The sequence below is a fragment of the Rhizobium sp. NPDC092011 genome (assembly GCF_044756305.1).
GTDB lineage: Bacteria > Pseudomonadota > Alphaproteobacteria > Rhizobiales > Rhizobiaceae > Rhizobium.
In genome coordinates this window covers 1-57671 of the sequence record NZ_JBIVSO010000003.1, presented here as the reverse complement: position 1 = coordinate 57671, position 57671 = coordinate 1, and the positions used below count along the sequence as shown (strand labels likewise).

General features: G+C 60.2%; 50 protein-coding genes and 1 tRNA gene. 15 read left to right on the top strand and 36 right to left on the bottom strand.

Translation table 11 applies throughout. The annotated features are described in order from the left end of the window. The first annotated feature begins 5 nt into the window (after nt 1–5). Nucleotides 6–1253, top strand: a complete 1248-nt coding sequence (locus tag ACIQJ2_RS15480) for an NAD(P)/FAD-dependent oxidoreductase (RefSeq protein WP_400667730.1) — start codon at nt 6–8, stop codon at nt 1251–1253. A 3-nt stretch (nt 1254–1256) separates the two neighbouring features. Here ACIQJ2_RS15480 and ACIQJ2_RS15475 read toward each other — a convergent pair whose 3' ends face one another. The 11 genes from ACIQJ2_RS15475 to ACIQJ2_RS15425 all read right to left on the bottom strand — a co-directional run bounded on the left by ACIQJ2_RS15475 (nt 1257) and on the right by ACIQJ2_RS15425 (nt 12710). Continuing rightward, nucleotides 1257–1790 (bottom strand): gluconokinase, encoded by a 534-nt coding sequence (locus ACIQJ2_RS15475; protein WP_400667732.1) that lies wholly within the window; start codon nt 1788–1790, stop codon nt 1257–1259. Nucleotides 1791–1863: 73 nt separating this feature from the next. Further along, nucleotides 1864–2817: a peptide ABC transporter ATP-binding protein gene (locus ACIQJ2_RS15470; RefSeq protein WP_199148645.1), complete on the bottom strand. Its 954-nt coding sequence runs from the start codon at nt 2815–2817 to the stop codon at nt 1864–1866. Next, the gene (locus tag ACIQJ2_RS15465; RefSeq protein ID WP_400667734.1) at nt 2814–3830 is read right to left on the bottom strand and encodes an ABC transporter ATP-binding protein; all 1017 of its coding nucleotides are present in this window, start codon (nt 3828–3830) and stop codon (nt 2814–2816) included. Before ACIQJ2_RS15465 ends, ACIQJ2_RS15470 begins: the two co-directional genes overlap by 4 nt. Continuing rightward, entirely contained in the window at nt 3830–4723 is an 894-nt protein-coding gene (locus ACIQJ2_RS15460; protein WP_199148643.1) for an ABC transporter permease subunit, read from the bottom strand. Before ACIQJ2_RS15460 ends, ACIQJ2_RS15465 begins: the two co-directional genes overlap by 1 nt. Nucleotides 4724–4732: 9 nt before the next feature. Then, nucleotides 4733–5737: an ABC transporter permease subunit gene (locus ACIQJ2_RS15455; RefSeq protein ID WP_199094770.1), complete on the bottom strand. Its 1005-nt coding sequence runs from the start codon at nt 5735–5737 to the stop codon at nt 4733–4735. A gap of 89 nt (nt 5738–5826) precedes the next feature. Next, on the bottom strand, nt 5827–7422 hold the full coding sequence (locus ACIQJ2_RS15450; RefSeq protein WP_199148642.1) for an ABC transporter substrate-binding protein: 1596 nt from the start codon (nt 7420–7422) through the stop codon (nt 5827–5829). 340 nt (nt 7423–7762) lie between these two features. Beyond that, nucleotides 7763–8251 (bottom strand): iron-responsive transcriptional regulator RirA, encoded by a 489-nt coding sequence (gene rirA, locus ACIQJ2_RS15445; protein ID WP_199148641.1) that lies wholly within the window; start codon nt 8249–8251, stop codon nt 7763–7765. Nucleotides 8252–8370: 119 nt separating this feature from the next. Continuing rightward, a complete protein-coding gene (locus tag ACIQJ2_RS15440) occupies nt 8371–9474 on the bottom strand; it encodes a M48 family metallopeptidase (protein WP_400676018.1) in 1104 nt (367 codons plus the stop codon). Then, nucleotides 9446–10513, bottom strand: a complete 1068-nt coding sequence (locus tag ACIQJ2_RS15435) for a YjgN family protein (RefSeq protein WP_400676019.1) — start codon at nt 10511–10513, stop codon at nt 9446–9448. The genes ACIQJ2_RS15440 and ACIQJ2_RS15435 overlap by 29 nt, the downstream gene beginning before the upstream one ends. A 211-nt stretch (nt 10514–10724) precedes the next feature. After that, nucleotides 10725–11072, bottom strand: a complete 348-nt coding sequence (locus ACIQJ2_RS15430; protein WP_199148638.1) for a VOC family protein — start codon at nt 11070–11072, stop codon at nt 10725–10727. 141 nt (nt 11073–11213) lie between these two features. After that, entirely contained in the window at nt 11214–12710 is a 1497-nt protein-coding gene (locus tag ACIQJ2_RS15425; RefSeq protein ID WP_199148637.1) for a CoA-acylating methylmalonate-semialdehyde dehydrogenase, read from the bottom strand. A gap of 112 nt (nt 12711–12822) precedes the next feature. On the opposite strand from ACIQJ2_RS15425, the gene ACIQJ2_RS15420 reads away from it, so the two are divergent. After that, a complete protein-coding gene (locus ACIQJ2_RS15420; RefSeq protein ID WP_400676022.1) occupies nt 12823–13704 on the top strand; it encodes a LysR family transcriptional regulator in 882 nt (293 codons plus the stop codon). 42 nt (nt 13705–13746) lie between these two features. Here the strand turns inward: ACIQJ2_RS15420 and ACIQJ2_RS15415 are convergent, their stop codons facing one another. Beyond that, nucleotides 13747–14322, bottom strand: coding sequence for a hypothetical protein (locus ACIQJ2_RS15415; RefSeq protein WP_199148635.1), 576 nt, complete (start codon nt 14320–14322; stop codon nt 13747–13749). A gap of 191 nt (nt 14323–14513) precedes the next feature. Continuing rightward, on the bottom strand, nt 14514–14687 hold the full coding sequence (locus ACIQJ2_RS15410; RefSeq protein WP_400676024.1) for a hypothetical protein: 174 nt from the start codon (nt 14685–14687) through the stop codon (nt 14514–14516). Nucleotides 14688–14877: 190 nt separating this feature from the next. Here ACIQJ2_RS15410 and ACIQJ2_RS15405 point away from each other — a divergent pair, with 190 nt between their 5' ends. After that, nucleotides 14878–15024 (top strand): hypothetical protein, encoded by a 147-nt coding sequence (locus ACIQJ2_RS15405; RefSeq protein WP_400676026.1) that lies wholly within the window; start codon nt 14878–14880, stop codon nt 15022–15024. A gap of 52 nt (nt 15025–15076) precedes the next feature. Here the strand turns inward: ACIQJ2_RS15405 and ACIQJ2_RS15400 are convergent. Together ACIQJ2_RS15400 and ACIQJ2_RS15395 are read right to left on the bottom strand one after the other, a co-directional pair. Then, a tRNA-His gene (locus ACIQJ2_RS15400) sits at nt 15077–15153 on the bottom strand. Between the two features lie 284 nt (nt 15154–15437). Further along, entirely contained in the window at nt 15438–15884 is a 447-nt protein-coding gene (locus tag ACIQJ2_RS15395) for a phasin (RefSeq protein WP_199094763.1), read from the bottom strand. A 222-nt stretch (nt 15885–16106) separates the two neighbouring features. On the opposite strand from ACIQJ2_RS15395, the gene ACIQJ2_RS15390 reads away from it, so the two are divergent. Continuing rightward, nucleotides 16107–19748, top strand: coding sequence for an ATP-binding protein (locus ACIQJ2_RS15390; RefSeq protein WP_400676028.1), 3642 nt, complete (start codon nt 16107–16109; stop codon nt 19746–19748). Between the two features lie 56 nt (nt 19749–19804). Here the strand turns inward: ACIQJ2_RS15390 and ACIQJ2_RS15385 are convergent, their stop codons facing one another. Further along, nucleotides 19805–20206: a GFA family protein gene (locus ACIQJ2_RS15385; protein WP_400676030.1), complete on the bottom strand. Its 402-nt coding sequence runs from the start codon at nt 20204–20206 to the stop codon at nt 19805–19807. A gap of 223 nt (nt 20207–20429) precedes the next feature. Beyond that, nucleotides 20430–20777, bottom strand: a complete 348-nt coding sequence (locus ACIQJ2_RS15380) for an antibiotic biosynthesis monooxygenase (RefSeq protein ID WP_400676031.1) — start codon at nt 20775–20777, stop codon at nt 20430–20432. Nucleotides 20778–20900: 123 nt separating this feature from the next. On the opposite strand from ACIQJ2_RS15380, the gene ACIQJ2_RS15375 reads away from it, so the two are divergent. After that, nucleotides 20901–21788 carry a LysR family transcriptional regulator gene (locus tag ACIQJ2_RS15375; RefSeq protein ID WP_400676033.1) on the top strand — a complete coding sequence of 296 codons (888 nt, stop codon included), beginning with the start codon at nt 20901–20903 and terminating at the stop codon, nt 21786–21788. A 17-nt stretch (nt 21789–21805) separates the two neighbouring features. On the opposite strand, the gene ACIQJ2_RS15370 is transcribed toward ACIQJ2_RS15375, so the two are convergent. The 4 genes from ACIQJ2_RS15370 to ACIQJ2_RS15355 form a co-directional block, all read right to left on the bottom strand. Next, the gene (locus tag ACIQJ2_RS15370) at nt 21806–21907 is read right to left on the bottom strand and encodes a hypothetical protein (protein WP_400676127.1); all 102 of its coding nucleotides are present in this window, start codon (nt 21905–21907) and stop codon (nt 21806–21808) included. A 328-nt stretch (nt 21908–22235) separates the two neighbouring features. Then, a complete protein-coding gene (locus ACIQJ2_RS15365) occupies nt 22236–22583 on the bottom strand; it encodes a hypothetical protein (RefSeq protein WP_400676035.1) in 348 nt (115 codons plus the stop codon). Nucleotides 22584–22822: 239 nt separating this feature from the next. Further along, the gene (locus ACIQJ2_RS15360; protein ID WP_400676037.1) at nt 22823–24745 is read right to left on the bottom strand and encodes a DEAD/DEAH box helicase; all 1923 of its coding nucleotides are present in this window, start codon (nt 24743–24745) and stop codon (nt 22823–22825) included. 356 nt (nt 24746–25101) lie between these two features. Then, on the bottom strand, nt 25102–27054 hold the full coding sequence (locus ACIQJ2_RS15355; RefSeq protein ID WP_400676039.1) for an acetoacetate--CoA ligase: 1953 nt from the start codon (nt 27052–27054) through the stop codon (nt 25102–25104). Nucleotides 27055–27219: 165 nt separating this feature from the next. Here ACIQJ2_RS15355 and ACIQJ2_RS15350 point away from each other — a divergent pair, with 165 nt between their 5' ends. After that, nucleotides 27220–29121, top strand: coding sequence for an AsmA family protein (locus ACIQJ2_RS15350; protein ID WP_400676041.1), 1902 nt, complete (start codon nt 27220–27222; stop codon nt 29119–29121). 29 nt (nt 29122–29150) lie between these two features. Here the strand turns inward: ACIQJ2_RS15350 and ACIQJ2_RS15345 are convergent, their stop codons facing one another. From ACIQJ2_RS15345 to ACIQJ2_RS15325, 5 genes are all read right to left on the bottom strand, one after another. Further along, the gene (locus tag ACIQJ2_RS15345; protein WP_199149676.1) at nt 29151–29969 is read right to left on the bottom strand and encodes an ABC transporter permease subunit; all 819 of its coding nucleotides are present in this window, start codon (nt 29967–29969) and stop codon (nt 29151–29153) included. Nucleotides 29970–29972: 3 nt separating this feature from the next. Then, complete coding sequence (locus tag ACIQJ2_RS15340) at nt 29973–30884, bottom strand: ABC transporter permease subunit (RefSeq protein WP_199149675.1); 912 nt, start codon at nt 30882–30884, stop codon at nt 29973–29975. Between the two features lie 2 nt (nt 30885–30886). Further along, a complete protein-coding gene (locus ACIQJ2_RS15335) occupies nt 30887–32029 on the bottom strand; it encodes an ABC transporter ATP-binding protein (protein WP_199149674.1) in 1143 nt (380 codons plus the stop codon). Nucleotides 32030–32280: 251 nt separating this feature from the next. Next, nucleotides 32281–33378 (bottom strand): polyamine ABC transporter substrate-binding protein, encoded by a 1098-nt coding sequence (locus tag ACIQJ2_RS15330; protein ID WP_400676043.1) that lies wholly within the window; start codon nt 33376–33378, stop codon nt 32281–32283. A 181-nt stretch (nt 33379–33559) separates the two neighbouring features. Then, the gene (locus ACIQJ2_RS15325; protein ID WP_400676045.1) at nt 33560–34432 is read right to left on the bottom strand and encodes a LysR family transcriptional regulator; all 873 of its coding nucleotides are present in this window, start codon (nt 34430–34432) and stop codon (nt 33560–33562) included. Between the two features lie 88 nt (nt 34433–34520). Here ACIQJ2_RS15325 and ACIQJ2_RS15320 point away from each other — a divergent pair, with 88 nt between their 5' ends. Beyond that, complete coding sequence (locus tag ACIQJ2_RS15320) at nt 34521–34784, top strand: hypothetical protein (protein ID WP_400676047.1); 264 nt, start codon at nt 34521–34523, stop codon at nt 34782–34784. Here ACIQJ2_RS15320 and ACIQJ2_RS15315 read toward each other — a convergent pair. The 3 genes from ACIQJ2_RS15315 to ACIQJ2_RS15305 all read right to left on the bottom strand — a co-directional run bounded on the left by ACIQJ2_RS15315 (nt 34760) and on the right by ACIQJ2_RS15305 (nt 39052). Beyond that, nucleotides 34760–37297, bottom strand: coding sequence for a methyl-accepting chemotaxis protein (locus ACIQJ2_RS15315; RefSeq protein WP_400676048.1), 2538 nt, complete (start codon nt 37295–37297; stop codon nt 34760–34762). The genes ACIQJ2_RS15320 and ACIQJ2_RS15315 overlap by 25 nt on opposite strands. A 323-nt stretch (nt 37298–37620) precedes the next feature. Then, nucleotides 37621–37764 carry a hypothetical protein gene (locus ACIQJ2_RS15310; RefSeq protein WP_199149669.1) on the bottom strand — a complete coding sequence of 48 codons (144 nt, stop codon included), beginning with the start codon at nt 37762–37764 and terminating at the stop codon, nt 37621–37623. A 154-nt stretch (nt 37765–37918) separates the two neighbouring features. Beyond that, on the bottom strand, nt 37919–39052 hold the full coding sequence (locus ACIQJ2_RS15305) for an NAD(P)/FAD-dependent oxidoreductase (RefSeq protein ID WP_400676129.1): 1134 nt from the start codon (nt 39050–39052) through the stop codon (nt 37919–37921). Between the two features lie 185 nt (nt 39053–39237). Between ACIQJ2_RS15305 and ACIQJ2_RS15300 the strand changes: the two genes are divergently transcribed. From ACIQJ2_RS15300 to ACIQJ2_RS15270, 7 genes are all read left to right on the top strand, one after another. Further along, nucleotides 39238–40674 carry a glutamine synthetase family protein gene (locus ACIQJ2_RS15300; RefSeq protein WP_199149667.1) on the top strand — a complete coding sequence of 479 codons (1437 nt, stop codon included), beginning with the start codon at nt 39238–39240 and terminating at the stop codon, nt 40672–40674. Nucleotides 40675–40686: 12 nt separating this feature from the next. Then, nucleotides 40687–41985, top strand: coding sequence for an NAD(P)/FAD-dependent oxidoreductase (locus ACIQJ2_RS15295; protein ID WP_400676050.1), 1299 nt, complete (start codon nt 40687–40689; stop codon nt 41983–41985). 132 nt (nt 41986–42117) lie between these two features. Then, nucleotides 42118–43593, top strand: coding sequence for a glucose-6-phosphate dehydrogenase (zwf, locus tag ACIQJ2_RS15290; protein WP_199149665.1), 1476 nt, complete (start codon nt 42118–42120; stop codon nt 43591–43593). 15 nt (nt 43594–43608) lie between these two features. Then, nucleotides 43609–44307 (top strand): 6-phosphogluconolactonase, encoded by a 699-nt coding sequence (pgl, locus tag ACIQJ2_RS15285; protein ID WP_400676053.1) that lies wholly within the window; start codon nt 43609–43611, stop codon nt 44305–44307. A 168-nt stretch (nt 44308–44475) separates the two neighbouring features. Beyond that, nucleotides 44476–46293: a phosphogluconate dehydratase gene (edd, locus tag ACIQJ2_RS15280; protein WP_199149663.1), complete on the top strand. Its 1818-nt coding sequence runs from the start codon at nt 44476–44478 to the stop codon at nt 46291–46293. A 91-nt stretch (nt 46294–46384) separates the two neighbouring features. Next, complete coding sequence (locus ACIQJ2_RS15275) at nt 46385–47755, top strand: metallophosphoesterase (RefSeq protein ID WP_400676055.1); 1371 nt, start codon at nt 46385–46387, stop codon at nt 47753–47755. A gap of 161 nt (nt 47756–47916) precedes the next feature. Continuing rightward, the gene (locus ACIQJ2_RS15270) at nt 47917–48546 is read left to right on the top strand and encodes a hypothetical protein (protein WP_199149661.1); all 630 of its coding nucleotides are present in this window, start codon (nt 47917–47919) and stop codon (nt 48544–48546) included. A gap of 142 nt (nt 48547–48688) precedes the next feature. Here ACIQJ2_RS15270 and ACIQJ2_RS15265 read toward each other — a convergent pair whose 3' ends face one another. The 6 genes from ACIQJ2_RS15265 to ACIQJ2_RS15240 all read right to left on the bottom strand — a co-directional run bounded on the left by ACIQJ2_RS15265 (nt 48689) and on the right by ACIQJ2_RS15240 (nt 55709). Next, on the bottom strand, nt 48689–49042 hold the full coding sequence (locus ACIQJ2_RS15265) for a hypothetical protein (protein WP_199149660.1): 354 nt from the start codon (nt 49040–49042) through the stop codon (nt 48689–48691). A 197-nt stretch (nt 49043–49239) separates the two neighbouring features. Beyond that, complete coding sequence (locus tag ACIQJ2_RS15260) at nt 49240–50331, bottom strand: ABC transporter ATP-binding protein (RefSeq protein ID WP_400676058.1); 1092 nt, start codon at nt 50329–50331, stop codon at nt 49240–49242. Nucleotides 50332–50353: 22 nt separating this feature from the next. Beyond that, nucleotides 50354–52006, bottom strand: a complete 1653-nt coding sequence (locus ACIQJ2_RS15255) for an alpha-glucosidase family protein (protein ID WP_400676060.1) — start codon at nt 52004–52006, stop codon at nt 50354–50356. Nucleotides 52007–52042: 36 nt separating this feature from the next. Next, on the bottom strand, nt 52043–53206 hold the full coding sequence (locus ACIQJ2_RS15250; protein WP_199149657.1) for a carbohydrate ABC transporter permease: 1164 nt from the start codon (nt 53204–53206) through the stop codon (nt 52043–52045). 1 nt (nt 53207) lies between these two features. Continuing rightward, nucleotides 53208–54224: a carbohydrate ABC transporter permease gene (locus tag ACIQJ2_RS15245; protein ID WP_199149656.1), complete on the bottom strand. Its 1017-nt coding sequence runs from the start codon at nt 54222–54224 to the stop codon at nt 53208–53210. A gap of 123 nt (nt 54225–54347) precedes the next feature. Further along, the gene (locus tag ACIQJ2_RS15240) at nt 54348–55709 is read right to left on the bottom strand and encodes an ABC transporter substrate-binding protein (protein WP_199149655.1); all 1362 of its coding nucleotides are present in this window, start codon (nt 55707–55709) and stop codon (nt 54348–54350) included. A gap of 312 nt (nt 55710–56021) precedes the next feature. Between ACIQJ2_RS15240 and ACIQJ2_RS15235 the strand changes: the two genes are divergently transcribed. Further along, nucleotides 56022–57053: a substrate-binding domain-containing protein gene (locus ACIQJ2_RS15235; protein WP_199149654.1), complete on the top strand. Its 1032-nt coding sequence runs from the start codon at nt 56022–56024 to the stop codon at nt 57051–57053. Between the two features lie 21 nt (nt 57054–57074). On the opposite strand, the gene ACIQJ2_RS15230 is transcribed toward ACIQJ2_RS15235, so the two are convergent. Beyond that, on the bottom strand, nt 57075–57671 hold a 597-nt coding region (locus ACIQJ2_RS15230; protein WP_400746549.1), incomplete at its 5' end, for a bifunctional methylenetetrahydrofolate dehydrogenase/methenyltetrahydrofolate cyclohydrolase.

Here is a 57671-nt window from a genome sequence, read left to right as displayed (position 1 = left end):
ATAAAATGACAAAGGACGCAATCGTTCTCGGCGCTGGCATTGTCGGCGTCTCGACGGCAATCCATCTGCAGCGACGGGGGCGACAGGTCGTTCTCGTCGACAGGACGGAGCCCGGCCGGGAAACGTCCTTCGGCAATGCCGGTCTCATCCAGCGGGAAGGCGTGGTGCCCTATGGCTTTCCGCAGCAACTCGGTCTGCTGCTGCGCTATGCCCTCAACAATCGTGTCGACGCACATTATCACCTGCGCGCCCTGCCCTCCCAGCTCGCCTTCCTTGCCCGCTACTGGTGGAATTCGAATACCAAGCGTCATCAGATGATCTCACGCGCCTATGCGCCCTTGATCGAGCATTCCATCAGCGAACATCGCGACCTCATCGAAGCCTCCCATGCCGAGGACCTCATTCGCAAGGACGGTTGGCTGGAGCTTTACCGCTCGAACGAGAAGCGCGATGCGGAATTCGCCGAGGCCGAGCGCCTCAACCGCGAGTTCGGCATCGGCTACGAGGCACTAAGCAGTGCGGAGATCACGGCGGCGGAGCCGCATCTGAGGGGCAATTTTTCAGGTGCACTGCGTTGGCGCGATCCGTGGTCGGTGCTCGACCCGCACGGACTGATATCAGCCTATCGTCGTTACTTCGAGAGCATCGGCGGCCGCGTGACGACGGGCGACGCCGTTTCGCTCGGCATGTCCGGATCGGCATGGAGAATGGTGACGGCGGAGGGGTCCATCGATGCGGAAGACGTCGTGGTGGCGCTCGGGCCCTGGGCAGACCTGGTGACGAAGCGCTTCGGCTATGCCTTCCCGCTTGGCGTCAAGCGCGGCTATCACATGCATTATGCCGCCGAGGGCAATGCCGTTCTCAACAGCTGGATGGCGGATGCCGAGAGCGGCTATCTGCTGGCGCCGATGAGCCGCGGCATCCGGCTGACGACCGGTGCAGAGTTCGCGCGGCGCGATGCGCCGAAGACGCCGGTACAGCTCGACCGCGCCGAGGCGCTTGCCCGCGCCGCCTTCCCGCTTGGGGAGCGGCTCGACCCCGAACCCTGGATGGGGGCACGGCCCTGTACGCCGGACATGATGCCGATCATCGGCAAGGCACCACGGCATAACGGCCTATGGTTCGCTTTCGGCCACGCCCATCATGGCCTCACGCTCGGGCCGGTAACCGGCCGCGTGCTTGCCGAACTCATCACCGGAGAGAAGCCGTTGATCGACATCTCGGCCTACAGCCCCAACCGGTTTGCGCCGTAAGCGTCAGTTCGAGAGAATAGCCTGGAGATTCCTGACGGAGGCATCGACGATCGCCTCGATCGTGTCGTCGATATCGACGGTTACGACACCGGGTTCGCCTGTCGGCACTTCCAGCGTCTCCAGCTGGCTTTCGAGCAACGAGGCGGGCATGAAATGTCCCTTTCGCTCGCCCATGCGCTTCGTCAGCAGCTCTTTCGAGCCATGGAGATAAATGAAATAGAGATGGCCACCGGCCGACGCCCGTAACCGCTCGCGGTAAGTGCGCTTCAGCGCCGAGCAGGAAACGGCAATGCCTTCACCCTTGGCCAGGCTTGCGGTGATCTCCTGACCGATCGTTTCGAGCCAGGGCCAGCGGTCCTCGTCAGTGAGCGGAATGCCCTTGCTCATCTTCTCAACATTGGCCGCCGGATGGAGCGCATCGCCCTCGATGAAATGGATACCAAGCCTGGCCGCGACGCCCTCGCCGATCGAGGATTTGCCGCTGCCGCTCACGCCCATCACGATGATGGCAAGGGGAGTATCCTGATTGTCCTGCATCGAGTCTGTCCGGAGTGATTGAGTTCAATCGGGCATGGCCGCTTTACCAGCCATGCCCGATTCGCAACTTGGATCAATCCAGCGGAAAGAAACAGGAAAATTTGTGTGCGTCTTCGCCCGCGAGTTCCGGCGCCGTTTGCCGGCACTTGTCCTGAGCGCGCCAGCAACGCGGATTGAAGTGACAGCCGGCCGGCGGGTTGAGCGGCGATGGCAGCTCGCCCTGCAGGCGAATGCGGTTCTTCTCGCGGTCCGGATCGGCGATCGGCGTCGCCGACAGAAGCGCTGCCGTATAGGGATGGCGCGGACGGCTAAAGACTTCTTCGGCCGTGCCGGTCTCAACCGGGCGGCCGAGATACATCACCATGACGTCGTCGGCGATGTGACGGACAACGGAAAGGCCGTGCGAGATGAAGAGATAGGCGAGCCCCATCTCCTTCTGCAGATCCATCAACAGGTTGAGCACCTGCGCCTGGATCGACAGATCGAGCGCGGAAACCGGCTCATCGAGCACCAGAACCTTCGGCCGCAGCATCAAGGCGCGCGCAATGGCGATACGCTGGCGCTGGCCACCGGAGAACATGTGCGGATAACGATCGTAATGTTCCGGACGCAGGCCGACGCGCGCCATCATTTCCTCGGCCTTGCGGCGGCGGGTGGCAGCATCGTCATCGGTGTTGATCTTCAGCGGCTCTTCCAGAATGGATCCGACCTTCTGGCGCGGATTGAGCGAGCCATACGGATTCTGGAACACGATCTGCACGGCGCTGCGCAAGCTGCGATCGCCAAGCTTAGCGGGCTTGCCATCGATCAGCAGTTCGCCAGATGTCGGGTTTTCGATCATCGTGACCAGGCGGGCAAGCGTCGACTTGCCGCAACCGGATTCGCCGACGACGGCGAGCGTGCGGCCCGATTGCAGGCTGAAGCTGACACCGTTCAGCGCCTTGACGGTCGCCTCCGGTTTGAAGCTGCCGCGCTTGATGGTGTAGAAACGGGCGAGATCGCGCCCTTCGAGAACAGCGCCGGTCATGCGGCACCTCCTGCTGCTTGCGTGGCGGCAATGCCGGGATGACCGAGCGGCTTGCCATGTTCCAGCGGATAGTTGCAAAGGGTCAGGCCGAGCTCAGCGCCCTGTCGCTTGACGCCCTTGTCGCATTCCGGCGTGGCGAAGGAACAACGCGGCGCGAAGAGACAGCCCGTCGGCCGATCGTGCTGACCGGGAACGACGCCAGCGATCGACGGCAGACGCTCGCCGACTTCGGCACGCTCGGGCAGAGCCGAGAGGAGTGCCGCCGTATAGGGGTGATGCGGATCGCGGAACAGTTCCTTGACCGGCTGCTCCTCGACCTTCTGACCGGCATACTGCACCTGCACGCGCTCAGCCGTTTCGGCGACAACACCCATATCATGGGTGATGAGCACAAGGGCCATGCCCTGCTCCCGCTGCAGGCGCACGAGCAGATCGAGGATCTGCGCCTGGATGGTCACATCGAGCGCGGTGGTCGGCTCATCGGCGATCAGGAGCTTCGGGTTGCACGCGAGCGCCATGGCGATCATGACGCGCTGGCTCATACCGCCCGACATCTGATGCGGGAAGTTCGACAGGCGATCCTCAGGTGCCGGAATGCCGACCAGCTTCAGCAGCTCGATCGAGCGCTCACGACGCGCCTTGCGGTCGAGGCCCATGTGGATGCGCAGGGTCTCGCCGAGCTGGAAGCCGACCGTGAAGCACGGATTGAGGCTCGACATAGGCTCCTGGAAGATCATCGCCATGTCCTTGCCGATGATCTTGCGGCGCTGACGGGCGGAGATGCCGCGCAGGTCCTTGCCGTCGAACATCATGCGGTCGGCGGTGATCTTCGCCGTCCAAGGCAGCAGCCCCATCATGGCAAGCATGGAGACCGATTTGCCGGAGCCGGATTCGCCGACGATCGACAGGATCTCTCCCTTGTCGCATTGCAGCGAAACGCCATCCACCGCTCGGAACAGTCCGGATGAGGTCTGGAATTCTACGGATAGGTTTTCAATATCGAGGAGTGCCATTACGACCTCTTCAGCTTCGGGTCGAAAGCATCGCGCAGGCCGTCACCCATCAGATTGATGGCGAGAACCGTGATCAGGATGCAGAGACCGGGGAAAGTAACGAGCCAAGGGTTGCTCTGGAAGAATTCACGCGAGTCCGCGAGCATGGTGCCCCATTCCGGCGTCGGCGGCTGCGCGCCCTGGCCGAGGAAGCCGAGCGCGGCAGCGTCGAGAATGGCCGACGAGAAGGCAAGCGTGCCCTGCACGATCAGCGGCCCAAGGCAGTTCGGCAGGATCGTCTTGAACATCAGCCGCAGCGGACCGGCACCGGCAACGCGCGACGCGATGACATATTCCTTGTCACGCTCGGTCATGACCGCAGCGCGCGTCAGGCGAACGAAATGCGGCTGATTGACGATGGAAATCGCGATCATGGCGTTGGTCAGGCCAGGCCCGAGGATTGCCACCAGCACCAGGGCGAGCAGCAGCGACGGGACGGCGAGGATGATATCCATGATGCGCATGATGATCGTATCGGTACGGCCGCGAACATAGCCGGCGACGAGGCCGATCAGAATGCCGGCGATTGCCGAAAGCGAAGCGACCACGAGACCGATGAACAGCGAGAAGCGCGTGCCGTAGATAAGGCGCGACAGTAGATCGCGGCCATTGGCATCCGTGCCGAGCAGGAAGCTGCTGTTACCGCCTTCTTGCCAGACCGGCGGAAGGCGCTGCATGTCGCTGCCATAAGCGACATCGGGATTATGGGGTGCCACGAAGCTGGCAAAAATCGCCAGAAACAGGACGAAAAGAAAGATCGCGAGACCGATGACGGCCCCTTTGTTGCGAGAGAAGTAGTACCAGAACTCCGCGAGAGCGGAAGGACGGTCGGATTTGACGCTTACCGTGCTCATGGACCGCTCCTAGTGACGAATGCGTGGATTGACGAAGCCGTAGAGCAAGTCGACAGCGAGGTTGACGAGCATAACGATGCCGGCGATCAAAAGCAGGCCGCCCTGCACGACGGGATAGTCACGCTTGAAGACCGCATCGATCATCCACTTGCCGATGCCTGGCCAGGAGAAGATGCTTTCGGTCAGGATGGCGCCGCCAAGCAGCACGCCGACCTGCAGACCGATGGTGGTCACGACGGGGATCATGGCGTTGCGCAGCGCATGCACGGACACGACGCGCAGCGGCGAAAGGCCCTTCGAGCGCGCCGTGCGCACATAATCTTCGCCAAGCACTTCGAGCATGGCGGAGCGCGTCTGACGGGCGATGACGGCGAGCGGGATGGTGCCGAGGACGATCGTTGGCAGGATCAGCGAATTGAACGCGGACCAGAAGGCGCCCTTCTGACCGGACAGCAGGCTGTCGATCAGCATGAAGCCGGTGATCGGCTTGAAGAAATAGATGAGACCGATGCGACCCGAGACCGGCGTCCAGTGCAGATAGCCGTTGAAGACGATAATCAACAGCAGGCCCCACCAGAAGATCGGCATCGAGTACCCGACAAGAGCCACGCCCATGACGCTCTGGTCGAACCATGTCCCTCGTTTGACGGCGGCGAAAACGCCGGCTGGAATGCCAAGACAGATCGCCAGGATCATGGCGCAGATCGACAGTTCGAGCGTCGCCGGGAAGAAGGTGAAGAAGTCGGTCAGCACATCACGCTTGGTGGTGATGGAAGTGCCGAGATCGCCGTGCAGGGCGTTCCAGATATATTTCCCGTACTGAACGACCATCGGCTGATCGTAGCCGAGATCGTGCGAGATCTGCGCGTGGCGTTCCGGCGACATGACGCGCTCGCCCGACAGCAGCATTACGGGATCGCCGGGAAGCAGGCGAATGAATGAGAAGGCAACGATCGACACGCCAAGGAATGTCGGGATCAGCACCGCAAGGCGGCTGAGAAGAAATCGCAACATGACAGTTGTCCAAATTTTTCCGGCGGTCAGACAGAGTGTCTGACCGCCGGGTCGCCCGGTCCTAGCCGGGCATTCTCACAGATTTTTCGTTATTCGGCGATATCGACGCCGTCGAAGCGGTGAACGCCAACCGGATCCTGATGGTAGCCGGAGACATTCTTCGTCATCGGGATGAACTCTTCCGAATGGTCGATGGTCATCCATGGTGCTTCGCGCTTGAAGATAACCTGGGCTTCTTCGTAGAGCTTGGTACGCTCCTTGACGTCAGCTGTCTGCTTGGCCTTCTTCACTACAGCGTCGAATTCCTTGTTGCACCACTGCGCGCGGTTGTTGCCGCCGACAGCGTCGCAACCGAGCAGCGTGTCAAGGAAGTTGTCCGGGTCGCCGTTGTCGCCGGTCCAGCCGAGGATGGCCGCACCGTCGCGGTCCTTGGCGGAGGAGAGCTTCAGGTACTGCGCCCAGTCATAGGTGACGATCTCGACCTTGACGCCGATCTTGGCCAGGTCTGCCTGCATCAGTTCGGCAGCGCGGCGCGCGTTCAGCATGTACGGACGCGAAACCGGCATCGCCCAGATCTTCATGCTGAGATCCTTGACGCCAGCCTTTTCAAGCAGCTTCTTGGCTTCTTCCGGATTGAAGGCGTCGTCCTTCACTTCCTTGTTGTAGGACCACATGGTCGGCGGGATCGGGTTCGTCGCAACCTTGGCCGAGCCCTGGAAGACGGCGTCGACGATGGCCTGCTTGTTGACGGCCATGTTGATCGCCTTGCGCACTTCGACCTTGTCGAACGGAGCAACCAGCGTGTTGTAGGCGAGGTAGGACACGTTCAGGCCGGCCTGTTCGAGAACCTTGAGGTTCTTGTCGGCCTTGAGGTCCTTGATGTCAGCTGCGTTCGGGTACGGCATGATGTTGCATTCGCCGGACTTCAGCTTCTGCGCACGAACGGATGCGTCCGGCGTGATTGCAAAGACGAGATCGTCGATCTTTTCCTTGCCCTTGAAGTAGGTGTCGTTTGCCTTGTAGCGGATGACGGCATCCGGCTGATAGGCGACGAAGGCGAACGGGCCAGTGCCGAGCGGCTGCTGGTTCATCTGCTCCATCTTCTTGTCGGCCTGCAGCTTGTCTGCATATTCCTTCGAGAGGATCGAAGCGAAGTCCATTGCCAGGTCGGCGATGAACGGGGCTTCCGGACGGTTCAGGACGAACTTGACGGTGAGGTCGTCAACCTTGTCGATCGACTTGATGAGCTTCGGGAAGCCCATGCCTTCAGCATATTCGTAAGAGCCGCCGGCAACGTACTTTGCCCACGGATTGTCCGAGTTGAGCTGACGGCCGATCGAGAAGATGACGTCATCGGCGTTGAGATCACGCGTCGGCGTGAAATAATCGCTCGACTGGAACTTCACGCCCTTGCGGAGCTTGAAGGTGTATTCCTTGCCGTCGGGGGAAACGGTCCAGCTCTCTGCGAGGCCCGGCTCGACCTCGGTGCTGCCGTGCTTGAATTCGACGAGACGGCTGTAAACGGTACGCGAGGAGGCGTCGAAAGTATTGCCTCCGGTATACAGTCCCGGATCAAAGCCTTCCGGCGAGCTTTCCGAGCAATAGACAAGTGTTTTCGACCAGGCGGACGTTGCCATGACCGAAGCCAGGGCTGTCACTGCCAGCAGGGCAGAAATCTTTTTCATGATATCGTTTCCCAGATTTGTTATTCTTTTGAAACCGTGGACACCCCAGAGGTTCCCATTCGGATCGCGCCGATGGAACTTTATTTTAAGTTTGAAAGCAACAAGCCCCGCCTAAATTTTTTCCAATTTGTCGAGTTTGGAAATTTTCGGACGAAAAAACCTCTGAATTGGTAATTTTCTGCCAGATTTTTGCGTGATTTTATCAGATTCAGGACGATTTAACGCTTTCTCCCTTCGATCCGCGGATCATCCAAAGCTCCGATACGAGGCCATAAAAACAAAAATCCGCGGCTGCCGGTGGCAACCACGGATGGAAAACACGATGCAACTCGAAGCAGAATCAGGCTGCGGGAGCAGTGACCGGCGGCTTCTTGGCGATCGCCCGGTGATCCTCGTCGGTGAGGCCAAGCAGGAAATTGATCTGCGGACGCGCCTTGACGAGATCGTCGATGGAATACTCCGTCAAAACGTCGAAGAAGGCGTTCAGCGCTTTGCGCAGCGCCGAATTGAGGCCACAGCTGTCCACCAGCGGGCATTCGACAACGCCGTCCTCGAAACATTCCGCCATGGCGAAACTATCCTCGGTCACGCGAACAACGTCAAAAAGGCTGATCGCGGTCGCAGCTCTTCCGAGGCGCACGCCGCCATTGCGGCCGCGAACGGTTTCGACAAGGCCGGCCTTGGTCAGCGGCTGCAGGATCTTGAACAGGAACAGCTCCGATACGCTGTATGCCCGGGCAATTTCCGGGATACGGCTCAGATGGCCGTCATTGGCGGCGCAATACATCAACATGCGCACTGCGTAATTTGTCTGTTTCGTCAAACGCATGCCGATCTCCTGGAATCAAGGCCGCCTAGGGGTAAAACCGTATATAGTGGCTTTCTTAGTTTTGAACAATTCCAAAATATGAAATTAATATTCAGCTTATCGCGGGCACCGCACGCTCCCTAACCGCTCGGCTGATCTCCCTTGGCTCTCAGCTCCCTGACATAGTCCAGTATCGCCTGCTTACGCTCGGGCGTGCCTGGATGGGTCGAGAGCATGCTGGTTTTGCCGTGATCGTCCAGTTTCGTCTCGAGCAGATCAAAGAAGCGCGACAGTGCCGCCGGGTCTTTGCCGGCAGTCAGCATCAGCTCCACCGAGCGGCGATCGGCCTGCGCCTCCGCTTGCCGGGAGTAGGAAAGCGCGAGAAGGCCACCGCCTTGCGTCAATATATCCTGGACGCCGGAGCCGACATCGCCGGCGATCAGAAGCACGAGACCGGCAACACCCGCTGCGGTATAGAGTTGACGGAGGCTGTGCTTGTATTCGACGTGGCCGATCTCGTGGCCCAGCACGGCGGTAATCATCTCTTTGTCGCTTCCGGCGAGCGCGACAAGCTGATCGGTGAGAACAAGATTGCCGTCCGGCAAAGCGAAGGCATTGGGACCGATAAGGCCGCCATCGCGGAAATTCAGATGATAGCGGCTCGCGCCACCCTGTGCATTCGCGGCTATCCTGGCGAAATCATCTCGGATCGCCGTCTGCTCCGCCTCGGGCAACTTGCTGGGGCCGAAGGTCACCTGATCGAGCGTCTTCAACGTTCCTGCCGACATCATTTCCGGCACCACCGGCGGCGTCACCAACACGGCTACTTCCACCAGAGCAGGCAAGGCATAGCGATAGATGACGGAGGCGAGGACGACAACCGCCAGCGCGAAACCGATCAACCGGGGACGCACGATCTCAAGACCGTGAATGAGGCCGCTGCGCCCTTCGCCTCGGCCGCGCAAATAGGTATCGATGGCGTCGTTATCGCGGGTTTCGAACAGGGATTCATTGCCAAACACGATACGGCGCGGGATGGAGCCGACGCGCGGGCTGATCTCGATATCCGAGCGGATACCCCACACGAGCCGCCTGTCCTCCTCGCCTTCCTCGATCGACACCACGATCAGCGAACCGCCGATATCAACGAGTCGTGCGGGAACCTCGCGGTTCGAATGCGGCGGGTGCCAGACACCCGTCGCAATCGTTTTGTGATCAGAAACCAAAGTCGAACCCATCGACATCCAGATATTCCGCGCTGATGGCGCTGCCGGTCGAGCGGATCTGATCGAAGACGACGCCGATCTCCCCGTCGACGTGGATCGCAGTATGCTCGGTGAGAAAACGCTGCATGCGCACCGCCGCCCAGGGACGCATCAACCCGAAGGTTACCAGAGTGACGATTACGTTCGAAATCGCAATCCAGGCATAACGTCGGCGACCGAGATCGCTTCTGAGTTGGTGGCGGCGATCGACCGTTGCGGCCGACCAAATGATGTTGCGCACCGCGGCGTGGTAATAGAGGCCGGTCAGTATATAAATCGGGAAAATGAGCACAATCATCCAATGCCACAGGCTGATGCTGCCCATTCCCGGCCCCATCGAATTGCTGCCGAAACCGATCATGACAACACTCAAAAGCCCGAGGACCACGACCGCCGCAAGCATGATCGCAATTGCCGTGATGAATGCCTCGTAAAGCGCACCCAACCTCGGTTCAGTCGCGAAAGGCCGATCGCCATAGCGAAGGTTGTCGAAGATATACTTATAGAGCCAGCGGCTGGCGATCGGAGACAGAAGCCCGACCGAAACCACCGTCACCAGGGCACCGAGGAAGATGGCCTTAAACGCACCGCCATAGGTGCCTACGAAATCGAAGCGCACATTGCGATAGCTCGTAACCCGCGCGTTGAACCTGAGGCCGCGCATCAGGAACCAAGGGAATATCACCAGCATGATGGGCCAGATCGCCAGCAATGCCAGAGGCGCCAGATGGGACAGGATATTCACGACAACGAGAAAGCCGAACACGATCAGCCGGCCGATGAGGATCTGCTTGCCCTTGGCGTGATATTCGAAACTGTGGTCCAGAAGGACCGTATTCCCATAGAAATACCGATTGCGCCTTACCTTCGCCCAGGCCGAATAAATGCCCAGGGTGACGATCGTCAGCAGGATGTTGACGATCCAGATACCAAAATATTCCGAAGCATTGCCGGTGAAGGAAGCCCGCTGGAAAAAGCGGCTTCCATCCGCCGGATAGTCTTGTTCGATCGCTGCCATATGTAGTCCTCTACCCCACAAGAGGACGAGCCTGCCCCGGGTGCGGCCTACAAGAACGAGAGCCGCCACGAGATGTGCCCCGCGGCACATCGCTCGCCTTACCGTTGCATTAGAAAGCAGGAAAAACCCTGCCCATCAATGGAAAAGATCTCAGCAATGCGAGGGACATAAGCCCAAGATCGGCAAGCGAATGCCAGACCGGCATTTGCGCTTAGGGAACCGCGATCCAAACCGCCATTTCGCAGCCGCCCGGCTCACGGAAATGAAAGCGCCGTCCGCCCGGAAAATCGAAAGCGGGACGGGTTATGACGCCACCTGCAAACTCGACTGCGCGCTGGGCTGCCTCAAGATCGGAGGTACGCACCACGGGCAAAGGCGTTCCTGCAGCCTCACCGGCATCTCCGTCAATACCGGCATCGATGCCGGCGGCCTCGATCACGTGATAGGTCGGCCCGTAGCTGACAAAACTCCAATCGAAGGCCTCCTCGAAGAAGCGCCGAGTTTTCAGGCCGTCTTTCGACGGAAATTCGAGATAGTCGATCTGGTAGGTCGCGGACATACTGGTCCTCCCGTTGTTCTCGCTTTGTTCTAGTCGAAAACGACGACTTAGACAAGATCACTCTATCGAAAACAGACGCAACAAAAAACCGCCGTCCGAAACTCATCGGACGGCGGTCGATATTGGCGGCAACGCCGATGCTTATTTCATCGTCGGCATGACGAACTCGGCGCCATCCTTGATGCCGGACGGCCAACGGGCCGTGATCGTCTTGGTGCGCGTCCAGAACTTGATCGAGTCCGTGCCGTGCTGGTTGAGGTCGCCGAAGCTGGAAGCCTTCCAGCCGCCGAAGGAGTGGTAAGCGAGCGGAACCGGGATCGGAACGTTGACGCCGATCATGCCGATATTGATGCGCGAGGCGAAATCGCGGGCTGCATCGCCGTCGCGGGTGTAGATGGCGACGCCGTTGCCGTATTCGTGCTTCATCGGCAGCTCGAGAGCGTCCTCATAGTTCTTGGCGCGAACGACCGAGAGAACCGGTCCGAAGATCTCGGTCTTGTAGATATCCATATCCGGCGTGACGTGGTCGAACAGCGTGCCGCCGACGAAATATCCGTCCTCATAGCCCTGCAACTTGAAGCCACGGCCGTCGACGACCAGCTTGGCGCCTTCCTCGACACCGCGGTCGATCAGGCCGTTGACGCGGTTATAAGCGTCCTTGGTGACGAGCGGGCCCATGTCGGCCTTGTCGTCGGTGTAGGGGCCGATGCGCAGGGATTCGATCTTCGGCACCAGCTTTTCGACGAGGCGGTTGGCCGTGTCTTCGCCGACCGGAACCGCGACGGAAACCGCCATGCAGCGCTCGCCGGCCGAGCCGTAACCGGCGCCCATCAGGGCGTTGACGGCCTGATCCATATCGGCGTCGGGCATGATGATCATGTGGTTCTTGGCGCCGCCGAAGCACTGGGCGCGCTTGCCGTTCATGGCAGCCGTGCCATAGACGTAGCGGGCGATCGGCGTTGAGCCGACGAAGGAAACGGCAGCAATATCCGGATCGGTCAGGATCGCGTCGACGGCAGCCTTGTCGCCATTGACGACATTGAGGATGCCGGCAGGCAGGCCGGCTTCGATCATGAGTTCGGCCAGGCGGATCGGCAGGGACGGATCACGCTCGGACGGCTTCAGGATGAAGGCATTGCCGCAGGCGATCGCCGGTGCAAACATCCACATCGGGATCATGCCCGGGAAGTTGAACGGCGTGATGCCTGCGCCGACGCCAACAGGCTGACGGATGGAGTACATATCGATCGAAGGGCCGGCGCCTTCGGTGAATTCACCCTTCTGCAGATGCGGGATGCCGCAGACGAATTCGCAGACTTCGAGGCCGCGGATGATATCGCCCTTGGAATCCTCAACCGTCTTGCCGTGCTCCGAGGAGAGGAGGACAGCCAGCTCATCCATGTTCTGGTTCAGAAGTTCAACGAACTTGAAGAAAACGCGGGCGCGGCGCTGCGGATTGGTGGCGGCCCATTTCGGCTGCGCGGCCTTGGCATTCTCGACGGCGGCGCGAAGTTCCTCGACGCTTGCGAGCGCGACGGTCGCCTGGACTTCGCCGGTTGCCGGATTATAGACGTTGCTGGTGCGTCCGCTCTTGCCGGCGACCTGCTTGCCGCCGATGAAATGACCGATCTCACGCATGGATGTGCCTCCTCGTTTTCTTGGATGATGACAGGATGGCACTTCAATTTGCACAAATCAATGAGCTGTTATAAGCAACCGTTGTGCAAAAATTAAAGTCCTGGATGTGCAAATGGATTGGGACGATGTCCGCATGTTTCTCGCCGTGGCGCGCACCGGGCAAATCCTCGCCGCTTCGAAGCGGCTCGGTGTGAACCACGCCACCCTCTCTCGGCGGGTGACGACGCTCGAAGAGCGGCTGAAGACGCGGTTGCTCGTGCGCCGCACCAATGGCTGCGATCTGACGGCGGAAGGCGAGATCTTCCTGCATGCGGCGGAGCGCATGGAAACCGAAATGCTGCGTGCGCAGGCAAGCGTCGGTCATCTCGACAGCGCCATTACCGGAACTGTCCGCATCGGAGCGCCCGACGGGTTCGGCGTCTCCTTCCTTGCGCCAAGGCTTGGGCGGCTGATCGCCCGCTATCCGGAACTGCGCATCCAGCTCGTGCCCGTTCCCCGCTCCTTCTCGCTCTCGCAGCGCGAGGCCGATATCGCCATCACGCTGGAGCGCCCCGAGCAGGGTCGGCTAGTCTCGTCCAAGCTGACGGACTATACGCTCGGGCTCTATGCCTCGAAGGCCTATCTGGAACGGGCAGGACTGCCCGACAGCGTCGAGGCGCTAAAGCTGCATCCGCGCATCGGCTATGTCGAAGATCTCATTTTTACCGCCTCGCTGAATTTTTCAGGCGAGATCATGCGCAGCTGGGACGCAGCCTTCGAGATATCGACAGCCATCGGCCAGACGGAAGCGGTGCGCTCCGGCGCCGGCATCGGCATTCTGCACGATTATATCGCCCGACAGTTTCCGGAACTGACCCGCATCCTGCCTGATGTCTCCATCAAGCGCGCCTACTGGACCACCTATCACGAAAGCGCCCGCGACCTGGTACGCGTCCGCACCGTCGCGGATTTCCTGCAGGAGCTAGTGAGCGAAGAGCGGCGGATGTTTTTGTAATTACGGCGAGAACCACCGACACAGACTGTGGATGTTTCTCAGCTATCGTGCCCGCACTTGGTTCAACATAGTAGATGTGCATTGTGAGAATTCGATAGCAGTTTCAAGACCTTTCACGCGTCGGTCAAGGTCATCCGTGACGCCGAGCTCTATGGGCAACTGTATATCACCCTTTCCATTATTTTGATTGAACGCGACAACCAACTTTCTGCGCTTGATGGCATCCAGTAGAATTTCCCCGCTCGGCGACATTGGAAAAACAGCATCCAATCCACCGGGCGCTTCCGCTGGAGATGCCTTAACCAAACTTGCCAAATTGGTGTTGAATGTAGAATCAACAAGAAAAACTCTCGAGGGCCGTGATGGCCGCATCTTTCCGGTGGACTTGTTAATGGACAAGACAATCAACCGAATGAATGCACCAACATGCTTCTGAGGGCCTTCGCCGGCAAACATGCCGACCGATCCGCCGACTTTCAAATATTTATGTTCTGCGGTCGTCGTGTCCTCGATAATCCCGTCAAAGGCAATTTGGCATCCCATCAGCATGCCGTTAGCCATGACCGGCTCGCTCGATACATCGAGCTTTCCTGCCGTTTTCTCCAGAAACTTATCCATGTCAGTTGCTTCAGTCGACGACGAACACATCGTCAAGGCAATACCCATTGTGCCCAACGTTCGAAACCGCATCCAATCCCCCTTGTTTGCGAAAAAGATGAGCTTTTTGCTCAAGCGTCACAAGAGGAAATAGCAAGCTTTTCGATTGCACAACCAGCATCACTCCAGCCCAGCCGAAAAGATCAGAATCATCAGGGTAAGAGTATAATCGCCTGTTTCGGCGGCTCCTCGTTCTCGTCCGGATTGGGGATGGGAATTTCGTCCGGCAGCCTATCCGGATCCGGCTCCTCGATCGGCGGCTTCGGCGTCCAGCCCGGCTCCGGTATCGGAGGCGACTCTGGGATCGGCTCGTTCGGTACGGACATGGCTCGCTCCTTTCGTCTCGTTGCGGATAGGAACAGAACGATGGACAGCCGGCACTGTTCCAAGCCAATTCCGGCATGAGGGCAAGACGGGCCGTCATTCGCCCTCGCCCACTCTCCCAAGTCGTCTGCGATGCTGGACAAAGAGCGCGCGGGGCCTAGTATTTCCAGTAGGTATCAGGGAGCCAAAGCGATGAACGACAAAAAGCAGCAGAAGCTCGACGAGAAAGAGCGCAAGGAACAGGACGACTATCTGGAGGAAGCGCTGGAAGAGACCTTTCCGGCAAGCGACCCGATTTCACCCGGACGCGTGGCAAAGAAACCGGAAGACAAGAAATAACCGCTGCCCGCCAAGGGCGCACATACGGCTTTCGATAGGCTTTGGGAAAGAATGGTACGGTTGGGGGGTCTCGAACCTCCGACCTCAGGTGCCACAAACCTGCGCTCTAACCAACTGAGCTACAACCGCACATGCTCGCGTCGCCGCGAACGGGGGTGACATACGAGGACTTTGAAATTATTTCAAGTCCTATCTCCCCGCAATATGAAAAAGCTGTGCAGATATCCAAACGACGATGCGTCGCCGGATACTGATCGAGGTGCACAGATCCCTCGCTTACAGAGTGTTTCCTGAGGCATTCCGGGCGGAAAACCGCTCCGCGCCTTTCCTGGGAATACTCCAACGAAAAGTCCCGCCCCAGGCTTTTGACCTCGGGCGGGGCATTCATGCCTTGGGAGGCTTACGGAAAGCAATTAGGCCTTGAAGGAGGACATTGCCTTTTCAGCAGCGTCCTTGGCCGGCTTTGCCAGCTTTTCAGCAACCTTCTTCGTGGTTTCCTGAATGGACTTGGCCTGCTCTACGGTAACTTCGGCCTGCTTGCGGATGAAAGCGGTCTGAAGTTCGAAAAGCTCGGCAACCGACTTGACGCGAAGCAGGGCTTCCATGTGCGCCAGCGAGCTTTCGGCATTGGTGCGCAGAACGTCGATGGCCTTGAGGCCGATCTCGACGGAACCAGCCTGTGCGGTCTGGACGGTTGCTTCAACCGTCTTGCCGGCTTCCTCGGTGGCGGTCTTCAGCTTGGCGAAGGCTTCCTTGGACTGCGTTGCGCCCTTTTCGGCGAAATCGCGGAAGGATTCGGAGAACTTGGACGGATCGAATGCAGCCGTTGAAAAAACGTCGTCTTTCTTTACAGTAGCCATGATTACGCTCCTATGCGGGTCCTCTCGGAGGCACCCTTCGTGAACCTGTGTGAGGCTTATATAATATAAAGTTTTGTGCAGTGCAACATGTTTTTGCACCGCACAACGCGTTAACCTTTCCGGCCGAAAGATGGGGCCTTCGCTGGACCCGAATGCGGGTCGCGGTTATTAATAAACCGTTAAAACACGAGGGGCGGCTACGCCCGCAAAACAGGTTGGAATATGCCCGCAATTCAATATCCGTTCATTGACATTGCCGTGCATCCGCGCGTTCGGGAACGCTTTGCCCGTGGCGAGGCCATGGTCATGTTTTCGGCCGGGATGGATCGCGTGTTGTGGGCGAACGGCGCCGGCGCCAACCTGTTCGGCTATGACGTCATCTACGATTTCCTCGATCAAGGCCCGAAGGGCGGCGACGTTTCCTTCCGCCAGATCGAGTCGACGGCACGCGGCCTCAGCGCCATCGGCGAGCAGCGCACATTCCTCATCCGCATGGCCACCGGCTTCCAGCGTTCGGTCGTGAACGCAGCGGTCGAGCGCATCCGCATCCAGCAAGGCGAAGAGGCGATCCTGTTCTCCTCGCCTGTCTCGTCCAAGCCGATGACCGCTGCCGAATGCGCCAGGCGGATGATCGACGGGTTCGACGACCCGGATACCCATATGGCCGTCATCGGCCGCGATGGCGAGATCGTCTCGGCATCCGAGCGTTTCCGCATGCTCGACATCACGCCGCAGACCGCGCGCATGCTGACGACCATGGCCGGCGCACAGCCGGACCGGCTGATCAAGAGGCCGATCCCTACCGGTCGCGGCTATCTGCCGGCCGCCATCGGTAAGCTGTCGGAAATCCCGGCGCTGCATCTGCTGTTCGTCGTCGAGACGGTCCTCGGCCATCTCGATCCAACGGAGGGCCCTGTGAGCCAGGCAGCGCCTGCCGCAGTCGAGCCGCAGGCGGAAGAAGCCCGGGCGGAACTCGAGGCGGCCGCAGCGGACGAACCGGCAAAGCCAGAAATTGCAGCTCCCTTCGGCGACGTCATCGATGCCGTCGCTCATATCGAAGAACTTGAGGAGACGCCGGAATATCGTGTCGACGAAGAGCAGGATGTGGCGCCGGTAACCGGCGACGCGGGCGAGCCTGTGGCCGCGCCGGCTTTGATGGACGATCATAGCGAAGCGGCCGCAGAGGCAATTGCACCCGTTGAGGAGCCGCAGACGGAAGTTCCAGTAGCTGACGAAGGGCATGGCGCGGATGCCGGCATTGAATCCGCCCAGGAACCAACACCCTCTGAAGACGCTCCTGCCGAAGGCAATTCCGCCGAAAGCTTCGTCTTCAAACGCAACGGTCGCGCCACTCGCTTCGTATGGAAGATCGACGCTACCGGACGTTTCAGCGAAGTGTCCCGCGAGTTTGCCGATGCTGTCGGACCGCATGCGGCGAAAATTGCAGGCAGCGCCTTCTCCGATGTCGCCGCGCGATTGAACCTCGATCCGGATGGCAAGATCGCCGAACTTCTCGCACGACGCGACACATGGTCGGGCCGGACCATTTACTGGCCGATCGAAGGTACGGGCCTGACGGTTCCTGTCGATCTGGCCGCCTTGCCGACCTATACCCGCAGCCGCGAATTCGACGGCTTCAGGGGCTTCGGCGTCGTCCGTCTGGCTGACGCTATCGAAGACCCGATGAAGCGCGGCCTGTCGCTGAATGCCGAGGAAGGTCACGATATCGAGCCGGCGACCCAGGCCGCTGAAACCGAAGCAACCGCGCATGAGCAACCAGCTCCCGAACAGGAAGACGCCTCCACGAGCGCAAGCGACGAGCAGGCAATCGTGGAAAATGCTCCTGTCGTGAATGCGGAACCGCCTGCCTTGCGAATTGTCGAGACGCCGAACCGCCGGCAGACGGACAAGATCATCCGCCTGCATGAACATCGGACGCAGGCGCAGGCAAGCCTTTCGCTCAGCGAACAGGCGGCGTTTCGCGAGATTGCCCGACAGCTCGAGCCTTTCGGCAAGCGCACCGAAACGCCTGTCGAGCAGCCTCCGGTCGAACCGGCCGAGAAGAATGCCGATATCGCTCCGGTAGCGAATGCGGCCAACGAAATTCTCTCCGATGCGACCGAAACGGCAATCGGAAACGATGAGGCCGACGCCCAGCAGGATCAGGTGGGCTCGACAAACGAGCCCGCCCCCTCCGAGACCGCTGCAGAACCTTCCGAGGTACACGCAACGGCCGGCACGGAAACAGCGAGCGCCGCTACCCGTCCCGAAACGGCTGATGCCTCCGCAGAGCCGGAAGAGGACTTCGATCCCCTCGACGTGCTGAATACCGCCATTCCGCCGCGCGTGAAGATGCGGTCGGGGCTGTCGTCAGATATCGTCGATCAGCTGCCGCTCGCTGTCCTCATCCATGCCGGCGACCGGCTGATCCACGGCAACCCGGAATTCCTGCGGCTGACCGGCTATGAGAACCTGACGGATCTCGAGCAGGTTGGCGGGCTGGATGCGCTGCTGCAACGCAACGATCTGGAAGGCAAGACCGAACAACCGGGTACGATGATGGTCGTGCGCGCCGACGACGTATTGGTGCCGGTCACCGCGCGGCTGCAATCGATCCGCTGGGAAGACGGCACAGCCTTGATGCTGGCGCTGATGCCCGTGGAGAAAAGCGAGCAGCCTGCCCCGCCGGCGCAACCCGTGCCCGAGGAAGCTCGCCCCGAGCGCATCCTTGAAAAGGTCGGCAAGCTGCAGGTTGAGATCGAAGAACTGCGCTCGACGCTGGAAACAGCGACCGATGGGGTGATCATCGTCGGTCAGGACGGCGAGATCCGTTCGATGAACCGCTCGGCCAGCGCGCTTTTCAACTATGACGACCAGGAAATCCGCGGCAAGCCCTTCGTCATGCTGTTTGCGCATGAGAGCCAGAAGGCGGTGCTGGATTATCTCGGCGGCCTCGCCGGCCATGGCGTTGCCAGCGTGCTCAACGACGGTCGCGAAGTGATCGGCCGCGAAGCCTCCGGCGGCTTCCTGCCGCTATTCATGACCATGGGGCAGCTCAATTCCTCGAACGGCTACTGCGCCGTGATCCGCGACATCACGCAATGGAAGCGGACCGAAGAAGAGCTGCGCAACGCCAAGCGCGCCGCCGAAACCGCCAATGCTCACAAGACGGATTTTCTCGCCCGCGTGAGCCATGAAATCCGCACGCCGCTCAACGCCATTATCGGTTTCTCCGACATGATGGCTGGGGAACGCTTCGGACCGATCGGCCATTCGCGCTATGTCGAGTATGCGACCGATATCGGCCGCTCCGGCCGGCATGTGCTCGACATCGTCAACGACCTGCTCGATATCTCGAAGATCGAAGCGGGCGAGATGGATCTGGATTTCGCATCCGTCGGCCTCAACGAGGCGATTACGGAGGCCGTGTCGCTGGTGCAGCCGCAGGCCAACAGCCAGCGCGTCATCATTCGCACCGCGCTGTCTCAGGCCGTGCCGAATGTCGTTGCCGACCTGCGCTCGATCAAGCAGATCGCGCTCAACATCCTGTCGAACGCCATCCGCTTTACGCCATCAGGCGGCCAGATCGTTGTTTCCACATCCTATGAAAACAATGGCAGCGTCGTTCTGCGCATCCGGGATACCGGCGTCGGCATGACGCGCTCCGAACTCGAACAGGCAATGAAGCCGTTCCGGCAGGTCTCGACCAATTCCCGCAAGCGCGGCGACGGCACCGGTCTCGGTCTGCCGCTGACCAAGGCAATGGTCGATGCCAACCGCGCGACCTTTGCGATCAATTCATCGCCGAACGAGGGCACGCTGGTGGAAGTCACCTTCCCCTCGCCGCGGGTCCTGGCAAACTGAGAGCAGTCCGCGACGGCAGCGGATGCTGCCGTGCGCTCGCCTTGACGCAGCACCTGTCAGAACCAGAGATCGCGCACGCATTTTCCGTCGGAAGGAAGGTCTTCGAACGTGTCCAGGCCATCGAAGCGGTCGATGGGCAGGTCACGGACGAGATCCGGCGGCGCAAGCCGCAGATTGACCGCCATGCGACGTCTGCCATCCGTCTGAAGCCGCAAGCCGCGCCAACTCAAGACGCAGGCACAGGTTGGGCAGAACACGATTTCGAGTGACGGCTCCTTCTCGTCGGCGCGCGTGTAGGACGCAGTCGGCCCGCCAACTGAAATCCGCTCTCCCTCGTAGTCATAGGCCCATAAGGTGCCGTAACGCCGGCAGAGCGTGCAGTTACAGGCGGTAATCGAGCCTGGATCGCCACTAAGGGTCCAACTTGTCTTGCCGCAATGGCATGAGCCGATCAGCATGGCCTGGCGTCCGATCCTCTCCCTGTTCGAAGACAATATTCTGCTATATCGGCGGAGTGTCTGCAATGACGCCCTTTCCCCCGCAATGTCCTGCGAGAAGGATCTTCGCTGGATCAGCATCCAGCCGTCAGGTCCATGCGCCATTCAGTCCGATGGGGAGCGGGCTCCCCATCGAACGTCTGTCGGGCGGCATATTCCTCGGAAGCAATACCGGCCATCCTGTTTAGGCGCGCTTGGGCAGCACCAGGTCGCCGACCGTATAGGTGTGAAATTCGCTCTTCGAAACCGTGTCCAGCCTCCGGAACTTTTCGACGAAATGCGGATCGGAAAAGAACTCGCCGACATTACCGGCATCCTGAATCGCCTCGATATTGACGACGGTCTGACCATCCGCGCTTTTTGCGAGGCTGCTCCAGAGAAAACCTTCTTTTCGCTCGGCGACATAGTGCACGACATCCTGAATGATGGCGAAGGCCTCCTCCTGCTTTCCAGGGTGAACATGGATGACATTGACGATGAAGGTGGTGGGAGCGGGAGAACCCGCAAAGCTGGCAATATGTTTCGTTTCCATGAGTATCTCCATCTGAAGCTCGGGCTGTTCAGCCGCGGCGGCCTCTGGATATCCGGCAGGAGATAGCGGATAAAGGAGCCTGTATTCTCAACATATCGGATAAAAATTCCGGAATAGGCAGAGATGGATAAGCTTGGAACGCTCGGCATCTTTATCCAGGTCGCCGAGGTCGGGAGTTTCGTCGCGGCCGGACATCGGCTCGGCATTTCAGGGTCCGCCGTTGGCAAAGCCATTGGCCGCCTCGAGGATGAACTAGGCGTGCGATTGTTCAATCGCTCGACCCGCAGCATGGCTCTGACGGAAGAAGGCAGCTTTTTCCTGGAGACATGCCGGCGCATTCAATCGGAATATGAGGAAGCGCAGTCCAAGCTCTCCAGCTCGCATGCGGTGCCGCGCGGACAGCTTCGTGTGAGCCTTCCTCTGGCCGGCATGCTGCTGATGCCGACATTATCGGCCTTCATGACGGCCTATCCAGAGATCAATCTCGACCTCGATTTCACGGATCGGCTCGTCGATGTCATCGAGGAAGGGTTTGACGCCGTCATCCGCACCGGCGAGGTCAGGGACACCCGCCTGATGAGCCGCAAGCTCGGCACCTTCAAGCACAAGATCGTCGCCTCGCCGGACTATCTCAAGGCCCATGGCCATCCGCAGGTACCGGGGGATCTGCTCCGGCATCGCTGCCTTCACCACCGCTTTGCAAACTCAGGAAAACTCGAACCTTGGCCTTTGATCCGCGGCGAAGGAGAGATGAAGCTCGACCTGCCGGTGACCACGGTTGCCAGCACGCTGGAGCCGCTGATCTATCTCGCGGAGCGCTCATTCGGAATAGCCTGTCTGCCTCCATTTGCCGTGGCATCCGAGATCGCGGAAGGAAAACTGATTTCGCTGCTGGGGGATCATCTGGCCGACACAGGAACCTTTCGCGTGCTCTGGCCCACCAATCGGTATCTATCTCCAAAGGTTCGCGCCTTTGTGGATTATATGGCCGCGAACCTCTTTGCCGAATGAAACGATACCGATAGCCGTTAAGATACGCGGGCTACCTTCGACCTAAGAAAATCCCGGTCTGCCGGCGACACGGCTTGCAACGGCAGCGTGAAGAACTGGTTCGGCCCGATGAATATCATCCAATAGGCCGGACGCGACAACAAGCGCTTCGTCACGCAACGTCAGCGTCGCGTCAGGAGTTCGCATCCTGCGGTACTTTCCCACGGTATTGCGATGGTGGGCAATCCACATCACCGCGATCATGGCCGGGGGAAGAAGGATAATAGCGAACATGATGGTCGCTACCCATCCGCGATCACCATTCCAAAGCAGCAGGGCGATCATTGCGACCTCTGCGACCCATAGACGTTTCTGCCCGACAATACCGCGCCTCCAGACAAAAGTCCGGACGGCATCGCGCACGATGTCTTCGGTATATGCGACCTTGATGACGCTGTTCTGCGCCATCTACTCGCCGCTTGCCGGACGATCATGGCCGGCGACAATCCCGGTCGAAACTACGGTCTCGAAATATTCGACCTTCAAGTCGAAGGAGCGCAGAAGCTTCTGCGTGCTTGGCTTCACCACCGCATCATCGAAATCGCCTTTGCCGAAATGGCTGGCCGAGGCCATGTCGGTCCAAAAACTCATGACCACAAGCTCGTTATTTTCACCGCGCACCCTGCGGGCGAGAGTGGCGCCGAGATGACCGGGCAGCTCTGCCATTTCCACGAAGGTGGTCGTCTCTAGGTGCCGGGCATAGGCTGCAAGCACCTCGTCAGAGCCGGCAACGGCCCGCCAGGAACGAACGATCATGTCATCTCCCTATCCCGGCGCGCATTCATGAATCTCGTCGGCCGCCGCCTGATCGTGATCCTGATTTATGCATCACTTTCGATGTCCCGCAATCGCAATTGCTTGCCTATTGCAGGCTCGAACGCCGCGTTGGCCGGTGACGTTCCCCGGCCTCCGGAGGGAAGCAGTCATTTTTCGGGCAATCTGGCTGATCGCGCCGGAGGGGCACGCCGCGCCCTCTTGCGAGCGCGGCGTTGAACTCATTCGCCCCGTGACTTCGCACCCTTGCGAGCAGCCCGTGAATTGGGTTTGCCACCCTTGGGAGGGCCGTCATTCTTGGTGAAGCTCGGCTTGCCTGGCTTCTTTACCCAGGGCTTCTTGTCGGAGCGCTCGGAAACGGCGCCATCGCCGGCCTGTGTCCGCTCCGGTTTGCGATCGGATTTCCACTTCGGCTTGCCGCCCTCCTGCGGACGCGGGCCCTTGTCGGCGAAAGGCTTCTTTTTCTCGAAAGCCCCATCCCGCCGCGCCTGCGAAAAGTCCGGCGCGCCGGCCAGCGGCTTGACGCGGATGCCGCGCTCCAGCGTCTTGTCCGGACCGATGGCGGAGAGGAAGCGCTCGGCGCTTTCCTGCGAAAGCTCGACGAAGGTTTCCTCCGGCTGCATCTTGATCGCGCCGATGTCGCGCTTGGTCAGGTTGCCGTTGCGGCAGAGCATCGGGATCAGCCAGCGCGGCTCGGCATTCTGCTTGCGTCCCACGGAGAGCGACACCCAGACACCATCGGTGAAGTCGTTCCGTCCGCCGGATGCGCCATCGTCGCGGGGAGTGACCGGGAAATCATCCCGGCGAGGCTTTTTGCGCTCGCCTTCCGCCGGTACATCCTGCAAATCCTCGGGCGCGGAGTGGCCGGCGCGATACTGCCGCAGAAACGCAGCGGCAACCTGCTCGGCGCCGTGGCGCTCCAGCAGTTGCTGAACGATGGACTTTTCGTCTTCGGCGAGCGCGGCCGTGAAGACCGGATCGGCAAGAAGACGCTCGTCGTCACGCTGGCTCACCTCGTCGGCAGACGGCGGCTTTGCCCAGGTGGCGCGAATGCGGGCTGCTTCCAGCAGGCGCTCGGTGCGGCGGCGCGCGCTGAGCGGCACGATGAGGGCGCTGACGCCCTTGTTGCCGGCGCGACCGGTGCGGCCGCTGCGATGCAGCAGCGTGTCCGGATTGGTCGGCAAGTCCGCATGGACGACCAGCTCCAGGCCCGGCAGATCGATGCCGCGAGCCGCGACATCGGTTGCGATGCAGACGCGGGCACGGCCATCGCGCATGGCCTGAAGAGCGTGGGTGCGCTCGTTCTGGCTGAGTTCGCCCGACAGAGCGACGACAGAAAAGCCGCGATTGTTGAACCGTGCCGTCAGATGATTGACGGCAGCGCGTGTCGAGCAGAAGACGATGGCGTTGCGCGCCTCGTAATAGCGCAGCACGTTGATGATTGCGTTTTCCCGGTCGCTTGGGACGACGGTCAGAGCCCGATATTCAATATCGACATGCTGCTTGGCTTCGGAAGCGGTGGCGATGCGAACGGCATCGCGCTGATAGTTTTCAGCGAGCTTGGCGATGGAGCGCGGCACGGTCGCGGAGAACATCAAGGTGCGGCGCTCGGAGGGCGAGGCTTCCAGAATGAATTCCAGATCCTCGCGGAAGCCGAGATCGAGCATCTCGTCGGCCTCATCGAGCACGACTGCGCGCAATTGCGAGATATCGAGCGAGTTGCGACGGATGTGATCGCAGAGACGGCCAGGCGTGCCGACGACGATGTGGGCGCCACGTTCGAGCGTGCGCCGTTCCGTGCGCATGTCCATGCCGCCGACGCAGGAAGCGATCGTTGCGCCAGTCAGGCCATAGAGCCATTCCAGCTCGCGCTGCACCTGAAGCGCCAGTTCGCGGGTGGGCGCGATCGCCAGGGCCAGAGGTGCACCGGCCGGGCCGAAGCGTTCCGAACCATCGAGCAGGCCGGGCGCCAGCGCCAGGCCGAAGGCAACCGTCTTACCCGAGCCGGTCTGCGCCGAGACGAGAGCATCCTTGCCCGCAAGGCCAGGATCGAGCATGGCTTTCTGTACCGGCGTCAGCGTTTCATAACCGCGCTTCGCCAAAGCCTGGGCAATCGCAGGAACGATGCCTTCGAATTCAGTCATAATCTGTCTTTCGGAATTCTTCGCTCGCCAAATGGCAGCGATCATCGTGGCCCGCACGTCGCAGGCCTCTTCTTCAGGCCTGCACATACTTGGTCGGCAGGCCAATGTACAGAGCGGCGGTGTATTTGCGTGCAATCTAACGAAAAAAAGGCAGCGAAACGCGCTGCCTTCAAGAATGTTGCTGTCTAAAGAAAGCTCGAGTCGGTGAACTTCATGTTTCGGGAGCCAGGATAAGCTCCAATCCGCTGCTAATCTATGCGAACGGTCTCAAGTTGGCCTTTACCTTTGACCAAGCTTTCTTAACGCGAGGTTACCAAACGATGGTCAGCGTTTGCCCCTCAGTTTTAAGGTCCGTCTTAACTTTTAAGTTCGTCCAGCCCAGCGAAGAGATCGAGCGCCTCCGGATTGGCGAGCGCTTCCTTGTTTTTGACAGGGCGCCCATGCACGACGTCGCGCACCGCAAGCTCGACGATCTTGCCGGACTTCGTGCGCGGGATATCGGCGACCGCGATGATCTTGGCCGGCACATGGCGCGGCGAAGCGCCGGTGCGGATGCGGGTCTTCATCGTCTTGACCAGATCCTCCGTCAGCGCTGCGCCGGGAGCGAGCCGGACGAACAGTACGACGCGAACGTCGTCATCCCAATCCTGGCCGATGCACAACGCCTCGAGAACTTCGGGGATCTGCTCGACCTGATTGTAGATCTCGGCCGTGCCGATGCGCACGCCACCCGGATTGAGCGTTGCGTCGGAGCGACCGTGGATGACGAGGCCGCCATGGTCAGTCCATTCGGCGAAATCGCCGTGGCACCAGATATTATCGAAGCGCTCGAAATAGGCGGCGCGATATTTGGCACGCTCCGGATCGTTCCAGAACATGATCGGCATCGAGGGGAAGGCCCTGGTGCAGACAAGCTCGCCCTTTTCGCCGCGCACCGGCTTGCCTTCATCGTTCCAGACATCGACGGCAAGGCCAAGGCCAGGTCCCTGGATCTCGCCACGCCAGACCGGCTGCAGCGGATTGCCGAGCACGAAGCAGGAGACGATATCGGTCCCGCCCGAGATCGAAGCGAGCTGGATATCGTCCTTGATACCTTCATAGACGAAGGTGAAGCCCTCGGGCGACAGCGGCGAGCCGGTGGAGGTCATCAGTCGCAGGCTCGAAAGATCATGCGATGTCTTCGGCGTGAGACCGCTCTTGTGCACGGCGTCGATATACTTGGCGGAGGTGCCGAACACCGCGAATTTCTCTTCCTGCGCATAGTCGAAAAGGATGTTGCCGTCTGGAGCGAAGGGCGATCCGTCGTAGAGGCAAAGCGTCGCGCCGGCGGCAAGGCCCGTCACCAGCCAGTTCCACATCATCCAGCCGCAAGTGGTGAAATAGAAGACCTTTTCGCCCGGAACGACGCAGCAATGCAGGCGGTGTTCCTTGATCAGTTGCAGCAATGCGCCGCCCGTCGAATGCACGATGCACTTGGGAATACCCGTCGTGCCGGAGGAAAACAGGATAAACAACGGGTGGGAGAACGGCACGGCCACGAATTCGACGGCCTTCGCTTCGAACGGCGCGATAAAATCGCCCAGGGTCTTGGCGCCCGGCGTTGCCGTGACCACGGCATCGGCGCTGCCGGCATAGGGCACGACCAGGGTCGGCGCCTTCAGGCGCTGCGCAATGGCGCTGACCTTTGCCGTGACATCCTGCAGCTTGCCGCCGTACCAATAGCCGCTGCAGACGATGAACAGCTTCGGCTCGATCTGACCGAAACGATCCATGACGCCCTGTTCGCCGAAATCCGGAGAACAGGAGGACCAGATGGCGCCGATCGAGACGGCTGCCAGCATGCACGCAATGGTTTCCGGCATGTTCGGCATCATCGCCGCGACGCGGTCGCCCTTGCCGATACCCTCAGCCCGATAGGCCTGCTGCAGGCGCGATACCGTCGCCGCCAGCCGATCCCAAGACCAGCGATCCCGGACCTTATCCTCGCCCCAGAAGACCAGCGCATCGCCCCCGCCGCTTTGCGACAGCAGGTTCTCGGCGAAATTCAGTTGTGCATCCGGGAAGAAGCGGGTCTCCAGCATGACATCGCCGTTGATCAGCGCCCGCTCGCCGCGATCGCCCTTGACGCCGCAAAAATCCCAGACCGCTGTCCAGAAGTCTCCCCGCTCGGCGATCGACCAGGCGTGAAGGCCGGGAAAATCCTCTAGAGACAGGCCAAAGCGGCGGTTGCACTCCTCCATGAAGGCAAACATCGGGCTCTGGCGGCGCGAAACTTCCGATGGCGTCCAGAGCGGCTGCTGATCCTGCATATTACTCTCCCCGGTTTTTTACTCTATATAGCAATGCTGCAGCGCATTATAAAGTCACGCTATCACAGGCGTTTCCGCCGCGTGATGTTTGCATCGGCCAAACATTTCCTATATCCGGCAAGCATAGGCAGATCGTCCCAATCAGTTTGAGAGTCTCCACGGGATATGAGAGCGTCACGAAACAATAGGTGGTGGTTGACGATGCGATCGGTCTCGCGGTGGTTGCCTACCGTTGTCCGGACTACCGGCATCGTTCTTCTCACTCTCCTCATCGTCTTTGCCGTTTTCAGAGCGACCGCACCCTTCCTGATCTCCAGCGGGCTTGTCCGCTCCGGTATCGAAAAGGCGCTTTCGGACTGGACGGGATACAGGGCGCAGATCGAGGGCGACCCGACACTGGAATTCTGGCCGACGCCGCGCGTGACCCTCAACCAAGTCACCATCCGCGAACCGGCCAAGAACGGCAAGGTGCTGGGGCATGTCGACAGCCTCTCTGCGGACTTCTCGCTGTTCTCTGCTATTCGCGGGCATGCTCACTTCCACGAGTTCCACTTCTATCGCCCTGTGCTCTATATTCGCCGTGACGAGAACGGCCTGATCGACTGGACCAACGAGGGCCGCCTGTCGAAAGCGATCGAACAGGTCGAAACCTCCTCCGACCAGAACGCGCCAATGCGGAAGGATCAGGACGCCGCCATCGGCATGCTGACCATCGAAGACGGCAGCGTCGAGATGACGGATGATCGCAGCGGCAATATTTACAGAATGACAGGCGTCAATGCCGACATTTCCTGGCCACGGCTCTCCCGCGGAATGACGGCCGTCATCCTCGCCCGCTTCAACGACCAGGACATCAAGCTCAACTTCGCATCGGAACAGCCGCTGCTTTTCTTTGCCGGCAAGAGCGTCGACGCCAAGACGAGCTTCTCGTCGCCAATGATCAGCTGGACCTATAACGGGGCCATCGGCCTATCGGATTTGTCGACACTCTCGGGCAACTTGCAGCTAAGCGTGCCGGATGTTCCGTCCTTCCTGGCCTGGAGCGGCCAGCGCCTGCCTGCGGCCGACGCTCTCAAGAACGTCTCGCTCAACGCCGATGTCGCTGCGGTCGAGAAGAGCCTGCGCTTCAACAACCTCAGCTTCAAGGTCAATGATTCAGCGGCCTCCGGCATCATGGACCTGAGCTACACAGCGGCAGGAAAGCCGAAAATTTCAGGCACGCTCGCCTTCGACCAGATGAACCTCAATCCGTTCCTGGCCGCCTTTTCGATGCGCCTTGCCGCGGAGACCGCCATCAATGCGCTTCTGAACGGCAATCCGCTGCAACGCCTCGACCTTGACCTGCGGCTTTCTTCCAACAAGGCCGCACTCGGTCCCTTCCAGTTCGACAATATCGGCGCGAGTTTGCTGGTGGCAGGCGGCAAGGCGAAATTCGACATCGGCGACAGCGGCTTCGAGGGCGGATCGCTGACCGCGCATCTGGAGGTCGCTCCGGGTGATTTCGATGGCGGCGGCAAACTGCAGATATCGATCCGCAACGCGGATTTCGGCGGACTCTTCACCCGGCTCAAGCTGCCGGGGCCGCTGCCGCTGACCACGACCGGTTCTCTCGATCTGGCGCTCAGCACGACCAAGCCGATCTGGGTCGCCACGTTGAGCGACGTTGCCGGTCAGATGCACTTTACCTCATCGGCGGGATCCTTCCGCGAACTCGACCTCTCGTCGTTCAGGTCCCTGGCGGCCGATAAGGCCTTCTTCCGCATGGGCGACGTTGCCGACGCGTCCTTCGACTTCGACAGTGTCAAAGTCGATGCGACCTTTGCCAAGGGCTCTGCCGAAGTTCAGAACGCGACGATCGCCGGCCGCAATGAGACCATCACCTTGAACGGAGTTGTTCCGTTCCGCACCAACGGGCTGGCTCTGTCGGGTGCGCTCGAGGCGACGTCGCCCACCGATGCGGACGAGTTGCCGATGCTGCCCTTCTTTCTCGGTGGCAGCTGGCCGAATCCCGTGGTTTCGCCGGTGACGACATTGCTGCAAAAGCCGCAACAGCCCTCGCAGCAATAGCTCTTCTTTTCAGTCGGCGCGACCGCTGGTCATCGTCCTGCGGCAGCAGCCTGCTCGTCCCTCTGACGCTGCACTTCGCGACGTTTGGTCATGATCGAGGCGCAGATGACGCCGGTGGCGACGACACCGATCAGAATGGTACAGACGGCATTGATCTCGGGCGTTACGCCAAGCTTGACCTGGCTGTAGATCAGCATCGGCAGCGTCTTGGCGCCGGCGCCGGATGAAAAGGTGGCAATGACCAGATCATCGAGCGAAAGCGTGAGGGCCAGAACCCAGCCCGAAAACACCGCTGGTGCGATGATCGGCAGCGTCACTTCGAAGAAGGTGCGCACGGGCGTCGCGCCGAGATCCATCGCCGCCTCCTCGATCGAGCGGTCGAAGGTCATGAGGCGCGACTGCACGACGACGGCGACGAAGCACATGGTCAGCGTCGTATGCGCCATCACGATCGTCCAGAAACCGCGATCGACCCCCGACGTGACGAAGAGCAGCAGCAGCGACAGGCCGGTGATGACGTCAGGCATGACTAGTGGCGCATAGATCATGCCGGAAAACAGGATGCGGCCGCGGAAGCGCGTATAGCGCACCAGCGTCAGCGCCGCCAGCGTGCCGAGCACGGTCGCGATCGTTGCCGACAGCAGCGCGATGCGCACCGTCAGCCAGGCGGCGCTCAGCATCGTGTCGTTGCTGAAGAGGTGCACATACCATTGCGTCGAGAAACCGCCCCAGACCGTGACCAGACGAGAGGCGTTGAAAGAGTAGATGACCAGCAGCAGGATCGGCAGATAGAGGAAGGCCAGACCGAGCGTAACGGAAACAATGTTGAAACGAGACCAGCGGATCATCTCTTATCTCCCCTTCTCGTCGGCCTTGGCCTGGAAATGCTGGAAGAAGACGATGGGCACCACCAGCACCAGAAGCAGGATGGTTGCCACCGCCGAGGCCAGCGGCCAGTCGGTATTGCTGTAGAATTCGGTCCAGAGCACCTTGCCGATCATCAGGGTTTCCGAGCCGCCGAGAAGGTCGGGAATGACGAACTCGCCGACGGCGGGAATGAAGACCAGCATGCAGCCGGCGATGACGCCTGGAAGGGAAAGCGGGAAGGTCACGCGCCAGAAGGCACCGATCGGCGTGCAGCCGAGATCCTGCGCCGCCTCGATCAGCGTGCCGTCCATCTTTTCCAGTGCCGAATAGAGCGGCAGCACCATGAAGGGCAGATAGGAATAGACCATGCCGATGTAGACGGCGGTATTGGTGTTGAGGATGACAAGCGGCTCGTGGATGATGCCGAGCGCCAACAGCAACTGGTTCAGGAGACCGGTCGTGCTGAGGATCGACATCCAGGAATAGACGCGGATGAGGAAGCTCGTCCAGAATGGCAGGATAACCAGCATCAGCAACGTCGGCCGGATGGTGCGCGGCGCCTGCGCCATGCCATAGGCGATGGGATAGGCAATGATCAGCGTCAGCAGGGTCGAGATTCCGGCTATCTGGAGGCTCTGTATGTAGGCATTCATATAGAGCGGGTCGCCCGTCAACCACACATAGTTGTCGAACGACATGGTCTGGAACTTGTCCCACCAATCACCGAAACTATCCGCCCAGGCGAAGGATGGATCGTAAGGCGGAACGGACAGCGCCTTCGTCGACAGCGAGATCCGGAAGACGATGAGGAAGGGCGCGAGAAAGAAGATCAGCAACCAGGCATAGGGAACGATGATGACGAGGCGCTGATAGATGGAAGAGCCGATCGCTTTCATGATCAATCCTTCAGCAGCACGCCGGCATTTTCGTCGAAGGACACCCAGACGTTCTGGTCGTAGGCGAAAGGTTCTTCCACTGCGCGAACGGCATTCAGCGAGGAGGCCTTGAGCACCTGTCCGCTCTTCAGCTTCACATGGAAGACGGTCATATCGCCGAGATAGGCGATATCCCAGATCTCGCCTTCGGTGGCATTGACGGAGGCGTTGGCGGGCGGTCGCGGCGTGACCCGCAGCTTTTCCGGCCGGATGGCGATGCTGGCACGGCTTCCCTCGCTCGGCGCATCGTTGGTCGCCGCACGCAGGGTGAAAGCGGAATCGACAGCGATCTCGACAATGCCCGAGCGCGCGGAGGTGATGTTGCCGTCCAATATGTTCACATCGCCGATGAAATCGGCGACGAAACGGCAATTGGGGGCCTCGTAGATTTCGGCAGGCGTCGCCACCTGAACCACCTTGCCATGGCTCATGACCGCAATGCGATCTGCCATGGTCATGGCTTCCTCCTGGTCGTGGGTGACGACGACGAAGGTGAGGCCGAGGCTCTGCTGCAGATCCATGAGTTCGAACTGCGTCTCTTCGCGCAGCTTCTTATCGAGCGCGCCAAGGGGTTCGTCGAGCAGCAGCACCTTCGGCTGTTTTGCAAGCGAGCGGGCGAGCGCCACGCGCTGGCGCTGGCCGCCGGACAGCTGATTGGGCTTGCGCCGGGCGAACTGTTCGAGCTTGACGAGCTTCAGCATCTGGGCAACGCGGTCATTGATTTCGGCCTTCGGCATACCATCCTGCCGCAAACCGAAGGCGATGTTCTTTTCCACCGACATGTGCGGGAACAGCGCATAGGACTGGAACATCATGTTGACGGGGCGGCGGTAGGGCGGCGTGCCGGCCAGGTTCTGGCCATCTAGGATGATTTCGCCCGTCGTTGGCTGCTCAAAGCCCGCGAGCATGCGCAGCAGCGTGGACTTGCCGCAACCCGAAGCGCCGAGAAGAGCGAAGAATTCACGATTGTAGATATCCAGGGAGAGATCGTCGACAGCGATGAAATCGCCGAACTTCTTCGTCACGTTCTTGAAGGAAATGTACGGCTTGGCCGAAGGATCGGTCCAAGGAGCAAAGGAACGCCGGATATTACCGAGTGACTTCATCATCTATCCCCAAATGGACGCCCATGCGGGCTTTCCTGGAGCATTTCCGCCATTCTGCGATTTACGGAAACGCTCTGTCTTTTTGTTTGTTTACGCACACCGAACGGAAAACCGCTGCGCACTTTTTTCTGGAAATGCCTGGTCTCTTGAAAATATCGAGGCACCGGCTCTCTCCCTTCCCGGCGCGCTCGTCAGTCTCAGACCATCTTCTTAAGGAAAGGCCCGGACGTTGCCGTCCGGGCCGCTTGGAGTTATTGGCCGGTGGTAACCTTCGTCCACAGGCGCGTTGCCAATCGCTGTGTTTTCGAGTCCCAAGGCGTGAGCGTGAACAGCTTTTCGCGGACCTCGTCGGTCGGATAGACGGCCGGATCGTTGAGCACGTCCTTGCTGACGAACTGCTGCGATGCCTTGTTGCCGTTGGCGTAGGTGACGAAGTCGCTCGCCTTGGCGATCACTTCCGGCCTCATGATATAGTTGAGGAAGATATGCGCCTCGGCAACATGCGGCGCATCGGCCGGGATTGCCATGACGTCGAACCACATCTGCGCTCCCTTCTTGGGGATCGAATAGCCGATGTTGACGCCGTTCTTGGCTTCGCTTGCACGGTTGCGCGCCTGCAGCACGTCGCCGGAATAGCCGAACGCGATGCAGATATCGCCGTTGGCAAGCGCGTTGATATATTCAGAGGAATGGAACTTGCGAACGAAGGGACGGATAGAGGTCAGCAGGTCCTCGGCCTTCTTGAAATCTTCCTGCTTCGTCGAATTCGGATCAAGACCCAGATAGCGCAAAGCGGCCGGAATGACGTCCGTCGAAGAGTCCAGCATATAGATGCCGCAGTCCTTGAACTTGGCGGCAAGCTTGGGGTCAAAGATGACATTGATGTCTGGCGCTTCGTCGGAGCCGAGAATCTGCTTCACCTTGTCGACATTGTAGCCAACGCCGCTGGTGCCCCACATATAGTCGATCGCGTACTGGTTGCCTGGATCATAGGTGGCGATGCGCTGCTGCACCGTATCCCACATGTTGGAGAGGTTCGACAGCTTCGACTTGTCGAGTTTCTGGAAGACGCCGGCCTTGATCTGGCGTTGCAGGAAATAGGCCGTCGGAACGACGATGTCATAACCGGTCTTGCCGGCCAGAAGCTTGGTTTCCAGAGTTTCGTTCTGGTCGAAGGTGTCGTAGACGACCTTGATGCCGGTTTCCTTGGTGAAATCCGACAGGATCGAATTATCGATATAATCCGACCAGTTGTAGATATTGACGACCTTGTCTTCTGCCTGGGCGACCGTTGCCAGCGAAACGACCGTGAAAGCCGTTGCTGCAAGCTTGGCGAACATGGACTTCATAATCTCTCCTGATTCGTTCAAGGGTATCGAGGCGACACCCAACCCTCTGTTTTTCCCGTTAGACTAGAAAGGAAATCGGAAGGCGACAAGCGGAAAAGCGTGGCCCCCACCTCTTTCGCGGATTTGCCGGCCTGCGCGGCGAGAACGGCGAATGGTCACGGACGGCTTGCCCAACAGACGCTTATGCGTAGGTCGGACGCTTGCCGGCAAACAACTCGGAGTGGCTTTTCAACAGCCGCGCCATGCGGTCGACGACGGTGCGGATTTCCCTGCGATGACGATCGGCATTGTTCATGACGATCCATTGCTGATGACGCAGCGAAGCGATCTCCTCGCCGGCCCGCTCCAGCCTCGGCTCCTGGTCGCCGACGAAACAGGGCAGAACTGCAATGCCCGATCCCGCAAGCACCAGATCGTGCAGCGAACGGGGCCGGCTGACCGTGAAGGCAATCTCGTCGCGCTTGTTTTGATGCGGCCAGCGCAGATAGGCCGAGATCGCCTCCTCCTCCGCGACCGTGATCCAGCGTTGCGGCCCGGCAAAGCGCATGTTGCGGGCCTGATAGGCGGCATAGGCCACGTCGCCGGTCTTGATGGCGGCAAGATTGCTTTCCTCCGGCTCGAAGGCGCGGATGCCGATGTCGCTTTCGCGGTGAGCGAGGCTGGCGCGACGCTCACCCAGATGCAGATCGATGCGAAACCCGTCGCGCTCCGAGCAGATGGAAGGCATATTCTGGCTGAGCAGCCATCCAACCCAGGTGCCGGCTGCGATACGGACGATCGCGCCGCCCTGCGCATCGCGTTGCCAGCTATCCACCTTGCGGGCGGCGGCCTCCATTTCCAACAGCTGGTCGAACAGCGCCTGACCATCGCCGGTCAGTGTATAGCCGGCCTGGCTGCGCTCGAACAACGTACGGCCGATCTGCCCCTCCAGCTCCAGCATCCGCCGCCCGATGGTCGCGGCACTGAGACCGCTCGAAGCGACGGCCCCCGTCAACCCGCCGCCGCGGGCGACATCGAGGAAGAGTTGATAAGAATCCCAGCCGGTGTTTTTCATGAGTGAAAAACATAGGGCGAAAACGGATGTTTATAAAGTAAATTCGTGTGTGTAGTTGAAGGGATGCCTCACAACATGGAGATGTCTCATGATGGACAGCATCGCTTTGGCCAAGGCCATCGAACTGCAACTTGAAGCGCGCGAAGAACAATGGCGTACGAATGAAGAGCTATTTTACCGCGACTATAGCCTGGATCCTCCAGCCCTCGTCATTTGGGCCGGACAGCTGATCACGGGCTTGGGCGCCCTGCTTGCTGGAATGAGAAAGGCGGACCGGGGAGATATCCACCGATCCGCCTGTGATGACTGCTATGACAAGCGCTGCGATCAGGCAGCTTCCTGCCGCGCGTAGCCGCTGCTGTAGCCTGCCTCGATCCTGAACTGCTGAATGAGGTGCAGCAGTGCGTCGGCTTCGCTGGCCAGCTCGCGGCTGGCCGCCGTGGTCTCTTCAACCATTCCGGCATTCTGCTGGGTCATCTGATCCATGTGGTTGACCGAAGCGTTGACTTCCTGCAACGCGCTCGCCTGGTCATGGCTGGCGCGGGCAATGCCTTCCACATGCTGACTGATGGTGACGATCTGGCTGCTGATCTGCGCCAGGACGGCACCGGCCTCCTGTACGAACTGCGAGCCGGAATTGACCTCCTGGGTCGACTTGTTGATCAGGCCCTTGATCTCCTTGGCGGCGGCCGCGGAACGTTGCGCGAGTTCACGCACCTCCATGGCGACAACGGCAAAACCCTTGCCGGCCTCGCCTGCGCGTGCCGCCTCGATGCCGGCGTTGAGCGCCAGCAGATTGGTCTGGAAGGCGATCTCGTCAATGACGCCGATGATCTGCTCGATCTTATGGGAGGCGTCCTCGATGCGCGTCATCGCATCGATGGCGTTGCCGACCACGACGGAGCTGTCGTCGGCACTGCGCTTGGCTTCGCGCACGATGCTGTCAGCATCCTTGGCACGCTCGGCCGAGGAGCGAACCGTGACGGTGATCTCGTCGACGGCCGCTGCGGTCTGCTCGAGCGAAGCAGCCTGTTGCTCGGTGCGCTTCGACAGGTCTTCGGCGGAAGCAGCCATCTGGTTGCCGTTGCTCTGGATCCTCTCGACGTTGCTGCGCACCTGGCTCAAGGTCTCCTGCAGGCGGGCGAGCGAGCTGTTGAAGTCCTGGCGCAGCTGCTCGAGACGGCCGATGAACGGCGTTTCGATCGTGGCCGAGATATCGCCCTGCGCGAGGCGTTCGAGACCGGCGGCAAGCTCGCTGACCGCAAAATCGATCTGCCGGTCAAGCTCGCGCTTTTCGGTGTCGTTGCGCTGGCGCTCGTGTTCGGCGGCCGCCCGTTCTTCGTCGCTTTGTTCCTCGATACGGATCTTCGAGATGGCATTTTCCTTGAAGATGCCAAGCGCGCGAGCCATATCGCCGATTTCGTCATGACGCTGCTCGCCGGAGATCGAAGTCTCCAGCATGCCATCGGCGATGCGGCGCATGGCGGCGGTGATCTGGCCGATCGGGCGCTGCAAGGTCAGAACCAGCGCAATGCCGCCGGCAACCGAGAGAATGATGCCGAGAGCGGTTGCCAGGATGGAGATGTAGTTCGCCTGGTCGCGTTCGGTGCCGGCGCTCTGCTTCTGCGTCTCGGCAAATGCGGTAAGCTGACCCCAGACCTGATCGAGTTGCTGGCGGGCACCGGCATATTCGCCGATCCGCTGCGTAATGATGTCGACGAGCTTCACCGCGGCACCGTCCATGGACTGGATCGCCGGGCGGATGGCTGCATCGATATCGCCGGCGAAATCCATGCTTTGGGCGCTCTGGTTCAGCGTATCGATATCGCCGTTAAGCTTGGAGATTTCCTGCCGCAGGCGGATGAGGTTGTCCTTGTTGGTATTGGCATTGAACTCCGCCAGGACGAGCTGCAGCGAATAGATCGAATCCTGCAGACGACGGGTGTCCTGGAGGATCGAATTGGTCTGCGCGACGCGGGCATCGAGCGATACGAAGGTCGTGGTCGCCTGACGCATCATCTGCGTTGCCGTCAGCTGCGTGTAGGTCGAGGTCTGACGGAAGCGCGACAGGAGGCGGCCGACATTGGCGACGCTGTCGTCGGTCGGCGCATCGGCGCTTTCGGTGGCAGCCGTCAGATCCTTGATCGTGCTGACCAACGACTGCACGACAGCCTTCTGGTTCTGCGGCAGGGCGAGATCGATGGCGCGCTGCGCCTTGTTCAGATCCGTCAGCCGGTCCTTCAGAAGTTTCATCTTGTCGGCCGGTGTCGCGGCCTTGTTGAAATCTTCCGCCACGGAGACAAGCAGGTCGCCGCCCTTCAGCAGGCGGTCGGCGGAGCGCAGCGTCGAGGTCGCGTCGGCCTGATCCTGTCGCACCTGATCCTCAAGCTGCTGGCTGTTGAAATTGACGTTGAAGCGGGCGCTGATCAGCGCTTTCTGTGCATCGTCGATCGTCTTGCGAAGCGCGAGTTCCTGCTCGTGGAGCGTCCACAATCTTCCGACGAGGTTGGCCATGTCGGCGGTCTTGGTAATCGCTTCGTTCAGATTGTCGCGGCCATCCGCTTCCTGGCCGAGTTGGCCGAGCGTCGAATTGAGCACGCCCTGCTGGGACTTGATGTCTCCATAAAGCTTGTCGCGCTGCTGCGTGTTGGTGATGCGCAGGAAGTCGTCCATCGAACCATAGAGGTTCTTGAAGCCCGTCAGCGATTGCAGCACGCTGTTGGAGATCTCCATCCGACCCTGCAGAAGCCCGGAAGCGTAGAGCCCGGTGAGGCCAACGGCGGAAATGCTGATGACGAATGGCAGGACGAATATGAGAACCTTCGTCTTGATCTTGAAGCGCGATAGTATCTTATCAATGAACATATTGGCCCTAACCTCTCACACACCGCTCCCCATCGGCGCCGCCTCGGCGCTGACCGGATGTATAACCATCGTTCTTGAAATATTCGCAGGCGGGGTTCCCGGGTAATAGCGGGATGCAATCATTGCTTCGGCTCTAACTTGCAGTAGAGCTCGCCCCATGAAATCGCCGCGAATTGTGGGTGCGATTAATTAATTTTCAGATAAGGGGACCGGCGCAGGTTGCATCGCTCGAAAAAACATCCGCAATGGTTGGTACCATCGGTGTTTCGTGCCGAGGAAAACCGTCGCTGAGCGACGGCTGCAGTGTGTCTTGAGCGGCTCTATTAGAAGCCGCGTACTGCCAGCAGGGCAATGCAGGCAGCAGTAATGCCAGTCGCCAGCATCAGAAGTCTTGCTGCCACGAGCTTGGCATTATCCCGAGTCTGAGCGATTGCAATGGCACGAGCACGACGCTTTGTTCTGTTCATGAGCATATTCCCATTTTCGCACTGACACGATAACCAGCAAAAGGTACTTTCGGCAACTGCCAATGTATTCAACAAAGATGTAGGAAAGAAAAACGCGAGTACCAGTGGTGTGTTCCATTTTGTCACAATTGCGACAACACCTTGAAATGGAAGCTCAAACCGCCTCGCCGGCAACATGGCCCGATGCCCAGGCCCATTGGAAGTTGTAGCCGCCGAGCCAGCCTGTGACATCGACGCATTCGCCGATGAAGAAAAGGCCCGGAACGGTTTTCGCCCGCATCGTCCGGGAATCGAGGGAGCCGGTGTCGATACCGCCAAGGGTCACTTCGGCCGTTCGATAGCCTTCCGAACCGGATGGCTTAACGGACCAGGACTGGATGGCTGATGCAAGCTGCTGCAGGCGTTTGTCGGATTGGTCGGCCATATTGCCGGCCACGCCTTCGTTCTCGACGAAGTGCTGCGCCAGCCGTTTTGGCAAGATCTCCGCAAGTGCCGTTTGCGCCGACTGCCGACCATTGGCTTGCTTGGCATTCCTGAGAAGTCCGAAGACATCGATGTCGGGCTCAATGACGACGGTGATATCCTCGCCCTCCCGCCAATAGGAAGAGATCTGCAGGATAGCGGGACCGCTGAGGCCGCGATGAGTGAAGAGCAACGCTTCGCGGAACGCCGTCTTGCCGTGGCGAATTTCGGCGGGCGCCGCAATACCCGACAGAGGCGCCAGGCGTTGAAGCAGTTGCGGATCGAGGGTCAGCGGGACAAGCCCCGGCCGGGTCTCGACGACGGGCAAGCCAAACTGCTCGGCGATGCGATAGGCAAAGCCTGTTGCGCCCATCTTTGGAATCGACTTGCCACCGGTCGCGATGACGAGTGACGAGGCCTCGAAGGCCCCTTCGGACGTTTGGATGCGAAAGCCGCCAGCCGATTGCTCGATCCCGCCGATGTCGGTGCGCAACCACAGCTCCGCGCCGGCCGCGCGCATCTCGTCGGTCAGCATGCGGATGATGTCCTTGGCGCTGCTGTCGCAGAAGAGCTGACCAAGCGTTTTCTCATGCCAGGCGATGCCATGGCGCTCTACCATGGCGAGAAAGTCCTGAGGCGTGAAGCGGGCAAGCGCCGATTTGGCGAAATGCGGATTGGCGGACAGGAAATTCTTCGGGCCGGTATGGATATTGGTGAAATTGCAGCGACCGCCGCCGGAAATGCGGATCTTGTCCCCGGGCGCCGCGGCGTGATCCAGCACGGCGACAGACCGCCCGCGCTGGCCGGCGCGAATGGCGCACATCATACCTGCCGCGCCCGCACCGAGGACGATCACATCATATCTGCCTGCCACTCTTGAGCCCTTCATTCTTCGCCGCGCTCTATCGTCATTTTTCCATCATACGGCGAAAGTCCGAGCGGTTTTCCCCCTCGCCAATTGGCAAACTGCGGTTATGATGCAATCACCGATCAACCCAAATACGGTGTTTTATGCCTGCGAGAAAGACCCCGCTGAAAGCTTCAGTGCCTGCCTCGAAAATCCCGACGGTGCCTCCCAGCCTGCGATCGGCACGCGGCGTGGCAAACTGGAAGGAAGCGGCCCAATGGCTGCGGGCGCGCGGGATCGAAGACATAGAATGCATCACACCCGACCTTGCCGGCGTACCGCGCGGCAAGATGATGCCCACCTCGAAGTTCACGTCCAATACGTCGCTGGCGCTGCCTTCGGCGATCTATCGCCACACGATTTCGGGCGAATATCCGGAGGAGACCGAGAGCTTCCGCTATGAGCCGCGCGACAGCGATCTGAAGCTGGTGCCGGACCTTTCGACGCTTTCCGTCGTGCCCTGGGAAACCGACCCGACGGCGCAGGTGATCTGCGATATCGTCAATTCCGAAGGCCATGCCGTATCTTACACGCCGCGCAACCTCTTGAAGAAGATCATGGGGCTCTATCGCGATCGCGGCTGGAAGCCAGTGGTCGCGCCCGAGATCGAGTTCTATCTGGTCGCCAAGAATGACGACCCGGACTATCCGCTGCATCCGCCGAAAGGCCGCTCCGGCCGCTCGATCCTCGGTGGCCAGGGCTATTCGATCGCCGGCATCAACGAGTTCGACGAGTTGATCGACGACATCTATCACTTCTCGGAGAAGCAGGGTCTGGAGATCGACACGCTGATCCATGAAGAAGGTCCCGCACAGCTTGAAATCAACCTGCGCCACGGCGATCCGATCGAGCTGGCCGACCAGGTGTTCATGTTCAAGCGTACCATTCGCGAGGCCGCGCTGAAGCACGGCATCTATGCGACCTTCATGGCCAAGCCGATGCAGAGCCAGGCGGGTTCGGCGATGCACATCCACCAGTCCGTCGTAAATATCGAGACCGGCAAGAACGTCTTCACCAATCCGGACGGCAGCCCTTCGCAGGAGTTCTTCTACTTCATCGGCGGCATGCAGCGCTATGTACCCAACGCGCTCGCCATGCTTGCGCCCTACGTGAATTCATACCGACGGCTGGCGCCGAACATGTCGTGCCCGGTCAACAATGCCTGGGGCTACGACAATCGCACCACGGCGTTCCGCGTGCCGGTCTCAGATCCGCAGGCTCGACGCGTCGAGAACCGGCTGCCGAGTTCCGACGCCAATCCTTATCTTGCCCTTGCCGCTTCGCTCGCCTCGGGGCTGCTTGGCATCATGAAGCAAGTCGAGCCGACCGCGCCGACGGAAGATTCCGCCAATGAAGGCTCGATCGATCTGCCGCGCGGCCTGCTGGAAGCAATCGCCCTTCTCGAAGACGAGCCCGCTTTCGAAGAGGTTCTCGGCAAGGAGTTCATCGACATTTATGTCGGCGTCAAGCGCGGTGAATTCGAAACCTTCATGCAGGTGATCAGCCCGTGGGAGCGGGAATTCCTTCTGCTCAACGTGTGAAGGAGATCGCCCATGACGCTGCAGGAAACATGGCAGAGCCCGATCGCGCCAGGACTTTCCTTCTACCAGGCAACCGTCGGCCCGCGCCCGCTTTATCCCAGGCTCGACGGCTCGCGCCGGGCTGACGTCGCTATCGTCGGCGGCGGCTATACCGGCCTTCAAGCCGCCTACAATCTCGCCAAGGGCGGCGCCAGCGTCGTTCTCATCGATGGCAACCGCTTCGGCGACGGTGCCTCGGGCCGCAATGGCGGGCAACTTGGCACCGGCCAGCGCTGGTGGCCGGAAGAGATGGAAGAGAAGATCGGCTACGAGCGCTCGAAGGCGCTTTTCGATCTGGCCGAGGACGCCAAGCGACATCTTCTCGACTTCTCCGCCGAGCACGGCATCGACATCGATTTCCTGCCCGGCCAGATGAATGTCACGCACAAGCGCAGTTACAAGCGCGACTACATGGAAAATGCCGAGATCGCCGCCACCCGCTACGGCTATCCGCATATGAAGTTCATGGACGAGGCCGAGACCCAGGAACGGCTGGGTTCGAGCTTCTATCTCTATGGCGTCAGGGATATGGGCACGGGCCATATCCACCCTTTGAAACTGCTGATCGGCCTTGCCCGCGTCGCGGCAGATGCCGGCGCGGCTCTCTTCGAAATGACCAAGGCGAAGGGCTTCCGGCAATCGAGCGGCAAGACCATTATCGAAACGGATGGCGGCGAGATCACCGCCGACCGGGTGCTGATCGCCTGCAACGGCTATATCGGCAATCTGGAGCCCGTGACGGCGAGCCATGTCATGCCGATCCGCTCCTTCATCGGCGCCACCGAACCGCTCGACCGCTTTCCGCAAGTACTTCCCGGTAACGAAGCCGTGGCCGATTCGCGGTTCGTGGTACGTTATTTCCGCAAATCGAAGGATGGCCGCCTGCTGTTCGGCGGGCGCGAGGCCTATACGTCGGATAATCCGCGCGACATAACGCAGCACATTCGTCGCCAGATCGCCGAGATCTATCCAGCTCTTGGCGATATCAAGATCGATTATGCGTGGGGCGGCTCGGTCGGCATCACCATGCCGCGGCAACCTTTCGTGCGCGAGGTCATGCCGGGTGTCACCTCCATCGGCGGCTATTCCGGCCACGGGGTCATGCTGTCAAATTATTGCGGTAAACTCTATGCGAAAACGGTTCTCGGGAATGCGGACGAGCTTCACCTCTTCAAAGAGCTGAATATCCCTGCCTTCCCCGGCGGAGCGCGCATGCGGGCACCTCTGCTGTTCCTGGCGCTCTCGTGGTTTGCACTGCGCGACAGGTTTTAGAAACCGGAAGATGAATTCTTCCGTCGGCGATCCGCGCCAAAAAGCCGAGTCTGATTTTTGCGATGCACACTGGCCTTTTTAAATCGATTAGATTAAAAGGGGCCTCAACCAAGACCGATTGAGAGATACCTCATGAGCAGCCAGATCATTCCCGTTGAACCATTTGATTATGTCGTTTTCGGCGGCAGCGGCGACCTTGCCGAACGCAAGCTCCTGCCCGCTCTTTACCATCGTCAGGTCGAAGGTCAGTTTTCCGAGCCGACGCGCGTCATCGGTGCTTCGCGCAGCGCTCTTTCCAATGAAGAATACCGCAAGTTCGCCGACGCCGCCCTCAAGGAACACCTGAAGAAGGGCGAATATGACGAGGCCGAAGTCAAGAAGTTCCTCGCCCGCCTGTTCTACGTGCCGGTCGATGCACGCAGCGATGCCGGCTGGGATCAGCTCAAGAAGCTGCTGGACGAAGGCAAGGAACGCGTGCGCGCCTTCTATCTCGCCGTCGCTCCGGGCATTTTCGGCGACATCTCGCAGAAGATCCACGATCACAAGCTGATCACCAAGCAGACGCGCATCGTCGTCGAAAAGCCGATTGGCCGCGACCTCGCTTCCGCTCTGCAGCTCAACGACACCATCGGCAAGGTCTTCAAGGAAGAGCAGATCTTCCGCATCGACCACTATCTCGGCAAGGAAACCGTGCAGAACCTGATGGCGCTGCGCTTTGCCAACGCCCTCTACGAGCCGCTGTGGAACGCCAACCACATCGACCACGTGCAGATCACTGTCGCCGAATCGGTCGGTCTCGAAGGCCGCGCCGGCTACTACGATACCGCCGGCGCCCTGCGCGACATGGTGCAGAACCATATCCTGCAGCTGCTTTGCCTGACCGCGATGGAAATCCCCTCCTCCATGGATTCGGAAGCCGTTCGCGACGAGAAGCTGAAAGTCTTGCGCGCGCTGAAGCCGATCGACGCTTCCAATGTCGAGCAGGCGACCGTTCGCGGCCAATACCGCGCCGGCGCTTCGGCGGGCGGCCCGGTCAAGGGCTACCTCGACGAGCTGGAGGGCGGCGTTTCCAACACCGAGACCTTCGTCGCCATCAAGGCCGAGATCGGCAATTGGCGCTGGGCCGGCGTTCCCTTCTACATCCGCACCGGCAAGCGTCTTGCCGGCCGCGTGTCGGAGATCGTCATCACCTTCAAGCCGATCCCGCACAATATCTTCGATCAGGCCGCTGGCCGTATCGTCGCCAACCAGCTCATCATTCGCCTGCAGCCTGATGAAGGCGTCAAGCAGTCGCTGATGATCAAGGATCCGGGTCCGGGCGGCATGCGCCTGCGCAACGTCTCGCTCGACATGAGCTTCGCGTCTGCCTTCAACGTCCGCAATCCGGACGCTTATGAACGCCTGCTGATGGACGTCATTCGGTCCAACCAGACGCTGTTCATGCGCCGCGACGAAGTGGAAGCGGCATGGGAATGGGTCGACCCGATCCTCAAGGGTTGGGAAGCAACAGGTCAGCAGGTGCAGGGCTATACCGCCGGCACCTGGGGTCCGAGCCAGGCTATCGCGCTCATCGAGCGTGACGGCCGCACCTGGCACGACGACATCTAATCCGGGACGATAACGATGACAGCGAATATGCATGCTTTCGCCAATGGTGCCGAACTCGCCGGCAAGCTCGCGGACAAGGTGGCCGAGACCCTCTCGGCCGCGGTTGCTGCGCGCGGTTCTGCAAGCATCGCGGTCTCCGGCGGCTCCACGCCGAAGGCCTTCTTCCAGGCGCTGTCATCGCGTTCGATCGACTGGGGCAAGGTAACGATCACCCTCGTCGACGAACGGTTCGTGCCGGCGGATAATCCGCGCTCGAACCATCTGCTCGTTCAGGAAAACCTGCTGAAGGACAAGGCGGCTGCCGGCACGTTCCTTCCGCTCTATCAGGCTGCGGCTTCCGTCGAGGAGGCCGCGGTCATCGCCACGGAAAAGACCAAGGCTGTCGACCATCCCTTCGATGTCGCCATCCTCGGCATGGGCAACGACGGCCACACGGCATCGTTCTTTCCGGGCGGTAGCAATCTCCGGACCGCACTCGATCCGAACACCCCGCGCGGCATCATCACGATGGAAGCGGAAGGTGCCGGCGAGCCGCGTCTGACGTTCACCTTCTCCAGCCTTCAGGATGCCAGATTGCTGGTGCTCCATATCGAGGGAGAAGGCAAGAAGGACGTTTTGGCCAAAGCCGAAGCGTCGGGCGAAGAAACCGAGATGCCGATCCGCGCCATGCTGCGGCGGGCCGCTTCCCCGGTCGAGATTTATTGGGCTCCCTGACACAGCCGGCAGGCCGCGTCATCGAACCCTGAATGACACAGCAACATGTGCTGCGCCATGTGCCCTTGCGGGCGCAGCGGCAAAGCATTGACTTTTGGACCCCGCGCCACGCCCCCTACCGAACCGGATCTTCGGGCTTTGCGCAGAACAGACGGAGGCAGATCGACCATGGCCGCTGACGCCCGCATTTCCAAGATTACCGCACGCATCGTCGAGCGCTCGAAGCCGACGCGCGAACGTTATCTGGACCGCCTGCGCAATGCCGCAACCAGGGGGGCGCAACGCTCCGTGCTCGGCTGCGCCAACCTCGCACATGGCTTCGCCATCTGTTCCCCCTCCGAGAAGGACGCACTGGCAGGAGACCAGGTGCCCAATCTCGGGATCATCACATCCTATAACGACATGCTCTCGGCGCATCAGCCCTTTGAGACCTACCCTGCGATCATTCGCCAGGCGGCGGCCGAAGCGGGCGGCATCGCCCAGGTTGCCGGCGGCGTGCCGGCCATGTGCGACGGCGTCACGCAGGGCCAGCCCGGCATGGAGCTCTCGCTCTTCTCGCGCGACCTGATCGCCATGTCCGCTGGCGTCGGCCTGTCGCACAACATGTTCGATGCGGCTGTTTTCCTCGGCGTCTGCGACAAGATCGTGCCCGGCCTCGTCATCGCCGCCCTCTCCTTCGGCCATCTGCCCGCCGTGTTCATTCCGGCCGGACCGATGACCTCGGGCCTGCCGAACGACGAGAAGTCGCGCGTGCGCCAGCTTTATGCCGAGGGCAAGGTCGGCCGTGCCGAACTGCTGGAAGCAGAATCGAAGTCCTACCACGGCCCCGGCACCTGCACCTTCTATGGCACCGCCAATTCCAATCAGATGCTGATGGAAATCATGGGCTTCCATATGCCTGGCGCTTCCTTCGTCAATCCCGGCACGCCGCTGCGCGAAGCGCTGACACGCGAGGCGACCAAGCGCGCGCTCGCCATCACCGCCATGGGCAATGAATTTACGCCGGCCGGCGAAATGATCGACGAACGCTCGATCGTCAACGGCGTCGTCGGCCTGCATGCGACAGGCGGCTCGACGAACCACACGATGCACATCGTCGCCATGGCGCGCGCTGCCGGCATCGTGCTGACCTGGCAGGATATTTCCGAGCTGTCCGATATCATTCCGCTGCTGGCCCGCGTCTATCCGAACGGGCTTGCCGACGTGAACCATTTCCATGCCGCCGGCGGCATGGGCTTCCTCATCAAGGAACTCCTGAAGAAGGGGTTGCTGCACGAGGACGTACGCACTGTCTACGGCCACGGCCTCGGCAACTACTCCATCGACGTCAAGCTCGGCGCCGACGGCAATGTTGCCCGCGAGCCCGCCCCGGACAAGAGCCACGATCCTAAGGTGCTGGCAAGCATCGATACACCGTTCCAGAGCAATGGCGGCCTGAAGATGCTGCGCGGCAACATCGGCAAGGCCGTCATCAAGATTTCCGCCGTCAAGCCGGAACGCCACATCATCGAAGCGCCAGCCGTGATCTTCCACGATCAGCTGGAGATGCAGCAAGCCTTCAAGGATGGCAAGCTCAACCGCGACTTCGTCGCCGTCGTCCGCTTCCAGGGCCCGAAGGCCAACGGCATGCCCGAACTGCACAAGCTGACGCCAGCGCTCGGCGTGCTGCAGGACCGCGGCTTCCGCGTGGCGCTTCTAACCGACGGCCGCATGTCAGGCGCATCGGGCAAGGTTCCCGCCGCCATCCACGTGACACCGGAAGCCATCGATGGCGGCCCGATCGCTCGTATTCGTGAAGGTGACATCATCCGCATCGATGCGATCGCCGGCACGCTCGAGGTGCTTGTCGACGCCGCCGACATGGCCGAGCGTGAACCCGTCGTCGCCGATCTCTCAGAGAACGAGTTCGGTATGGGTCGCGAGCTCTTCGCCCCCTTCCGTCGTGCCGCGGGTCCTGCCGATCAGGGTGCTAGCGTCCTGATTTAAGAGCAACTTACGGCTGCTCGCGTCACAGGATTGACAACTGAATTGACTAATCCCTTGGGTATTGCACGCCAATTCCCAAGGATCGAAATTCATGTTGAAGTCATTGCTCGGACGCCGCCAGGCGCTGAAATTTCTCGCAGGCACGGCCGTCCTGCCGGTGCTCATTTCGGCCATGCCTGCCGAAGCTGCCCAAAAGCCTCTGCGTGTCGTCATCCTCTCGGACCTGCATTCGGCCTACGAACGCATGGGACAATTGCTGTCGGCAATCGAAAAGCAGGTCGCAAGCAATGAGGGGCCGCACCTTGTCGTGCTGAACGGCGATCTCTTCGAGTCCGGGAATGTGGTGGCGACGCGTTCGGGTGGCGAGATCGACTGGGCGTTCCTTGCAGCCCTTGCGAAGGTAGCTCCGACCGTCGTCAATATCGGCAATCACGAGCCCGATCTCGACAACGACCTCGCGAATTTCGTCACGCGAGCATGCGGGCTTGGCGTCACCGTACTCAGCAATATCATCGACAAGCGCACCGGCGCACCCTACACGCAGGCTTCGGCTCAGCTGACGCTCGATGGCCGGTCGATCACCATCGCCGGGTTTGCGACCGATGCGATCAAGACCTATCCCAAAGCCACACGCGACATGCTCGACATTCCGCAACCGGTGGAATGGGCCAAGAAGAACCTTCCCGGCGTTCTCAAGAGCGATAGCATCAATATTGTGCTCAGCCATGCGGGTGTCGTGGCGGATCGCGATATCCTGCCGATCCTTCCCGAAGGTACGCTCATTATCGGCGGCCACGACCATCTGAACCTGACTCATGAACAGGGTGCCACGCGCTATGTTCACACGGGTTCCTGGTCGACCGCGATCACGGTCGCGAGCATTGCCGCGCCCGGCACGGCACCAGCCCTCCAGCGCGTCGATATCGACGCTGCCGGCGCTCCCTCCGCCGCACTCAAGGATCTCATCCCAGCCGTGCTCGCTCGTCATCTCACGGATGAAGATCGCGCAACCGTCGGCAAGAGCGCCAAGACCATGACGGTGGATGAGGTCGGCCGGTTTGTTGCTGATGTGATGACGAAGAAGACCAAGGCCGATGTCGGCTTCGTCGGCCACACCTCGTTCGGTGCAGGCCTGCCCCAGGGCGAGGTCAACCGCTACAGCTTCAATGCCTCCGTGCGCTTCGACGGCAAACTGATGCGGACCGAAGTCGATGCCGCCACACTCGGGGCCATCCTCACCCGCTGCAATCAGGAGGGCGATATACCGCTTGCTGCACGCACGGGCGACTATCTCCACGCGGCGCCGGTCGATCTGCCGAAAAAGGAGCGTTATACCCTCGTCTGCAACGATTGGTCGGCGATCAACCAGAAGAGCTATTTCGGTCGCGAAGATCTGGTCTTCTCGGAAGTGGCCGACGCAAAACTGAAGCAGGCAGTGCTCGACACGATGGCAGCTGGATAGCTACCCGCCGGCCCAAAGCGCAACTCCGCCGTGGATGGAGACATTCCAAACACTCCTTCGCGGCGGATGCAGTCGCGCGTGCGCAGTGGAAAACCCACTCACCAAATCTCGACTCTTAGTTGAGATTCTGCTTCACTCGAAGCGGGAAATTGGGGACCATCATGAAATTGAAGATCGTATCGGCGCTCGCGTTGAGCGCACTCCTTGGCGCGTGCCAATACAAGGCCGAACCGCTGCCTGTTGCAACATACAACGTATACTCGTCTTACGACGGCAAGCTGCCGGGCAAGTATTTTCTCTATGTGGATGCAGCCAAGCTGGACAGGCCGATAAAGCCTTCCGATTTCAACTGTGCGGCCCATACGTTCCCGCTCAATGTATCAACGAGCTTTGCAAGCTCCGTCCGTCAGACATTCACCAATCTGGTGACCGAATTGGAGGTCGTTCAGCAACCGGTGGGTCGAGACCAATTGAAGGCTCGGGGCGCTCGCGGCATGATCATTGTCCGCGGCGAGGAACTGAACGGTCGTCTGCGCGTGGTTCCAGGATTCTGGTCTGCCGGCATGGAAACGGAAGTAGAAATGGCCGCTTCGATTACAGTTGACGGTGTTAATGGCCGTCTTCTCGGAGCCACTGTCTCCGGCAGCGGCAATGGTCAAACCGATGCAGGTTTCGCCTGTGAAGGGGGAGCTAAATCGCTTGTCGATTCTGCAGAGCATGCCCTGAAGGAAACGCTCGGCCGGCTGGGTGAAGCACTTACAAACTCCGAACGCGTCCGCAAGGGAATCTGATCTCCGTAAGGCTGGCTCAAGCGGTGCCTGCCGGCCTCGATTTCAACGGCTGGCAACGATTTGAGATCGCCGATGAAGTCTGGAAAGAAGGAAGCCCTGCGCGACTTTAAGCGCGCCGGGCTTTCTTGCTCCGTTGGCCTACTCAGGCGCGAATATCCAGCACGCGGTTCTTGTGGGCCGGGTGCGTGCTGTAGACGAAGATCTTGTTCATCTCCTTGTCCGTCAGCAGACGCAGGAAACGGACTTCCACCGTGTTGTTATGGAATACCTTCATGAGCACGCAGCCAACCTTGGTGATGCGGGCGTCTGGGATATCAAGATAGAACTGCTTTGGCAGATTATATTGCGTGAGGATCGCAAGAACGGCGCTGCTCTGCGAGATGCGGATGATATCGCAACGGCGCGAAGCGAGATTCATCACACCTTTTTCGGTGTATTCGAGCCGCGCTGCGTTCATCGTATCTTCCATGCGGAACCGCGCTTCGCGGTCATACATGAAGGATTCTTCCTTGTTGAGAAAATGCTGACCTGAATTAGCTCTGCCGAACGCGGCCATCTTGGTAAATCCCTAGGGTATATTACGAAGAGGAGACTATCAGGCGGTCTTTAACAGAAGGTTTGAACGCGCCGGCTCAGCAAGAATTTTGATGTTCCTCCCGGCCGACGCTATCATTACTCACAAGCGGTATCCCGTTACTGCTTGCGATAGGAGTGGCCGCTGGCATCGAAGAGATGCAGCTTCTGTCGATCGGCTGCGAAGCGCAGCTTCTGCCCGCGATGGATGTCGGCGATGCCAGGCACCTTGACGATGATCGGTTCGCCGTCGACCAAGCCTTCGATGTAAAGCTGGGTCACTTCGCCGAGCGCCTCAACGATGGCGACTTCGCCCTCAAAAAGATAGTCGTCATCGGTTGCAATGCGCAGATCTTCCGGGCGCACACCGAAGCTCGCCTGCTTGCCCTTCTCCGACACTTGCGTCGGCATGTCGAGCGTCACCGCCTTGCCACCCGTCAGCGTCACGGTCGTCGTTGCGCCGGTTTCGGTTACGACGGCGGGAATGATGTTCATGGCCGGCGAACCGATGAACTTTGCCACGAACAGGTTTGCCGGACGCTCGTAAAGTTCGAGCGGCGCGCCCACCTGCTCGACGCGGCCTGCTGACAGAACCACGATGCGGTCGGCAAGCGTCATGGCTTCCACCTGATCATGGGTGACGTAGATCATCGTCGTCTCAGGCATGGACTGGCTGAGCTTGGCAATCTCGATGCGAGTCGCGACGCGCAGCGCAGCATCGAGGTTGGACAGCGGTTCGTCGAACAGGAAGACCTTCGGGTTGCGGCAGATGGCGCGGCCGATGGCGACGCGCTGGCGCTGGCCACCGGAGAGTGCCTTGGGCAGACGTTCGAGATACTGGCCGAGCTGCAGGCTGGCCGCCGCTGCGCGAACGCGGCGGTCGATTTCCTGCTTGCTTTCGCCGGCGATGCGCATGCCGAAGGCCATGTTGTCATAGACGGTCATGTGCGGATAGAGCGCATAGGACTGAAAGACCATGGCGATGCCGCGCCTGGAGGGCGGAACCTCGTTCACCTTCTGACCGGCAATCATCATATCGCCGGCGGTGATGCTCTCCAGCCCGGCAATCATCCGAAGCAAGGTGGATTTGCCGCAACCCGAGGGGCCAACGAAGACGATGAACTCGCCTTCGTTGATCTCCAGATCGATGCCGTGCAGCACATGCACGTTGCCGTAGGATTTTCTGATGTCCTTCAGAACAAGTCCGGTCATCTATGCTCCTCCTCCCAAAGGCTCAGCCAAGACGCGCGAAATAAGCGCCCCAGGCCGGAATGTCGATTTTGTTGCCGTAGTTGTTGCTGGTAAAGCCATGTCCCGTCAATGCCTGCCAGTTGCCCTCGGGCAAGCTGGCCACAGCTTCGGCAGGACTCATATTCAATACGCAGAGAATTGTCTCACCATCATGGATGCGGGTGTAAAGCAGCACATCGCCCTGCGGTTGCAAAAAGGCGATCTCACCCTTGGCGAAGGCCGGATGCTGCTTGCGGAAGGCAAGGAAGCGGCGGTACTGCTCGAGCACCGAGTTCTCGTCGCCCTGCTGGACGCTGACGGCGCGCAGAATGTGCTCCACCGGCACAGGCAACCAGGGCTTGACCGTGGAGAAGCCGCCCTGAGCCACCTGGCTGTCCCAGACCATCGGCGTGCGGCAGCCATCGCGGCCCTTGAACTCGGGCCAGAACTGAATGCCGTAAGGATCCTGCAGATCCTGATAGGCAAGATCGGCTTCGGTGAGTGCCAATTCCTCGCCCTGGTATATGCAGACGGAACCGCGCAGCGTCAGCAGCAGCGCAGAATAGAGCTTGGCGAAAGCATCGCGGTCGGCGACCAGGTTGCCCCAGCGGCTGACATGACGCACCACGTCGTGGTTGGAGAAGGCCCAGCAGGCCCAGCCTTCCGGCGCAGCTGCGTCGAAATCATTCATCACCTCTTCGACACGCTCCGGCGATAGAGCGTCCGGCGCGAGGAATTCGAAGGCGTAGCACATATGCATCTTGTCGCCGCCGGATGTATATTCGCCGACGATTTCGAGGCCGCGCTGGCTGTCGCCGACTTCGCCGACGGCGGCGATGGCCGGATATTCGTCGAGCACCGCGCGGAAGCGCTTCAGGAACTCCAGGTTCTCTGGACGGTTCTTGTCGTAGAGATGCTCCTGGAAGTTATAGGGATTGACCGCCGGCGCGGTGGAGGCATTGCGACGCGATGGCTCCAGAGCGGGATTGTCGCGCAGTTCCTTGTCGTGGAAATAGAAGTTGATGGTATCCAAGCGGAAGCCATCTACGCCGCGGTCGAGCCAGAAACGCACGACATCAAGCAGCCGGTTCTGCACTTCCGGATTGTGCAGGTTCAGGTCCGGCTGCGACGTCAGGAAGTTGTGCATGTAATACTGCATGCGTGTCGGATCCCACGCCCAGGCCGAGCCGCCGAAGATCGACAGCCAGTTGTTGGGTGGGGTGCCATCCGGCTTGGCATCGACCCAAACATACCAGTCCGACTTGGGATTATCCTTGCTCGACCGGCTTTCGACAAACCAGGGATGGCGATCCGAGCTGTGCGACATCACGAGATCGATCATCACCTTGATGCCGAGGCGATGGGCTTCCGTCATCATCGCATCGAAATCGGCCAGCGTGCCGAAGATCGGATCGACATCCTCGTAATTGGAAACGTCGTAGCCGAAATCGCGCATCGGCGAGGTGAAGAACGGCGAAATCCAGATCGCATCGACTCCGAGTGCTGCGACATGCGGCAGGCGGGCGGCGATACCCTTGAGGTCGCCAATGCCGTCACCGTTGGAGTCCTGATAGGAGCGCGGATAGATCTGATAGATCACGGCGCCGCGCCACCAGTCCTTGTCAACTGCCGAAACCGATTGAGGGGCAATGCTCATGCTGATTAAGTCCTGTCTGGATGATATGATCTTGGCTCAGCCCCCCTTCACCGACCCGGCGAGCAGACCGCGCACGAGATAGCGCTGCAGACCGAAGAAGACGAGGAGCGGAATAAGGATGGTAACGAAGGCGGATGCCGTCAGGATTTCCCAGTTGCCGCCACGCGAGCCGAGCAGTGCATTGAGCGCGGCCGTCAGAACCAGATGATCCTTGTCGGTGCCAAGGAACACCATGGCGATCAAGAGGTCGTTCCACACCCAGAGGAACTGGAAGATCGCGAATGAGGCGAGCGCAGGGAAGGATAGAGGCAAGATGATCTTGACGAAGATATCGAAGTCGCTGGCGCCGTCGACACGGGCGGATTCGATGATCTCCTTGGGCAGGCCGGCAATGTAGTTGCGCAGCAGATAGATGGCGAGCGGCAGGCCGAAGGCCGTGTGGGCGAGCCAGATGCCCGGATAGGTCTTCGACGGCACTCCAAAGATCTGGCCGATCTCGTTATAGATGCGCAGAAGCGGGATCAGCGACATCTGTAGCGGCACGACGATCAGGCCGACGACGAGCGCTATCAACAAGGCGCGGCCCGGAAAGTCCATCCATGCAAGCGCATAGGCGGCAAAAGCCGCAATCAGGATCGGGATGACCGTTGCCGGGATCGTCACGGTCAGCGAATTGATGAAGGATTGACCGATACCCTCGCCGCGCAGGACGGAACGGTAGTTGTCGAGGGTGAATTGCGGCGGCGTGGCGATCGTCAGATAGATGCGCTTGCTGCGGGCGTCGGCTCCGAAGGGACCGCTCTTCTGATAGCGATAGCTGCCATCGGCATTGACGGTGAGCGTTTCGCCATTGCCGAGATCGGCGGTCGAGCCGACTTTGTAGGCCGCCGGCTCCTGAACGCGCAGGCCGAAGGACTGGATCCTGCCGTTGCCGCTGTTGCCTTCGCCGGCAACCGTGCCGGCAATAACGTAATTGGCGCCGTCCTGCTTTGCCTTGTCGGGGCCATCGAGGCGGGCGGCCGCTGTCTGCGACGAGCCGGCGAAGGCCGTCCACCAGCCGGAGACGACGATCTGATCCTTGTCGCGGATAGCCGTGACGAAGATGCCAAGCGTCGGCAACAGCCAGAGGAGGACGATGAGCAGCACCGCGGCATGAACGAAGATGCGGGCGGGGCCGATACGACCGAGATTTCCAAGCATGTCAGCGCCCCTTCGTTTCTGCGTTTGCACGACGGATGTTCCAGATCATGATCGGCGTCACGGCCGCCATGATGACGAGCGCGATGACGGCGCTTCGGCCGCTGTCGCCGCCGCCGCGGAACATCCAGTTGAACATCAGGTTGGCGAGTACCATCGTGTTCCATTGACCGTTCGTCATGGTGAGCACGATGTCGAAGACCTTGAGCACGAGGATGGTGATGGTGGTCCAGACCGTGGCGATCGTGCCCCAGACCTGCGGCACCATGATCTTCCAGAAGATCTGCCAGCCATTGGCGCCATCGATGACGGCGGCTTCGATGGTTTCCTCGGGGATGCCGCGCAGCGCTGCCGAGAGGATGACCATGGCAAAGCCGGTCTGGATCCAGATGAGCATGACCATCAGGAAGAAATTGTTCCAGAAGGGAATGGTGATCCAGACTTCCGGCGTACCGCCGAAAAGCTGGACGACGGCGTTCAATAGGCCGATCTGCGCATCGGTGCCGCCGCGATATTCGTAGATGAACTTCCAGATGACCGATGCGCCGACGAAGGAAATGGCCATCGGCATGAAGATGACGGCCTTGGCGATGTTGCCCCACCAGATGCGGTCGGTCATGACGGCGATCACGAGGCCGAAGAAGGTGCAGGCTGCCGGCACGACTGCAAGCCAGAGAATGTTGTTGAAGATCGACTGGCGAAATTCGGTGTCGTAGAAGGCCCAAACGTAGTTGGCGCCGCCGACGAACTGGCTGCCATCAGGCCCGTAGAAGGACAGGATGAGCGTCGCGATCACCGGGTAGACCAGATAGACGATAAGCAGGAATAGCGCCGGCCCCAGAAACAGCCAGGGGCGGATGAGGCCGCGGCGACGGAGATTGACCGCCGCCTGATGGACATCGGTTCCCTCCTTTGCGGGAAAGATCAGGTCCAAGAATTTGTTGGAGAACCAGAAATAGGCGGCGCAAGCGGCGACGCCGAATATCATGGCGCCAATCGCCGATACGATCTGCGAAAACATTCATTCCCTCCCCGAATTTACCTGCTTGAGGCCGTCATTCCGGCATCGGCTGCGCTCAAAAGCGCGCCGTTTGAATGCTTGTGGCGCCGCCGGCAGGTGCCGGCGGCGATTAGGCTTTGAAGCTTACTTGATGGCGTCCCAAGACTTCTGGATCCCGTCGGCGACATCCTGTGCGGACTTGCCGCCGACGAAGTCCACCATGCCGGTCCAGAACGAGCCAGCACCGATTTTGCCCGGCATCAGGTCGGAACCGTCGAAGCGGAAGGTGGTAGCCGAGGTCAGGATTTCGCCTTCCTTGCGCAGCGTGTCGTTGGCATAGGCCGCCGTGTTGACGGACTTGTACGGCGTCAGGAAGCCGGACTGCGCCATCCAGACTTCCTGGGCGATCGGCGTCTGCAGGAACTGGATGAAGGCGCGAGCGGCCTTCGAGTCCTTGGTGATGGTTGCGAGCGTGCCAGCACCTTCGACCGGCTTGCCGAGTTCAGGATGCGACGCATAAGGCGGGAAGTAGAAGAAGTCCGCATCCTGGCCGAGCTTGGTGCCATCCGGGAAGAAGGACGGGATGAAGGATGCCTGCTTGTGCAGATAGCACTTCGGCGGAACCGTGAAGAGACCCTTCGGGCTGTCGCGGAAGTCCGTCGAGGCAACCGCGGCAACGCCACCGGCAACATATTTCGGGTTCTTCGCGAACTTGCCGAATTCTTCGATGGCCGCAACGACCTTGGGGTCATTGAACTTCAGCGTGTTGTCGACCCAATGATCGTAATCCTGTGGCGTATTCAGGCGCAGCATCAGATCCTCAACCCAGTCCGTTGCCGGCCAGCCGGTTGCGCCACCCGAACCGAGACCGATGCACCAGGGCGTGCCGCCGTCCTTGACGATCTGATCCGAAAGCTTGATCAGGTCCTCCATGGTTGTGGGCACTTTATAGCCGGCTTCCTCGAAGTTTTCCGGAACGTACCAGACCAGCGACTTCAGGTCGGCCTTATATGGGAAAGCGTAGAAGGCGTCCTTGCCATCCTTGCCCTTGTAGGTGCCGTAGCCGACCCAGCTGTCACCGGCGCCGTAATTGGTCTTGACCCAACTTGCCACGTCATCGCCGAGCGGCGTCAGATAGCCCTTGCTGGCGAGGTTGGCGAGAAGACCCGGCTGCGGAAGGATGGCCACGTTCGGTGGCGAACCGGCCTGCGTATCGATGACGATCTGCTGCTCGTAGTTTTCCGAGGATGAGTACTTGGCGTTTACGCCGGTCGCCTCGGTGAAATAATTGAGGACACTGGTGAAGAGAGCCTCGTCCTCGCCACGCCAGGGACCGAAGATGGTCAGCGTCTCACCCTTCAGGTCGGCATGCGCGGCCTTGAAGTCGTCGTAGCTCTTCCAGTTGAACTTGGAGTCCTGGCCGGGCTGGAACTTCAGATCGGCCGACATCGCCGTGCCAGCCAAGAGAGCGGCAGCAGCAACGGTCATCAAAAACAGTTTCTTCATGTGGTTGTCCTCCCAAATACGAAACCCATGAGCCTAAACACGTTTCCGTGCGATGCGCCCCATTCCTCAAAGCGCTTTGGCTACCTTCTCTCATCCATTGAGGACGCGACAAAGTCAAGCGATTTTCAGTTTTCGACCAATATGCACAGCAAATCTCGCGTTGCAGCATAAAATAAGCGCCGATATTTTCGCTAATTATCTTGTCTCAATCGCTACGCCTGCTACATACTTGAAAGCGCTTTGGAGGCCATGGACGCGTCGGGAGGTTGCGTTGGCATCTTAGCGGGTGAGGAGTTGGAGGAGCCTAAATACGTGAATCTGAAACAGCTATCGCAAATGCTGGGGCTGTCGCAGACGACAGTCAGCAGGGCCTTGAACGGCTACCCGGAGGTCAATCGCGAGACGCGCGAGCGTGTCCTCAAAGCGGTTCGGGAAACCGGCTACCGGCCCAACAAGGCGGCGCAAAGGCTTGCCACCGGCAAGGCCGGATCCATCGGGCTGGTCATGCCGACCTCGTCTGCCAACTCCTCGGATGCGCATTTCAGCGAGTTTCTGACCGGCCTTGGCGAGGAAGCTCTAAGACACGACTTTCATTTCGTGTTGACACCTGCCGACCCAAACGATGAAGTCGGCGCATTGAGACGGCTGGCGGCAAGCGGCAATGTCGATGCCCTCTTCGTCAACTACATGCGCGGCCATGATCCGCGCCTGGAGATGTTGAAGACGCTGTCCATGCCCTACCTCGTGCATGGGCGCTCCATCGGCTCCGAGCCGGACTATCCCTTTCTCGATATCGACAACGAAGCCGCCTTCTACGATGCGACCAAGCTGCTGTTGCAGCTTGGGCATAAGCGCTTTGCGTTGCTGAACGGCCCCATCTATCTCGATTTCGCCATTCGCAGGAAGAACGGCGTCGAAGCCGCCCTTGCCGAACGCGGCCTAACGCTGGACGAGGAATGCGTCAGTCACACGGCGATGACCGACGAGCAAGGCCTGCTCGTGACGGAGCGCATTCTGCAGATGGAAAAGAAGAGGCGGCCAACCGCGGTGCTGTGCTCCAGTACCGTGCTGGCACTGGGCGCCGTTCGCGCCATCAATCAGGCAAAGCTCAGGCTTGGCGAAGACATCTCGATGATTGCCCATGACGACGTGCTGACATTGCTCAAACCCGAGAACTTTACGGTACCGCTCACGACGACGCGCTCATCATTGCGTTCGGCCGGGGTGCGTATCGCCGAACGGTTGATCGGCGAAATCAAGCAGACGGAAACCTTCCCGGCTCAGGAATTGTGGAAAGCGGAATTGATCGTGCGCGCCTCGACCGGCGTTGCGCCGGCCGACTGATCTCATCTCAAGCGCATTGCCTTAGAAGCGCGGCGGCTTTCTGCCGGCGACGCGATGAGCCGCAATGACGGTATTGGCCATCAGCATGGCGATCGTCATCGGCCCGACGCCACCCGGAACCGGCGTGATCGCTCGTGCGACTTCGGAGGCCTCGGCAAAGGCGACATCGCCGACCAGACGGCTCTTGCCCTCGCCGCGCTCCGGCGCGTCGATGCGGTTGATGCCGACATCGATCACCGTCGCCCCCGGCTTGACCCAGGCTGCCCTGACCATCTCCGGACGGCCCACAGCCGCCACCAGAATATCGGCGCCTCGCGCCACGGCAGCTAGGTCCTTGGTGCGTGAATGCGCCATCGTCACAGTCGCATTGGCATTGAGCAGCAATTGCGCCATCGGCTTGCCGAACAGGTTGGAGCGGCCGATGACAACGGCATTCAAGCCCGACAGGTCTTCGCCACGGATCGAGCGCACCAGCAGCATGGCGCCGGCCGGCGTGCAGGAAATCAGCCCGGTCGCGAGATCACCGGTCGCAAGCTTGCCGGCATTGACCACATGCAGGCCGTCGACATCCTTATCCGGCCGGATCGACTGGATGATCGCATCCGAATTGAGATGTTT

Coding starts and splice junctions, on each gene's coding strand:
- ACIQJ2_RS15390 (WP_400676028.1), top strand. CDS start 16,107: ATGCCCGCAATTCAATATCCGTTCATTGACATTGCCGTGCATCCGCGC.
- ACIQJ2_RS15340 (WP_199149675.1), bottom strand. CDS start 30,884: ATGAAAGCGATCGGCTCTTCCATCTATCAGCGCCTCGTCATCATCGTT.
- ACIQJ2_RS15300 (WP_199149667.1), top strand. CDS start 39,238: ATGCCTGCGAGAAAGACCCCGCTGAAAGCTTCAGTGCCTGCCTCGAAA.
- ACIQJ2_RS15240 (WP_199149655.1), bottom strand. CDS start 55,709: ATGAAGAAACTGTTTTTGATGACCGTTGCTGCTGCCGCTCTCTTGGCT.
- ACIQJ2_RS15385 (WP_400676030.1), bottom strand. CDS start 20,206: ATGCTGATCGGCTCATGCCATTGCGGCAAGACAAGTTGGACCCTTAGT.
- pgl (WP_400676053.1), top strand. CDS start 43,609: ATGACAGCGAATATGCATGCTTTCGCCAATGGTGCCGAACTCGCCGGC.
- ACIQJ2_RS15430 (WP_199148638.1), bottom strand. CDS start 11,072: ATGTCCGCGACCTACCAGATCGACTATCTCGAATTTCCGTCGAAAGAC.
- ACIQJ2_RS15475 (WP_400667732.1), bottom strand. CDS start 1,790: ATGCAGGACAATCAGGATACTCCCCTTGCCATCATCGTGATGGGCGTG.
- ACIQJ2_RS15345 (WP_199149676.1), bottom strand. CDS start 29,969: ATGATCCGCTGGTCTCGTTTCAACATTGTTTCCGTTACGCTCGGTCTG.
- ACIQJ2_RS15370 (WP_400676127.1), bottom strand. CDS start 21,907: ATGATATTCATCGGGCCGAACCAGTTCTTCACGCTGCCGTTGCAAGCC.
- ACIQJ2_RS15440 (WP_400676018.1), bottom strand. CDS start 9,474: ATGTCGATGGGTTCGACTTTGGTTTCTGATCACAAAACGATTGCGACG.
- ACIQJ2_RS15480 (WP_400667730.1), top strand. CDS start 6: ATGACAAAGGACGCAATCGTTCTCGGCGCTGGCATTGTCGGCGTCTCG.
- ACIQJ2_RS15275 (WP_400676055.1), top strand. CDS start 46,385: ATGTTGAAGTCATTGCTCGGACGCCGCCAGGCGCTGAAATTTCTCGCA.
- ACIQJ2_RS15265 (WP_199149660.1), bottom strand. CDS start 49,042: ATGTATGACCGCGAAGCGCGGTTCCGCATGGAAGATACGATGAACGCA.
- ACIQJ2_RS15355 (WP_400676039.1), bottom strand. CDS start 27,054: ATGCAGGATCAGCAGCCGCTCTGGACGCCATCGGAAGTTTCGCGCCGC.
- ACIQJ2_RS15375 (WP_400676033.1), top strand. CDS start 20,901: ATGGATAAGCTTGGAACGCTCGGCATCTTTATCCAGGTCGCCGAGGTC.
- ACIQJ2_RS15380 (WP_400676031.1), bottom strand. CDS start 20,777: ATGGAAACGAAACATATTGCCAGCTTTGCGGGTTCTCCCGCTCCCACC.
- ACIQJ2_RS15470 (WP_199148645.1), bottom strand. CDS start 2,817: ATGACCGGCGCTGTTCTCGAAGGGCGCGATCTCGCCCGTTTCTACACC.
- ACIQJ2_RS15415 (WP_199148635.1), bottom strand. CDS start 14,322: ATGGATAAGTTTCTGGAGAAAACGGCAGGAAAGCTCGATGTATCGAGC.
- ACIQJ2_RS15460 (WP_199148643.1), bottom strand. CDS start 4,723: ATGAGCACGGTAAGCGTCAAATCCGACCGTCCTTCCGCTCTCGCGGAG.
- ACIQJ2_RS15245 (WP_199149656.1), bottom strand. CDS start 54,224: ATGTTTTCGCAGATCGTATCGGCGATTGGCGCCATGATATTCGGCGTC.
- ACIQJ2_RS15455 (WP_199094770.1), bottom strand. CDS start 5,737: ATGTTGCGATTTCTTCTCAGCCGCCTTGCGGTGCTGATCCCGACATTC.
- ACIQJ2_RS15335 (WP_199149674.1), bottom strand. CDS start 32,029: ATGAAGTCACTCGGTAATATCCGGCGTTCCTTTGCTCCTTGGACCGAT.
- ACIQJ2_RS15405 (WP_400676026.1), top strand. CDS start 14,878: ATGAACGACAAAAAGCAGCAGAAGCTCGACGAGAAAGAGCGCAAGGAA.
- ACIQJ2_RS15395 (WP_199094763.1), bottom strand. CDS start 15,884: ATGGCTACTGTAAAGAAAGACGACGTTTTTTCAACGGCTGCATTCGAT.
- ACIQJ2_RS15315 (WP_400676048.1), bottom strand. CDS start 37,297: ATGTTCATTGATAAGATACTATCGCGCTTCAAGATCAAGACGAAGGTT.
- ACIQJ2_RS15350 (WP_400676041.1), top strand. CDS start 27,220: ATGAGAGCGTCACGAAACAATAGGTGGTGGTTGACGATGCGATCGGTC.
- ACIQJ2_RS15425 (WP_199148637.1), bottom strand. CDS start 12,710: ATGCGTGAGATCGGTCATTTCATCGGCGGCAAGCAGGTCGCCGGCAAG.
- ACIQJ2_RS15250 (WP_199149657.1), bottom strand. CDS start 53,206: ATGCTTGGAAATCTCGGTCGTATCGGCCCCGCCCGCATCTTCGTTCAT.
- ACIQJ2_RS15295 (WP_400676050.1), top strand. CDS start 40,687: ATGACGCTGCAGGAAACATGGCAGAGCCCGATCGCGCCAGGACTTTCC.
- ACIQJ2_RS15305 (WP_400676129.1), bottom strand. CDS start 39,052: ATGATGTGCGCCATTCGCGCCGGCCAGCGCGGGCGGTCTGTCGCCGTG.
- ACIQJ2_RS15410 (WP_400676024.1), bottom strand. CDS start 14,687: ATGTCCGTACCGAACGAGCCGATCCCAGAGTCGCCTCCGATACCGGAG.
- ACIQJ2_RS15310 (WP_199149669.1), bottom strand. CDS start 37,764: ATGAACAGAACAAAGCGTCGTGCTCGTGCCATTGCAATCGCTCAGACT.
- ACIQJ2_RS15450 (WP_199148642.1), bottom strand. CDS start 7,422: ATGAAAAAGATTTCTGCCCTGCTGGCAGTGACAGCCCTGGCTTCGGTC.
- ACIQJ2_RS15365 (WP_400676035.1), bottom strand. CDS start 22,583: ATGATCGTTCGTTCCTGGCGGGCCGTTGCCGGCTCTGACGAGGTGCTT.
- ACIQJ2_RS15320 (WP_400676047.1), top strand. CDS start 34,521: ATGATGGACAGCATCGCTTTGGCCAAGGCCATCGAACTGCAACTTGAA.
- edd (WP_199149663.1), top strand. CDS start 44,476: ATGGCCGCTGACGCCCGCATTTCCAAGATTACCGCACGCATCGTCGAG.
- zwf (WP_199149665.1), top strand. CDS start 42,118: ATGAGCAGCCAGATCATTCCCGTTGAACCATTTGATTATGTCGTTTTC.
- rirA (WP_199148641.1), bottom strand. CDS start 8,251: ATGCGTTTGACGAAACAGACAAATTACGCAGTGCGCATGTTGATGTAT.
- ACIQJ2_RS15420 (WP_400676022.1), top strand. CDS start 12,823: ATGGATTGGGACGATGTCCGCATGTTTCTCGCCGTGGCGCGCACCGGG.
- ACIQJ2_RS15435 (WP_400676019.1), bottom strand. CDS start 10,513: ATGGCAGCGATCGAACAAGACTATCCGGCGGATGGAAGCCGCTTTTTC.
- ACIQJ2_RS15270 (WP_199149661.1), top strand. CDS start 47,917: ATGAAATTGAAGATCGTATCGGCGCTCGCGTTGAGCGCACTCCTTGGC.
- ACIQJ2_RS15465 (WP_400667734.1), bottom strand. CDS start 3,830: ATGGCACTCCTCGATATTGAAAACCTATCCGTAGAATTCCAGACCTCA.
- ACIQJ2_RS15255 (WP_400676060.1), bottom strand. CDS start 52,006: ATGAGCATTGCCCCTCAATCGGTTTCGGCAGTTGACAAGGACTGGTGG.
- ACIQJ2_RS15325 (WP_400676045.1), bottom strand. CDS start 34,432: ATGAAAAACACCGGCTGGGATTCTTATCAACTCTTCCTCGATGTCGCC.
- ACIQJ2_RS15360 (WP_400676037.1), bottom strand. CDS start 24,745: ATGACTGAATTCGAAGGCATCGTTCCTGCGATTGCCCAGGCTTTGGCG.
- ACIQJ2_RS15330 (WP_400676043.1), bottom strand. CDS start 33,378: ATGAAGTCCATGTTCGCCAAGCTTGCAGCAACGGCTTTCACGGTCGTT.
- ACIQJ2_RS15260 (WP_400676058.1), bottom strand. CDS start 50,331: ATGACCGGACTTGTTCTGAAGGACATCAGAAAATCCTACGGCAACGTG.